Source organism: Streptomyces spirodelae (assembly GCF_017676385.1).
GTDB lineage: Bacteria > Actinomycetota > Actinomycetes > Streptomycetales > Streptomycetaceae > Streptomyces > Streptomyces spirodelae.
The window spans coordinates 1-56,879 of record NZ_JAFFZN010000037.1 but is presented as its reverse complement, the minus strand read 5'-3'; the positions used below and the strand labels follow the sequence as shown (position 1 = coordinate 56,879).

Genomic DNA, 56,879 nt, shown 5'->3' with positions numbered 1-56,879 from the left:
TGTCGGCGTTCTCCAACGAGCTGGGCGTGGTCCTGGGTGTCGAGCGGATGCTGGGCATGGAGGTCCCGGAGCGTGCGGTGTGGACCCGCACCCTGCTGGCCGAGCTGAACCGGGTGCTCAACCATCTGATGTTCCTGGGCTCCTACCCGCTGGAGCTGGGCGGGATCACACCCGTCTTCCACTCCTTCCGGGAGCGCGAGGAGCTCCAGAACGTGATGGAGGAGATCTCCGGCGGCCGGATGCACTACATGTTCAACCGCGTGGGCGGCCTCAAGGACGATCTTCCGGCCGGCTGGCGGGAGCGGGCACGGCAGGCGGTGGCCGCCGTCCGCAGCCGGATGGACACCTTCGACAAGCTGGTGCTCGGCAACGAGATCTTCCGGGGCCGCACCCGGGACGTCGGCGTCCTCAGTCCGGAGCTGGTGCACGCCTACGGGGTCAGCGGGCCGATCGCCCGCGCCTCCGGGGTCGACTTCGACCTGCGCCGCGACGAGCCGTACCTCGCCTACGGACAGCTGGCCGACGTGCTGAAGGTGGTCACCCGGCAGGAGGGCGACTGCCTGGCCCGCTTCGAGGTGCTGCTCGACCAGACGCACAACTCCCTGGACCTGGCCGACGCCTGCCTCGACGCCCTCGCCGAGCTGCCGGCCGGGCCGGTCAACCAGCGGCTGCCCAAGGTGCTCAAGGCCCCGGAGGGCGCCACCTACACCTGGACGGAGAACCCGCTGGGTCTCAACGGCTACTACCTGGTCTCCAAGGGCGAGAAGACTCCGCACCGGCTCAAGCTGCGCTCCGCGTCGTTCAACAACATTCAGGCGCTGACAGAGCTGCTTCCGGGCACGCTGGTGGCCGACATGGTGGCGATCCTGGGCTCGTTCTTCTTCGTGGTGGGCGACATCGACAAGTAGCCGGGCCCCGTCCGGCCGGCCGGCTTCGCCGTCCGGACGATGCCGTCAGGACGGCGCCGTCAGGTCGACGTGGGTGCTTTGCGCTTCTTCCGCCCGAAGAAGTCGAAGCCGCCCGCGCTGTCGTCGGCCTCGTCCGAGCCGCTGCTCGCGCCACCGCTCGTGCTGCCGCCTGCGTCCTTGCCGTCGCCGCCGGCCGGCCCGGCGGGCTTGCCGGTCTCCGGCTCGGCGCTGTCGGACGCTTTCCCCGCGTTGCCCTGCCACGCCCCCGGAAGCCCCTGCGGCGGCACGACGGTGGCCGCCCTGCTCTCCCGCAGCCGCTCCTCGGCGCGCTGGCGCACCGCGCTGCGGGCGAGCGCGTCCAGGGCCTCGTTGGCCTGCCGGTAGGTCAGCGGCGTGGGCGCCCCCGAGCTGTGCCGGTGGTCGGTGGCCGTGCTGGAGAGGGCCTTGGCGGGGGTGCCCGCCTCCAGCTCCAGCTGCCTGCGGCCCTCCAGGGCGCTGGCCCGTTCGGTCTCGGCGTTGGCGTAGCGGCGCAGCAGGTCGGCGTGCTCGGAGCGGAGCCTGGCCAGCTCGGCGCGCTTCTCGCGGAGCTTGCCGTCCAGCTTGGTGCGGATCTCGCGCAGCTCCTCGGCCTCGCCCTCCAGCTCCGCCTGTTTCTCCTCGGCCCGCCACGCCGCGCTGGCCAGCTGGGCCTTGAGATCGCCGACCTGTCTGCCGGCCGCGCGGTCCCAGCTGCGCAGCAGTACGGCGCCGGTGACGGCGGCGGCCGCGGCTGCCGCGGTGAGCGCGCGCAGCGTGACGGTCTCCCAGTCGGCGACACCCGGCTCACCGATCAGCCAGGCACCACCGGCGCAGGCCAGTGCGGCCACCGCCACCGACACCGGGGGGAGGCGTCGGTGCAGCGGCGGGGAATGGCGATGACGTCCACGTGGCATGGCTGGGAATTTACCGTGTGCCGCTGTGGGGACGACACCGGACGAACCGTGTCACACGAGTCCCTTGCTCTTGAGGTACTCCTCGGCCACGTCCGCGGGCTTCTGGCGCTCCTGGTCCACCTTGCGGTTGAGCTCGGTCAGGTCCTTCGTGGTGAGGGTGCGGGTGAGCTTGCCGAGTGCCTCGGCGACCTTTTTGCCGCCTGCGTCCTTCGCGTTGACGACCGGCACGATGTTGTCCGCGTTCTGCAGCTTCTTGTCGTCCTCGAGCAGCACCAGGCCGAACTGGTCGAGGGTGGCGTCGGTGGTGGTCGTCAGCACCAGCTGGTCCTTGCCGTCCTTGACGGCCTGCTTGGACTGGCTGGTGCCCACGCCCTTGGGGTCGATGCCCTTGACGTCGATCCCGTAGGTCTTCTCCAGGCCCGGCCGGCAGAACGGGCGCGTCTCGCACTCGTCGCCGGCGGCGATGGTGACGCTCTGCTTGGACTTGCCCAGGTCGCTCAGGGTCTTGAGGTGGTGCTTCTTCGCGTACTCCTTCGAGACGGCGAACGCGTTCTGGTCCACCGCTTCGCCCGCCTCGAGCACCTTGAGCCCGCGCGGGCCGGCCAGCTTGCGCAGCGCCTCGACGGTCTTGTCCGCGTCGCTGGAGGCGACCGGCTTCGCCTTGGGGCCGTTCTTCTTCGCGTTGAGGAACTCGGCCATCGTCGCCGCGTACTCCGGTACGACGTCGATGCGGCCCTTCTCCAGCTCGGGCTCGTACAGCTCGCGGTTCTTGACCTTTTTGACCGTGGTCTTGTAGCCGGCCTTGGAGAGCACCCCGGAGTACAGCTCGGAGAGGATCTGCGACTCGGTGAAGCCCGCCGAGCCCACGACGAGGCTGCCCTTGCCGCCGCCCGAGCCGGAGGAGTCCTTCGCCTCCAGGTCCTTACCGCCGCAGGCGGCAAGCGAGAGCGCCAGCGCCGTGACGGCCCCGCCGACGGCGAGGGCCCGCCGTCCAGGCGTTCTGCGCCCGGCGGGTGCGGTGTGATGCGGGTGGCGGACGGTCCGGGAGGCGTGCGAGTGGGTCATCATGCGTCCATTCGTTCGGATGTCTTCTGGCGTGCCGTCAGGCGGACGCCGGGCGGCGCGCGGGCCGGCGCCGCCGCATGGGGTCCAGGAGCCGTTCGACGAGGGTGAGGACGCGCTCGACCAGCAGCGCCAGCACGGCGACGAGCAGCGCGCCCGCGACCACCTGCGGTGTGTCGTAGTTGCCGAACCCGGCGGTGATCAGCCGGCCGAGGCCGCCGCCGCCCGGCAGCGCGGCGAGCGTCGCCGTGGCGACGAGCTGCACGGCGGCGGTCTGGACCCCGGTCATGATCAGTGGGAGGGCGAGCGGGAGTTCGACCTGGCGCAGCAGTTGTCCGCCCGTCATCCCCATGCCCCGGGCCGCCTCGACGGTCTCCCGGTCGGCCTCGCGTACGCCGGTGTACGCGTTGGTCAGCAGCGGCGGCAGCGCGAACAACACCAGCGCCACGATCGTCGCCCAGTCGCCGTACCGGCCCAGCGGGCCCATCGACAGCAGCACCAGAACGGCGAAGGTGGGCACCGCGCGGCCCGCGTTGGACAGGTTCACCGCCAGTGCGCCGCCGCGCCCCACATGGCCGAGCCACAGCGCGAGCGGCAGCGCCAGCGCGCAGGACAGCAGCAGGCACACGCCCGTCAGATAGATGTGCTCGCCCAGCCGTTGGAGCACGCCCCCGTTGCCCGTCCAGTGGGAACCGGTCGTCAGCCAGGTCCATACGTCGGTGAGGATGCCCATGCCGCTCAGCCCGCCTTCTCCACCAGATCGTGCGTCGAGGCGGCGGACGGCACGGACGGGGCGCCCGCCGGCCGCTTGCGGGTGCGTGCGCGGGTCCACGGCGTGAGCGCCCGCTGGAGCCACAGCAGCAGCAGATCGGCGACGATCGCCAGGACGACGCAGATGGCCGAGGCGGTCAGCACCTGGGCCTTGAAGAAGCTCTCCATGCCGTCGTAGATGAGATTGCCCAGTCCGCCGTAACCGACGATCGCGCCGACCGTCGTCAGCGAGACCGCCGTGACCGTGGCGATCCGCACCCCGGCGAGCAGTGCGGGCAGCGCCAGGGGCAGTTCCACCTCCAGCAGCAGTCTGCCGGGCCCGTAGCCCATGCCCCGCGCGGCCTCCCGGGCCTCGCTCGGCACCGAGTCCAGGCCCGCCAGAATGTTGCGCACCAGCACCGTGAGGGAGTAGAGCACCAGGCCCGTCACCACCACGGCGGCCGACAGCCCGAAGACGGGCAGCAGCAGTGCGAACATCGCCAGCGAGGGGATCGTGTACAGGATCGTCGTCACGGCCAGGGCCGGGGCGCGGGCAGCGCGCCAGCGCCGGGCCGCCACCGCCAGCGGCAGGGCGAGCAGCAGCGCGATCGCCACGGACAGCCCGGTGATCCAGACGTGCTCCACGGTCGCGTCGAGCAATTCGCTCTGCCGGGTGCGCAGATACTCACCGCACAGCCACGCGTTCTGCGCGAGGCAGCCCTGCGGGTCGCCTGCGGCTGTGCTGCTCATACCGGTCACCTCCCTGCCCCGTGTGGTCCTCGCGCGTCGTCGCGAGGTGTCATGCCACGATGACGGCCGACCCTATCCCGGCGGACTGACAATCGGTCCGCAGTGCCGTACCCCGGAAACACACTGTTCATCCTTTGCGCCGAGGATTGCCGACGGCCGCCGCGCCGGGAATTGTCGGTGGCTCGTGTTTCGCTGTGGGGTGCGGCCGGAGAAACCGCCGGACGGCAGGGACGGGCGGCCAAGGACGAGGATGGGCAGATGATTCGCTTCGAGAACGTGGCCAAGCGCTACCCGGACGGGACCGTCGCGGTCGAGGGCCTCTCCTTCGAGGTGGCCGAGGGGGAGCTGGTCACCCTCGTCGGCCCTTCGGGGTGCGGGAAGACCACCACCATGAAGATGGTCAACCGGCTCATCGAGCCCACCGAGGGGCGCATCCTGGTCGAGGGCGAGGACATCGCGCGCGCCGAACCGGTCGAGCTGCGCCGCCGGATGGGCTACGTCATCCAGCAGACCGGTCTCTTCCCGCACCGCACGGTGCTGGACAACACCTCGACCGTGCCGCACCTGCTGGGCTGGTCCAAGGCGCGCAGACGCGAACGCGCCCGGGAGCTGCTGGACCTGGTGGGCCTTGACCCCGACGTCTTCGGGGACCGCTACCCCGAGCAGCTCAGCGGCGGCCAGCGGCAGCGCGTCGGCGTCGCCCGGGCACTGGCCGCCGACCCGCCGGTGCTGCTGATGGACGAACCCTTCGGCGCCGTCGACCCGGTGGTGCGCGAGCACCTGCAGAACGAGTTCCTGCGGCTCCAGTCGCGGCTACGCAAGACGGTGCTGTTCGTCACGCACGACATCGAGGAGGCCGTGCGCCTCGGCGACCGCATCGCCGTCTACGGAGAGGGCCGCATCGAGCAGTTCGACTCGCCCGCCACGGTGCTGGGCGCCCCGGCGTCCACCTATGTGGCCGACTTCGTCGGCGCCGACCGCGGCCTGAAGCGGCTGTCCGTCACCCCCATAGAGCCCGGTGACCTGGAGCAGCCGCCGACCCTCCACCTGAGCGACCGGCTGGACGACGCGGCCACCCGGATGGCGGCCGACGGCGCCCGCTGGGCCGTCGTCCTGGACGGCGCGGACGAACTGCACGGCTGGGTCTCGGCCGCCACCCTCGCCGAGGCGGCGGTGCGCAACGCGGACGGCGCCGGGACGGTCGGCGACCACGCGCGGCGCATGGAGGCGTGGCTGCCGCTGGGCTCCTCCCTCAAGCAGGCGTTCAGCACGATGCTCCAGCACGACGCCGGGTGGATCGCCGTGCTGGAAGGGGCGCGGTTCGTGGGGGTGCTCACCCCGGCCAAGCTGCACGAGGCACTGCGGCGCTCGGTGGACGCGGACGCCCGCGCGGTGGCCCGCCAGGACGTCGAACTGGAGACGATCGAGAGTTCCTGAGGCAGCCGGGGGCCCGCCCCACCCCAGCGGCCCGTCCGCCCGTCCGTCAGCCCGCCCGCCCGTCCGTTCGCCCGTCCGTCAGCCCGATTCCAGCCCGCAGACGCAGTCCACCTCGCACACCAGCCAGCCGAAGCCGCCCAGACCGCCCGGGTCCAGCAGTTCGGCCGCCTCGCCGGCCGCGCTCAACTCGCGTACGTACGCCGCCGGGTCGCCGGTGGCCAGGGAGAGCGCCGGCCGCCGCCCCCGCACCCCGAGCGCGTGCAGCGCGGCGCGCTGGGTCAGCCGGGTGGTGGCGCCGGGTGCGGCGGCGGCCACCGCGTCCAGGGCGACGTGCGCGGTCAGATCGCAGGAGCCGTCCGGCACGGGGCGGCACTCGTGGCCCTCGCGGAAGCCGGTGAGGGTGCCGAAGGGGGGCCGGCCGGCACGCTCGTGCGCGTAGTCGACGGCGACGGCCACCCCGCGCCGCAGCGCGCCCGCGGCGCGTGCCCACGCGGCGTCGCGGGGGTGCCCGATCTCCGCCCGGGTGCCCTCGCCCGCGCCCGCCAGCGGCCACCAGCGCGCCAGCCACGCGGCGTCCTCCCCCGTCGTCCGGGGGCCGAGCTGTTCGGTGCCGTCCGGCTCCACCAGCACCAGCCGCGCGGTGCCTGCCGCGTCGTTCTCGGCGACGTCCACGGGGACGTTGTCCAGCCACTCGTTGGCCAGCAGCAGGCCCGTCAGCGTTCCGGGCGCCGGCAGCTCGCGCCGCCAGCCGATCGCCGCGTCCAGCCCCGCGGGCCGCTCCCGGAGTTCGATGGCGACCGGGCGCAGCCGGGCCACCACCTCGGCTCCGGCCGCCTCCCGCTCCCACAGCGCGGCCAGCACCCCCTTCAGCAGCTCGCCGTCGCCGGCGCCGACGTCCACCAGGTCGAGCGGGTCGGGGTGCCCGAGCGCCTCGTCCACCCGCAGCAGGAGGCGGGTGACCGCCTCGGCGAACAGCGGCGAGGCGTGCACCGAGGTACGGAAGTGCGCCGCTGGGGCGTGGCGGGTGTAGAAGCCGCTCGGCCCGTACAGCGCGCGTTCGGTGGCCGTGCGCCACCCGGTCGGCTCGCAGATCATGGGCTCACCGTAGAGGCCCGGCCGCGGGGCGGTTCTCACCGTTGGTGCGGACCCCGGCCCTCCACCCTCCGGAGTATGTGCCCGGGCCAGTAATCGGCCGTCCGGTTGACCCCCGCACGTGTGCGCCCTGCATACGCTTGGTTACGTGAACCGGCTCTACGACTTCATCCGCAGGCACCCCACCTGGGTGGACAGCCTCTGGGCTGTTTTCCTGCTGATGTTGTCGTCGCTGTGGATCGTCGCGGCCGTGACCGCGCCCCCGGCTCCGCAGGACCCCGCGCCGCTGCCGCAGCACGCCGGGCAGCAGATCGCCATGGTCCCGATAGCGCTCGCGCTCAGTCTCGTGGTGGCGCTGCGGCGGCGGGCACCGGAGAAGATGCTGCTGCTGGCCACGGGCGCCGGGCTCGCCCAGCTGATCACCGACGTCGGACCCTTCCCCGGCAACTTCGCCTTCCTGGTCATCATCTTCACCGTCGCCTCCCGGCACACCCGCTGGGCGTCCCGCTTCGCGCTGGCCGGGGCGCTGCTGGCGCCCACCATCGACACGCTGCGCTGGCCCGGCAGACCGAACGAAAGCCTGTCGGCCGAGATCTTCGGCACCCTGTTCATGACGCTCGCGTTCGTGATGGCCTGGGTGCTCGGTGACTCGCTGCGCACCCGGCGCGCCTACTACCTGCAGTTGGAGGAGCGCGCGAAGCGGCTGGAGAAGGAGCGCGAGGCGCAGGCCAAGGTGGCCGTCGCCGCCGAGCGCGCCCGGATCGCGCGCGAGCTGCACGACGTGGTGGCGCACAACGTCTCCGTGATGGTCGTACAGGCCGACGGTGCCGCCTACGTACTGGACAGCTCCCCGGAGCAGACGCGGATGGCGCTGGAGACCATCTCCGGGACCGGCCGCCAGGCGCTCGCCGAGATGCGCCGTCTGCTGGGCGTGCTGCGCAGCGGGGACCCCGGCAAGCCGGACGGGGACGAGTACGTGCCGCAGCCGGGTGTCGAGCAGATCGCCGAGCTCGTCGAGCAGGTGCGCGGCGCCGGGCTGACCGTGGATTTCAAGGTGGAGGGCGACCCGCATCCGCTGCCCAGCAGCGTCGAGCTGACCGCGTACCGCATCGTGCAGGAGGCGCTGACCAACACCCGCAAGCACGGCGGCCCGCACGTGGGCGCCACGGTGCAGCTGTGCTACCGCGACGACGAGCTGTGCGTACTGGCCGAGGACGACGGCCGCGGCGCCCAGCGCGAGCTGTACGAGGAGGGGGGCGCCGACGGCCTCGGGCACGGTCTGATCGGGATGCGCGAGCGGGTCGGCATGGTCGGCGGCGCGCTGGAGGCCGGGCCCCGCTCCGGCGGCGGTTTCCGCGTCCGCGCGGACCTCCCCCTCAAGGGCGCAGACTGAGGCCCCGATTCTCTCTCCCCCCGCTATTCCGCTCTACCGAGAAGGACCCGAGGACCCAAATGACCATCCGTGTGATGCTCGTCGACGATCAGGCGCTGCTGCGCACCGGTTTCCGTATGGTGCTGACAGCCCAGCAGGACATGGAGGTCGCGGCGGAGGCGAGCGACGGTGCGGAGGCACTGGCGGTACTGCGCGAGACCCCGGTGGACGTGGTGCTGATGGACGTACGGATGCCCAACGTCGACGGTGTGGAGGCCACCCGCCGGATCTGCGAGGGCGGCGAGGGCGGCCCCGGCAGCCCCAAGGTGCTGATACTGACCACCTTCGACCTGGACGAGTACGCCTTCTCCGCGCTCAAGGCCGGGGCGAGCGGCTTCATGCTCAAGGATGTGCCGCCCGGCGATCTGCTGGCCGCCATTCGCGCCGTGCACAGCGGTGACGCGGTGGTGGCGCCGAGCACCACGCGCCGGCTGATCGACCGCTTCTCCTCCGTGCTGCCCGCCACCTCCTCGGAGCCCGTCGCCAAGGAGCTGCAGCGCCTCACCGAGCGCGAGCGCGAGGTCCTCGTACTGATCGCGCAGGGCCTCTCCAACGGCGAGATCGCCGCCCAGCTGGTGCTCTCGGAGGCGACGGTGAAGACCCATGTGGGCCGCATTCTCGCCAAGCTGGAACTGCGCGACCGGGTGCAGGCGGTGGTGCTGGCTTACGAGACGGGACTGGTGCGGGCGGGCAGCTAACGAAGGACCGTCTCCAGGAAGTCGCTCCCCAGCCGAGCCACCACCTGTACGTCCAGCTGGTACTGCACATACCGTCCGCGCCGCCGCGAGGTGATCAGCCCGGCCTTCTTCAGCACGGCCAGATGGCGGGAGATCTCCGGCGAGCTGACCGCGTTGAGGTCGGCCAGTTCCGAGGTGGTGTAGGGACCGCGCGCCAGGCTCCGGCACATGCGCATCCGCATGGGGTGCGACAGCGCCTCCATCCGCAGGGTGAACTGCTCCACCGACAGCGGCCCGGAGAGCACCTCGCGTCCCGCCACCGGATAGTGCACAACAGGGCGCCACCCGTACCGGTGCAGCACCGACAGATGCGGCCACTGGTGGACGGACGGGATGAACGTCACTCCCGCGCCGACCGCCGGGGACACCGCGGTGGTCCAGGCGCTGGTCAGCTTGTCGACCTCGATGACCGAACCGTGCTCGTCGGTGCTGAGCGCGGGTGAGACCGCCTCCAGCGTCGCGGCCAGCCCTCTGCGGCGCAGCAGGTCCGTCTTCGCCCTGGCGTCGGCCGCCAGTTGGCCCCGCACCCGGTGCCAGGTGTCGGCGAAGAACGCCTGCTCGCAGTCCTCGAACAAGCGGCGCACCCATGCCCGCACGGTGGGCGGGTCCTCCAGCAGCCGCTCGGTGAACCGCCGCTGTTGCGGCCCTCGCGCGGCGGCCAGTTCGAGCGTGCGCTTTCGCACCACCGGGTCGGACAGTGGCGAGAGCGTCGCCTGCTCCGCGTAGCCGGTGGCGCAGGTGAACTCCAGCGCGGCGGTGACGAACTGTTCGTCGTCCAGCTTGTCCAGCAGATCCAGGTCCTCGGCCAGCGTCGCTGCGGGCTGTACGGAGGCGTCCCGCAGCCCGGCGAAGCCCATCAGGATGTCGGAGAACGCGGTGCGCCAGAGGAAGTCCGCCTCGCACAGCCGGTCGGCCAGGTCCGGCTTCAGCGCGGCGTTGGTGGCCGTCGCCCAGCCGTGTGCTCCGGGATGGTGCCCGGGCTCGGCCAGCACGTGCAGTGTGGCGCCCAGCTCCGCCAGGGGCGAGGGGGCGAACACGATGCGCTCCGGCGGCAGCCCCGCTATGTCGATGGTGACGCTCATGGCTCCATCCTCCCTCCTGACCTCGCTTTTTCTTCCCCGATTGACGAGCGGCGTCAATCGTCGGGGCGCCGATTGACGACCCTCGTCAACTCGCGTGCTGTGGCGGGAGACGCGCAGCAGTCTCGGGGCCATGAGCATCAGTGAGCAGTACGCATTGGACGTCTGGCGGCTCCGCTCCCAGGAGCAGCCGCCGCCACCGGAACCGGGTGCCCACGAGGCGAAGCTGCTGCGGGCGTGGTGGGTGGCTCGTAGGGAGGCCCGGAAGGCGCTCGGCACAACCGCGGAGGAAACGGCGGACCGAACCGTCGCCCGGTCCACGGACCGGCCCGTGAACGGGACCTCCGGCCGGACGGCGGACCGGACCCCCGGCCGGACCGTGCGGGGTACCGCACCCCGGTCCCTCCGGCGCCGCGCGCGGAGGGCTTAGCATGGCCTGGTCTCGTCCGGTACCGACGGCTGAGCGGACCGGAACGCATACGGAAGGCCACTTTCGTGAACGCACACCATCCCCACCTCCCGGACGGCACGGGAGGGCCCGATCCGTCGGGCCCGGCGCGGGCCGAGGACCGCCCGGCGCGGCTGTCCGTCGGCGTCGTCGGCGCCGGACGGGTCGGCCCGGCACTGGCGGCGGCGCTGCGGCTGGCCGGGCACCGTCCCGTCGCGGCCTCCGGCGTCTCGGACGCCTCGCGCCGCCGCGCCGCCGAGCTGCTCCCCGGAGTGCCGCTGGTGGACCCGGCCGAGGTGCTGGCCCGCTCCGAGCTGGTCCTGCTGACGGTGCCCGACGACGCGCTGCCGGACCTGGTGTCAGGGCTGGCGCGGACCGGTGCCGTCCGTCCAGGGCAACTGCTGGTGCACACCTCCGGCCGGTTCGGCGTCTCGGTGCTGGAGCCCGCGCTGCGCGCCGGAGCGCTGCCGCTGGCGCTGCACCCGGTGATGACGTTCACCGGCACCTCGGTGGACGTGCAGCGGCTGGCCGGCTGCGCGTTCGGGGTGACGGCGCCCGAGGAACTGCGGCTGGCGGCCGAGGCCCTGGTCATCGAGATGGGCGGCGAGCCGGAGTGGGTCGCCGAACAGGCGCGCCCGCTGTATCACGCGGCCCTCGCCATCGGGGCCAACCATCTGGTCACCCTCGTCAACCAGTCGATGGATCTGCTGCGCGCCACCGGTGTGCAGGCCCCCGACCGGATGCTGGGCCCGCTGCTGGGCGCTGCCCTGGACAACGGCCTGCGCTCCGGCGACGCCGCGCTGACCGGCCCGGTGGCGCGCGGCGACGCGGGCACTGTCGCCGCGCACATCGCCGAGCTGCGCCGCAGCGCGCCCGAGACGGTGGCCGGCTACCTCGCGATGGCCCGCGCGACCGCCGACCGGGCGCTCGCACACGGACTGCTCAAGGCGGAGCCCGCCGAGGCGCTGCTGGACGTCCTGGCGGCTTCCGGCAGCGAGGGCGGAGGTCCGGGCGGCAAGGGCGAGCGCAAGGGCCCAGGCGGCGAGAGCGAAGGGCCGGGCAGCGACGGTGACGTCGGCGGGGAGGCGGACACATGAGCCCGCACCTCGTCGCCACGGCGGCGGAACTGCGCTCCCTCGCCCGCGAAGCTGAACGCGCCGTCGTCATGACCATGGGCGCGCTGCACGAGGGCCACGCGGCGCTGGTGCGCGCGGCGCGCGAGCTGGTCGGCCCCGAGGGCCAGGTGGTGGTCACCGTCTTCGTCAACCCGCTCCAGTTCGGCGCCGGGGAGGACCTGGACCGCTACCCGCGCACTCTGGACGCCGACGTCCAGCTCGCCGGGAAGGAGGGCGCTGACGTGGTGTTCGCGCCGTCCGTGGCCGAGGTCTACCCGGGCGGCGAGCCCCAGGTGCGGATCTCCGCAGGGCCGATGGGTGCCGTGCTGGAGGGAGCTTTCCGCCCGGGCCACTTCGACGGGGTGCTCACCGTCGTCGCCAAGCTGCTCCACCTCACGGCGCCCGATGTGGCCTTCTTCGGGCAGAAGGACGCCCAGCAGCTCTCCCTGGTGCGCCGGATGGTGCGGGATCTGAACTTCCCCGTGGAGGTCGTCGCCGTCCCCACCGTCCGCGAACCCGACGGCCTCGCGCTCTCCAGCCGCAACCGCTATCTGAGCGACTCCGAGCGCGCCGGTGCCCTCGCCCTCTCGCGCGCCCTGCGCGCCGGCGAGCAGGCCGTGCCACAGGGCCCGGCAGCCGTCCTGCGGGCCGCGCGGCAGGTGCTGGAACCGGCCGCGGTGCGGCCCGGCGGCCAGGGCCTGGACGTGGACTACGTCGCGCTGGTCGATCCCGGGAGCTTCGCGGAGATCACCGACGACGTGTGGCGGGGTGACGCCGTCCTCGCCGTCGCGGCCCGCGCCGGCACCACCCGGCTGATCGACAACGTCCCCCTGCACTTCGGCACACCGCACCCCGCACAGCACCCCGGAGAAGCACGATGACCGCCCACAGCCGGCCACCCGCCACCCTCGGACCCGGCATAGCCGGCACCGCGCTGCCCGCGCCGCCGCCGGGCTGGAACCTGGACGCCGACGTGGTCGTCGTCGGCTCGGGGGTCGCCGGGCTGACCGCTGCGCTGCGCTGCGCGGCCGGCGGCGCCCGTACCGTCGTGGTCACCAAGGCCCGGCTGAACGCCGGATCGACCCGCTGGGCCCAGGGCGGCATCGCCGCCGCGCTGGGCGAGGGGGACAGCCCCGAGCAGCACCTGGACGACACCCTGGAGGCGGGGGTCGGGCTGTGCGACGAGAACGCGGTGCGCACCCTGGTCACCGAGGGCCCCGCGGCCGTACGGCGGCTCATCGAGGCGGGTGCCGACTTCGACCGCTCCGCCGAGACCGGGCAGATCGCGCTGACCCGTGAGGGCGGCCACCACCGCAACCGCATCGTCCACGCGGGCGGTGACGCCACAGGCGCCGAGGTCTCCCGCGCCCTGGTGGACGCCGTACGCGCACAGAACATCCGCACCATCGAAAACGCCCTCGTCCTGGACCTGCTCAAGGACGCGGACGGCCACACCGCGGGTGTCACCCTGCACGTCATGGGCGAGGGGCAGCACGACGGGGTCGGCGCGGTCCGCGCACCCGCCGTCGTCCTGGCCACCGGCGGCATGGGACAGGTCTACGCCGCGACGACCAACCCGGCGGTCTCCACCGGGGACGGGGTCGCTCTCGCACTGCGCGCCGGCGCGGAGGTCTCCGACCTGGAGTTCGTCCAGTTCCACCCGACGGTGCTCTATCTGGGCCCGGAGGCGGAGGGGCAGCAGCCGCTCATCTCCGAGGCCGTACGCGGGGAGGGCGCGCACCTGGTGGACGCCGACGGGGTGCGCTTCATGCAGGGTGCCCATCCGCTGGCCGAGCTGGCGCCGCGCGACATCGTGGCCAAGGGCATCATGCGGCACGCGGCCGAGCAGGGCACCGACCACATGTACCTGGACGCCCGGCACTTCGGCGCCGCCATGTGGGAGACCCGCTTCCCGACCATTTTCGCCGCCTGCCGGGCCCACGGCATCGACCCCGTAACCGAGCCCGTTCCAGTGGCACCGGCCGCGCACTACGCCAGCGGCGGCATCCGTACCGACCTGAGCGGCCGCACCACGGTGCCCGGCCTCTACGCCTGCGGGGAGGCCGCCTGCACCGGTGTCCACGGCGCCAACCGCCTGGCCTCCAACAGCCTGCTGGAGGGCCTCGTCTTCGCCGAGCGGATCGCCGAGTCGGTGCTGGCCGCAGGGCACCGGGCACCAGGACCCGCGGTCGTCGCCGAGGGCGGGCCCGCCGCGCCGCTGCTGCCCGCCGCCGCCCGCACCCGTATCCAGCACCTGATGACGGCGGGCGCCGGAGTCCTCCGCAGCGCCCGGTCCCTCTCCTCGGCGGCCGAGAAGCTGGCGGCCCTCACCGCCACAGTGGACGGGAAGAGCCCCGAGCCGGGCGTGGACACCTGGGAGACGGCCAATCTCCACCTGGTGGCGCGGGTGCTGGTGGCCGCGGCCCTCCGCCGCGAGGAGACCCGCGGCTGCCACTGGCGCGAGGACTTCCCGGACCGCGACGACGAGCAGTGGCGCCGCCACATCGTCGTCACCCTCGACAGCGCTGAGCGTCCCGGCGCCCGTTTCACCCTCCGTACGACCCGGACGACCGCCTTCCCCGCGGTCGCCGCCCCGCCCAAGGAGCAACAGTGACCGACGACCTCCCACTCCTCCAGATCGGCCAGGGCCCCTCGGGACCGTCCGAGCCGGGCGGTTGCGGCGACGGCTGCGGCTGCTCGTCGGAACCGGACGAGCTGGACCCGCTGGAGTGCGGCCTGGACCCCGACCTGGCGCAACTGCTGGCCGACGCGGGTCTCGACCCGGTGCAGGTCGAGGACATCGCCCACCTGGCCGTCGAGGAGGACCTCGACCGGGGCGTGGACGTCACCAGCGTCGCCACCATCCCGGAGGACGCCGTGGCGACGGGGGACTTCACCGCGCGCGAGTCGGGCACCGTCGCGGGGCTGCGGGTGGCCGAGGCGGTGCTGTCGGTGGTGTGCACCGACGAGTTCGAGGTGGAACGGCACGCGCTGGACGGCGACCGGGTGGAGGCAGGGCAGCGGCTGCTGACCGTCCGCACCCGTACCCGTGACCTGCTCACCGCCGAGCGCAGCGCGCTCAATCTGCTGTGCCACCTCTCCGGTATCGCGACCGCGACCCGGGCCTGGGCGGACGCGCTGGAGGGCACCGAGGCGCGGGTGCGCGACACCCGCAAGACCACGCCGGGGCTGCGCGCCCTGGAGAAGTTCGCGGTGCGCTGCGGCGGCGGCGTCAACCACCGGATGTCGCTCTCGGACGCCGCCCTGATCAAGGACAACCACGTGATCGCGGCGGGCGGTGTCGCGGAGGCGTTCGCGCGGGTGCGTGCCGAGTTCCCCGACATCCCCATCGAGGTGGAGGTCGACCGCCTCGACCAGATCCCGCCGGTGCTCGACCAGGGTGCCGATCTGCTGCTGCTGGACAACTTCACGCCGGGTATGACGGCGGAGGCCGTCACCCTGGTGGCGGGCCGGGCGCGGCTGGAGTCCTCCGGGCGGCTCACCCTGGCCAACGCGGCCGAGTACGCGGCCACCGGTGTGGACTTCCTCGCCGTCGGCTCGCTCACCCACTCGGCCCCGATCCTCGACATCGGCCTGGACCTGCGGGACGGCGGGGACCTGCGGGACGGCTCGGACGTGCGAGAGGGGCAGCGCTGATGTTGCTCACCATCGACGTCGGCAACACCCACACCGTGCTCGGCCTGTTCGACGGCGAGGAGATCGTCGAGCACTGGCGGATCGCGACCGAGGCACGTCGTACGGCGGACGAACTGGCCGTACTGCTGCACGGTTTGATGGGGATGCATCCGCTGCTCGGCGAGGAACTCGGCGACAACATCGAGGGCATCGCCATCTGTTCGACCGTTCCGTCCGTGCTGCACGAGCTGCGCGAGGTGACCCGTCGCTACTACGGCGACATTCCGGCGGTGCTGGTGGAGCCCGGGGTCAAGACGGGCGTGCCGATCCTGATGGACAACCCGAAAGAGGTCGGCGCCGACCGGATCATCAACGCGCTGGCCGCGGTCGAGCTGTACGGCGGCCCCTGCGTGGTGGTCGACTTCGGTACGGCCACCACGTTCGACGCGGTCTCGGCGCGCGGCGAGTACGTCGGCGGGGTCATCGCCCCCGGTATCGAGATCTCCGTGGACGCGCTGGGCATGCGCGGCGCACAGCTGCGCAAGATCGAGATCGCCCGGCCGCGCAGCGTCATCGGGAAGAACACCGTCGAGGCGATGCAGGCGGGCATCGTCTACGGCTTCGCGGGCCAGGTGGACGGTGTCGTCAACCGGATGGCTGCCGAACTGGCGGACGACCCCGAGGATGTCACCGTGATCGCGACCGGCGGACTCGCCCCCATGGTGCTGGGTGAGTCGACGGTGATCGACGAGCACGAGCCGTGGCTGACGCTGATCGGGCTGCGCCTGGTGTACGAACGCAACGTCGACCGGAACTAGGCGGTGTCCCGTGGGCCTTCGGCCCAGTCCAGGGAGACGGCACGACAGGCTTCGACGAGGGAGTCGATCTGGTCGAGCACGCACGCGGAACTGATTTTTATCGTCGGTGCCTGCCGCGGAGCGCTCGCCGCCGGGACGGGTAGTACGTCCTGGAAGACCCACCGGCGCAGATGCACAACTCCGCCGGGGATGCTGAAGGATTCGAGGAATCCGAGCCCGCGTGTCCGGAAAGCCTCACGCAACATGAGGGTCCGGTCAGGCCGTCCGCCGTCCGTGCTTCTCGCGCTGCCTCGGACGGAGGGACACGCGGCGGCGCGCCCCTCCAATGACGCGGGTCAGGCGCTCAGGCGCGGCCCTCGTAGTACCTGCACGTGGCGGTCTTGATCTCCCCGTTGTCCTTCAGACAGACGTGCAGCCAGATCCGCTTGTTCTCCGGCAGGTTGAAGTTCCACGTCCTCGAGCCACCGGCGCCGCCGCTGTAGGTGCGCGCACGGAGCGTCTTGCCGTTCCCGTCGGCCAGGGCGGCGCGGACGCCGGCGCCGTCCGCAGCGCGGTCCGAGATGGTCAGGTAGTCGCCCTTCTCCTGGTAGCGGGCGACACCGGCGCCCGGCTCCCACCAGCTTGTTCCGCGGGTGGCCACCTCGATGTTGGCGGCGTACGCCTCGGTGCTCAGGGTGCCGACGAGCGCACCCGCCGCAGCCATCGTCCCGCCGGTGGTGAGCACGCGCCGCAGCCTGCTCGTTCCGTTTCTCTGCATCTCATGTCCCTTCTGCGTGCCCGCTCCGCCGAGTCGGCCGGGAGCGTGGCACGCGACGCTGTGGCTGCACATTCGGCTGTTCGTGCGAACAAGTGAGTGCTTGAGCCTGGGACCGTAGTGCATCGTTCCGCGTCCGCTCCGGCTGTCCGACGGCCGCTGATACCGTCCCCGTCCCCCTGCGCACCCGCTTTGTCCCGCGCCGTACGTGATGACGGTCGACGAGGACATCAGCCGGAGACACTGCCGATGCAGAATCCGTATACGACGACAACTGCCCTGGTGCCGTCCTTCGCCCATCGCCGGGGCACCGCCTTTTGGCGCGGCTTCCCGGCGCGCAGGGCCGCCACGCCGTGAATCGGGCGATAAGCACATTTAGCTCTTACACCCTCTATCGTCGCCTCATGCCCACGCCATACGGTTCCCGAGGCGGCGTGGCGTTCGGCCCGCACGAGCTGCGTGTGCTCGGCGGCGCTCTCGCCATCGCCCTCCAGTCCGACCCCGCGCCCGACCAGGCCCGGGAGTACCTGCGGCTCGCCCAGGCCGTGGACGAGACGATCCGTGAGGGCGCCCGGCTGCGCTCCTTCGTACGGGCTGAGCTCGCTCGCTACCGCGCCGCCCTGCCGGGTGCCGCAGCGGGCTACCTGGACCAGCTGGAGGCGGCCCTCGACGCCGGGTACCTTCCCGTCCCCGCCGACCTCTCCGCGCTCCGCACCCTGGCCGCCCGGCCGGTGGGCGGGCGCGAGAGGGCCCGCCGCAAGGCTCTGCTCCGGCGCGTCGAGGCGGCTCGCATCCCCCGGGTCCGCCGGCCCCACGACGAGCGGCCGGGCAGCCGCGTCCCCGCCGTCCGCCCCTCCGCGGCGCGCGTCCCCGGCGTCCGCCCCTCCGCCGCTCGCTCCGCCCGCGACGCCGCCCTCGGCGGCTCCAGCGTCCCCGGCGTGCCCCGCGTCCGCGACTGCGGCGATCTCGGCCACCGTCGCGATCTTGCCGTCCGCATCCCCGCCGTCCGCGCTTCCGAGGAGGGCGAGCAGGGCGACGACGGGCCCGAGCCGTCACCGCAGCGGCAGGGGAAGCCCTCGCCCGGCCCGGCGAAGCCCGGCCCTGCCAAGCGCCCCGGCTCCCCGCAGCCCGCCGCGCCCTCCCGGCCGGTGCCCACCCCCGCCGAGGTCTTCCCGCCCCGCCGCCGGCAGTCACCCTCCACGCCTCCGCCCACGCCGCCTTCCGAGCCGCCCCCGGCGGAGCCGCCCGCTGAGACGGAGCCGGAGCAGTCGGGGCCCGGCGGGCGGCCGGGGCCCGCGGCGCGGGGTCTCGCCGTTCCGGCCTGACCCGGCGCTCGGCCCGCCCCCGGCCCGGCATATGCCCGGCGGTCCGTTCAGGGGGGCCCGTCCGGGCCTGAGGTCTGGCGTTACCCTGGGGGTCGGTTCACCGAGGAGGCCCAGTCATGGACTACGTCGCCGCACTGACCCCGCCGCTCGTGATGGCGGTGGCATTCACGGCGCTCATCGTGACGATCGTCAGGACCCAGGGCGGTGCCAACAAGGCCAAGGAGGACGGCCTCGTGGACGCCGCCGTCTCGCGGGCCGAGGCGGCCCGACAGAAGCGCCGGAGCTGAACTTCGCAAGCCCGCACGCGGCCGCCCGTGTGACCCGGGGTGCTTCTGCTCCACCCCGCCCTGATCCACCTCGCCCGCCTTCCGGTTAATTCCCTCGATTCGGACATTTTCCACTATTATTCTTCTGTGCCGAGGCCATTGGGAGAGCTGGAAGATGCCGTGATGACCCGGGTATGGCGCTGGAACCGCCCGGTCACCGTGCGGGAAGTCCTCGAGGATCTCCAGAAGGAACGCACCGTCGCCTACACGACGGTGATGACCGTAATGGACAACCTGCGCCAGAAGGGCTGGCTGAGGCGGGACCAAGAAGGCCGCGCCTATCGATATGCGGCCGTCTCCACCCGGGCCGCATACTCCGCGGCTCTCATGCACGAGGCATGGTCGGCCAGCGACAACCCCGCCGCGGCTCTTGTCGACTTCTTCGGGATGATGTCGCCGGAACAGACCGAAGTCCTCCGCACCGCCTTGCGTGTCGCACATCTGAACGGAGTCCATCTCGATCCCCCCGCTGCGGGCGGCGATGGCGAGGGCCGATAGCGTCCGTTCATGGCAGAACGCGCACCGCTATCCCAGGTCACCATCCGCAGGGCACGTACGGCCGATGTCCCGGCGGTGCGTCGGCTGATCGACGCCTACTCGCGCGACCGCATCCTCCTCGACAAAGCAACCGTGACCCTTTACGAGGACATCCAGGAGTTCTGGGTCGCGGAACGGGACGCGGACGCGGAAGTCGTCGGATGCGGCGCGCTGCACGTCATGTGGGAAGATCTCGCGGAGGTCAGGACCCTGGCCGTCGACCCCTCCCAGCGCGGAACGGGCGTCGGTCATCTGCTGCTGGAGAAGCTCCTGCGCACGGCCCGGTGGATCGGGGTGCGGCGGATTTTCTGTCTCACCTTCGAAGTGGACTTCTTCGCCAAGCACGGCTTCACGGAGATCGGCGAGACCCCGGTGGACGGCGATGTCTACAGCGAGCTGTTGCGTTCCCCCGACGAGGGCGTGGCCGAGTTCCTCGGACTCGAACGGGTGAAGCCCAACACCTTGGGCAACAGCCGCATGCTGCTGTATCTGTGAAGCGACGGGCGGGACGCCGCCACTATGTCCGAAAGATCCCGCCAATCCCAGCGCAGCAGCGGGGCAAACTCAGCACAGGGTTTGTGTTTCTCCCAAAAAAGCGGTTTGCTTTCCACGTCGGTATCTGTAATCCGTTATCCAGGACGAATGGGAGTAGCAGGTGGCACAGAAGGTTCAGGTTCTTCTTGTCGACGACCTCGACGGTGGCGAGGCGGACGAGACGGTGACGTTCGCGCTGGACGGTAAGTCCTACGAGATCGACCTCACCACCGCTAATGCGGACAAGCTCCGTTCCGCTCTGGAGCCCTATCTGAAGAACGGCCGGCGTACCGGTGGCCGTTCCTCGCGCGGAAAGGGGAGCCGCACCGGCTCCGCTTCCGGCAGCAGCCAGGACACCGCGAAGATCCGCGCGTGGGCCAAGGAGCAGGGTTACGAGGTCAATGACCGCGGTCGCGTTCCGGCCAGCATTCGCGAGGCGTACGAGAAGGCCAACGGCTGACGCATTCCGGCTCACAGGCCGACCCTGACCCCGATGGTCGTCCCGGTCCGGGAGGCCCCCGTGCGGCGGCCTCCCCAGGGGCCCCGGGTCCGCCGGGGCCGCCTGACGCCACCCTTGTCACACGCTGTTGATTCCCGTCACCCACCGTGCCCGCACTACGGTGCCCCCGGGAGGGCCGCCCGCGTGTTCGCCCTCAGCGGATGTGGGGTGCGGCTTCCGGCCGATGCCGCATGGATTGTCACCGCGAGCGGGTAAGAAGGCTCTATCAGCCAGGAAGCCCCAGGTGGCAGGGGCGGAGCGGGGGTGCTCTGTGACAGGTGCCGCCGCAAGGCGAGTGCGTCGGTGCGGGGGTGTTCGCCTTCGGCGTAGTGGATCCAGGTGAATACGCCTGGCCTGCGGGAACATCGTCTCGCACCATCGGGTTGGAACTGTTGTCGGCTGTCCGGGGCAGGAGGCGCATGATCGACTGGGCTGGCGTCGGCAGTTGGAATGAGCGGTCCCCCGTTGCGGGACTAAGCTGCGGAAGGACAGCGAGGGGAGCGTCCCCTCACTGCCTGACCGCTCTGAGGAGCGATTAACGATGTTCGAGAGGTTCACCGACCGCGCGCGGCGGGTTGTCGTCCTGGCTCAGGAAGAAGCCCGGATGCTCAACCACAACTACATCGGCACCGAGCACATCCTTCTGGGCCTGATCCACGAGGGTGAGGGTGTCGCCGCTAAGGCACTGGAGAGCCTCGGGATCTCGCTTGAGGCTGTCCGCCAGCAGGTGGAGGAGATCATCGGACAGGGCCAGCAGGCGCCGTCCGGCCACATCCCCTTCACTCCTCGTGCCAAGAAGGTGCTGGAGCTGTCGCTCCGCGAGGCCCTTCAGCTCGGCCACAACTACATCGGTACCGAGCACATCCTGCTGGGGCTGATCCGCGAGGGCGAGGGCGTGGCCGCCCAGGTCCTCGTCAAGCTCGGCGCTGACCTGAACCGGGTGCGCCAGCAGGTGATCCAGCTCCTGTCCGGTTACTCCGGTGGCAAGGAAGCCGCCACGGCCGGCGGACCCGCCGAGGGCACGCCGTCCACCTCGCTCGTGCTGGACCAGTTCGGCCGCAACCTCACGCAGGCTGCCCGCGAGTCCAAGCTCGACCCGGTCATCGGGCGCGAGAAGGAGATCGAGCGGGTCATGCAGGTCCTGTCCCGCCGTACGAAGAACAACCCCGTGCTCATCGGTGAGCCCGGCGTCGGCAAGACCGCCGTCGTCGAGGGGCTGGCGCAGGCCATCGTCAAGGGTGAGGTGCCCGAGACCCTCAAGGACAAGCACCTCTACACCCTCGACCTGGGCGCGCTGGTCGCCGGCTCCCGCTACCGCGGTGACTTCGAGGAGCGCCTGAAGAAGGTGCTCAAGGAGATCCGTACGCGCGGCGACATCATCCTGTTCATCGACGAGCTGCACACCCTGGTCGGCGCGGGCGCCGCCGAGGGCGCCATCGACGCGGCGAGCATCCTCAAGCCGATGCTGGCCCGCGGCGAGCTGCAGACCATCGGTGCCACGACGCTGGACGAGTACCGCAAGTACCTGGAGAAGGACGCGGCCCTGGAGCGCCGCTTCCAGCCCATCCAGGTCGCGGAGCCGTCCCTGCCGCACACGATCGAGATCCTCAAGGGTCTGCGCGACCGGTACGAGGCGCACCACCGCGTCTCCATCACCGACGCGGCCCTGGTCGGCGCGGCCACGCTGGCCGACCGCTACATCTCGGACCGCTACCTGCCCGACAAGGCCATCGACCTGATCGACGAGGCGGGCTCGCGGATGCGCATCCGCCGGATGACCGCTCCGCCGGACCTGCGCGAGTTCGACGAGAAGATCGCGAACGTGCGCCGGGACAAGGAGTCCGCGATCGACTCGCAGGACTTCGAGAAGGCCGCCTCCCTCCGTGACACGGAGAAGCAGCTGCTGGCCGAGAAGGCCAAGCGGGAGAAGGAGTGGAAGGCCGGCGACATGGACGTCGTCGCCGAGGTGGACGAGGAGCTGATCGCCGAGGTCCTGGCGACAGCCACCGGCATCCCGGTCTTCAAGCTCACCGAGGAGGAGTCCAGCAGGCTCCTGCGCATGGAGGACGAGCTGCACAAGCGCGTCATCGGCCAGGAGGACGCCATCAAGGCGCTCTCCCAGGCGATCCGGCGCACCCGTGCGGGTCTGAAGGACCCCAAGCGCCCCGGTGGCTCGTTCATCTTCGCCGGCCCGTCCGGCGTGGGTAAGACGGAGCTGTCCAAGACGCTGGCGGAGTTCCTGTTCGGGGACGAGGAGGCGCTGATCTCCCTCGACATGTCGGAGTTCGGCGAGAAGCACACCGTCTCGCGGCTCTTCGGCTCCCCGCCCGGCTACGTCGGCTACGAGGAGGGCGGCCAGCTCACCGAGAAGGTGCGCCGCAAGCCGTTCTCCGTCGTCCTCTTCGACGAGGTCGAGAAGGCACACCCGGACATCTTCAACTCGCTGCTGCAGATCCTGGAGGACGGTCGGCTGACCGACTCCCAGGGCCGGGTCGTGGACTTCAAGAACACGGTCATCATCATGACGACCAACCTCGGCACCCGGGACATCTCCAAGGGCTTCAACCTCGGCTTCACCGCCCAGGGCGACGTCCGCGCGGGATACGAGCGGATGAAGGCGAAGGTCAACGACGAGCTCAAGCAGCACTTCCGGCCCGAGTTCCTCAACCGTGTCGACGACACGGTCGTCTTCCACCAGCTCACCCAGGACGACATCATCCGCATCGTCGACCTGATGATCACGCAGGTGGACGAGCGGCTGAAGGACCGTGACATGGGCATCGAGCTGAGCCAGGACGCCAAGGAGCTGCTCGCCAAGAAGGGCTACGACCCGGTGATGGGCGCCCGGCCGCTGCGCCGGACGATCCAGCGCCAGATCGAGGACGTGCTGTCGGAGAAGATCCTCTTCGGCGATCTGCGGCCTGGTCACATCGTGGTCGTGGACACCGAAGGCGAGGGCGAGGCCAAGAGCTTCACCTTCCGCGGTGAGGAGAAGTCCGCCCTTCCGGACGCGCCCCCGGTGGAGTCCGCCGCGGGCGGCGGCCCCAACCTGAGCAAGGAAGCGTGACCGGCCTGACGGCCTGAGCGCTGCACCGCGTGAGAGGGACCGGCCCGGACGGGCCGGTCCCTCTCACGCTTTCCTACGACAGAATCCGTATCCCGTCCGGCACCCCGCTCACCCTCGGTAGCCGGGGATTCACCCGCAGCGTCGCCAGATTGGGAAACGCGGCCAGCCACCCCATCGGCACGCCGAGGTCGTAGGCGAGCCACAGGTGGGTGAGCTGTTCGTGGACCAGCCCCTCCAGCAGTTCGTCGGGGGTGAAGGGCCCGACGATCTGCACGCGTGCCCGCCCGCCCAGCTTCCGCAGCGCGGCCAGCTCGAACCGGTCCGAGACGGGAAAGTACAGCCCCTCCGGATCGAGGTGGGCGATGATCTCCTCGGCGTACCGGTCGGTGTCGAAACTGCGCCATCCCCGCGCCAGCTCGGCGCGCAGCTCCAGCGAGGCCCGGTTCCGCAGCTGGGCGAGGTAGTGGATGGCCGCGTCGTCGTTGATCCGGGTGACGGTCACCGCCAGCCGGTGGGCCTCCTTGTCCGAGACGGCGCTGGGCTCGGGCAGCATCTCCAGCACGATGGGACCCACCCACCCCAGGCTGCGGGCACCCTCCAGACTGGTGGGCCGCACCATATGGCGGGTCTCGCGCCGGATACGGGCGTGGGTTTCCGGGTCCAGCTCGGTGACGTGCTCCAGGCAGGCGGCCGCCAGCAGCCGCCGCCGGTTGCGCTGCAGACCCTTGCGGCCGGGCGCCAGCAGACCGCCCAGCAGCCGGGCGCATTCGGCGGGGCGCGCGTGGGCGACGGCCATCCGGATGACCTCTTCCCACTCGGTCTCGTGGGCGTGGTCGAGCAGCATGTCGATGGCACCCTGCTCGACGGCCTCCTTGGCGGCGAGGTAGTCCTGCACGGTGCGGTGGACGAACTCCACGGACCGGTCGGACTGTTCCCGCAGCAGCCCGGTGCGCAGCAGCAGGTGGTTGAAGATGTCCTCTGGTCCGCCCTGCCCCGCGGTGGACGGGATGGCGGGCAGATGGCGGGATATCTCCTCCAGCGCCTCCTCCATCGTCAGCTCGGTCCGCCGGTCGACCAGCATCCGGTAGGCGAGCTTCCGCAGCAGCCGCTCCCGCGCGCCGCGCCGCAGCTTGACCGCGTCCGCGTACAGCACACGGCGCTCCGGGTCCCGGCGCTGCAGGAGCATCTCCATGGCGGCCTCGTACAGCTCCTTGCGGCCCTGCGGCAGTGAGCCGGACCGGTCGCGGTTGAGCGCGCAGATCAGCCCGCACATCAGCGGATTGGTCGCCAGGCCGCGCAGCTCGCGGTAGAGGGGGATGGAGGACAGCAGTTGGTCGCGGTAGTCGGCCAGCCGCTGGTGGTCCTTGCCCTCGTCGTCGGCGGCCGCCGCGTGCCAGGCGGTGATGAAGGCAGCCACCTGGTCCCGGCTCATGGGGGCCAGCGAGAGCTCGTCGAAGCCCTCGTCGGCCAGCCAGTTCGGCTCGACGGCGGAGGGGCGTGCGGTGACCAGGCAGAAGTTGCCCGAGTAGATCCGCATCAGCCGGCGCAACTGGTCGCGCAGCGCCGCCCGCTCGGACTCGGGCACCTCGTCGATGCCGTCCACCAGCAGCAGCCCGCGCTCCTCGGTGAGCACCCGCGCCACCCAGCCGTCGGGCGCCTCGTCGGCCAGCGGATGGCGTACGGCCCGCAGGAAGTCGTCAGGCGAGGGGAAGCCCTCGCGCGCGAAGCGGCGTACGGGCAGGACGAGGGGGATGCGGCCGCGCAGCGAGTCCAGCTCGGGCGGCAGTACATCGCGGGCCGTGGAGACGGCGAGCCACTGCACCAGCGTCGTCTTGCCGGCCCCCGCGACCCCGCGCAGCAGCACCCGTTCGTGGCCGCCCAGCGCCCGGTCGGCTGCCAGTACGGGCTCGCCGCTGTCGTCGCCGTTCCCCTCGCGCCGGTCCGGGCTGTCGAACTCGGCGCTGAGGCTGAGATAGGTGGCGTCCAGTGACCAGTTGTCCGGGGTGTTGGGGTTCGGCAGATCGATCCCGTAGATGGTCACACGGTTGTACTGCTCGGCAATGGAACGGGCGTACCTGGCCTCGAACTCGGCGTCCACGGCGGACGGCTCAGGACGGCCCCGCACCGCCTCCACATCGTTGAGGTCGATCAATTGCCGTATCCGATGGGCGCGTTCCGGCATGTGGTCGGCGAGGACCGGGGAGCGGCGGATCAGGTGGTGCAGCAGATGCAGACAGACGGTGACCAGCAGCCGGTCGTGGAACCAGGCGGCGTCCGCGCTCAGCTCCCGGTCCGCGCCGGGAACGGCGGAGCGCAGCTTGCGCGCGAAGTCCTGCGGCCCCAGCCGGACGGCTTGTACGTCCGTGGTGTCCAGCTCGCCGGTGATCCACAGCGTCCGGGAGAGCACGGCGGCCACGGGCTGCTCGTCCTCGGGCGGCAGCCGGTAGGCGGGCGCGGTCAGCCCCACCAGTTCCTGGGCCAGCGACAGCAGTGACTCGTACGACAGCGGCGGGTTCTCCCCGCGGAATGTGACGAGCCGCGCCAGCAGTTCTTCCTCGTCGGCCCGCGCCCTGTCGGGCGTGGCCTCGACGGGCAGCAGCAGCTGGCAGACGAGCGGGTCGGCGACGGACGAGGCGAGCCGGACGGCGGGGTCCATACGTGGGGACTCCCTGGCGGGGGCGACGGTGGTCTGTTGACTGGTCGATGACCAGCGTAGGCCGTACGTGTGGCTTTGGTCACCCTGTGTTCGCGTCAGCCTCGGCGGGGTGAGGGCGTGACGGTGACCTCGATGTGCGGGGGGAGGGAGGAGAGGTCGAGGGGGCCCTGGGGGCGGTGGAGGATGAGGTGCCGGAAATTCGGGAGCTCAGCCAGAGGCGCGAGATCGAGCGAGTCGGCGGGTTGGGTGAGCTGAAGCGTATTCAATGAAGGGAAGATTTCGAGGAACGACCGCATCTGGATCGGTCTTCCTTGGAGAAGCAGCCGCAGACGGGTCAATCCCGCCAACAGCACTCCGGACCTCCGCAGCATGACGAGGTGGTGCTGCTCGCAGGTGAGCTCCTGGAGACAGGGAAGTTCGGCCAACTCCCTCCAGTCCTCTTCCGGGAGCCTGGGCCGCACATTGACGAGATTCAGCGCTGTCAGCTTCCGGAGCGCCGAGATGCCTGTGATGCTGGTGTTCTCAGGAAGTAGAAGAACCTCGAGTTCGGTGAGGGGGGCGAGCCGTGCCAGCTGGGGACATGGGGTTCCTTCCCGCATCCCCAGCCAGCGGAGGCCGGGCAGTGCCTCGATCCCCTCCAGGTGCGCGAGCGTCGTCATGTCCCACAGATACAGCGTGGTCAGGGGCAGGCCGGCCAGGGGCGCGAGGTCCGTCACCGGGCACTCACGAAGGTCCAGCTCGTCCAGGTTCTGGAAGGACCGGACGAAGTCGAGCCGTTGAACGGCAGGGTTGCGTGAGAGTGCCAGCTCCACCAACTCGTCGGGTGAGGGCTGGGCCTGAAGAATCTTGTGCTCGGCGAACGCGCCTCTGATACGCGAGGTCGAGCGCTGCCCCAGCCTGCGCAGCCAAGCAAGGTGTTCATCGGTGCTCGCGGTGACGCGCACCCCGCGCCAGTCCGGCAGGTGCGCGAGGATCTCCTTCGCGTACGCGTCCGCGTCGAACCGGTCCCAGTGGCCGGCCAATTGCTGGAGCACAGCCGATGACGGATGGTCCACGAACCGCTTCAGCAGGACGAGGGCCGCGTCGGTGCCCATCTGCGCTGCAGCATGGGCCACGGCCACCGCCTCATCCTCGTCCAACTCCTCCAGCCCCGAAAACAGATCCAGCACCACCCCACCCAGCGGCACCAGTTCCTTGGCCTCATCGATGCTCCGCGGCGGAATCAGCTCCCTCGCCCGCTTCTCCACCTCCTCCCGCACCGCCGGGTCCAGCTTCGTCGCGTGCTCCAGGCAGGCCATCGCCAGCAGATGCAGCCGAGCCCGGCACTCGGGCTCGGCGTCGCCGCGCTGCACCAGCCCGCGCAGCAGCCGCGCCCGCTCATCAGGCCGGGCGTGGGCGACGGCCATCCGTACGACGTCCTCCCACTGGTCCAGATGCGCGCTGTGCACCAGTACACCGAAGTCGCGCTCTTCCACCGCCGCCTTGGCACCCAGATGGTCCTGGAAGGTGCGGTGCACGAAATCGACGGCCCCATGTCCCGGCTCGCGCAGCAGTCCCGACCGCACCAGCAGGAAGCGGAAGATCTCCGTTGCGGAGCCCTGCTCCGCGACGTACGGCATCGCGGGCAGCATCCGTTCCACCAGCTCCACGGCGTCGGACTGCGCCATCTCGGAGCGGCCGTTGCGGATCAGCCAGTAGGCGAGTTTCTGCAACAGCTCGACCTGGGAGTCCTCGTCCAGTTCGACGCTCGCCGGATGCGCCGCGTACACGGCCCGCTCCCGGTCGCGTCGTTCCAGCAGCATCGACAGGGCCGCGTCGTACAGCGCCTTGCGGCCGCGCGGCAGGAAGCCGTGCCGTTCCCTGTGCAGGGCGCACAGCAGCCCGCACATCAGCGGATTGGTGGCCAGCAGGGACAGGTCGGGGCGGGCCCGTACGGCGGTACGCAGCGCGTCGGCCAGATCCTCCTCGGCTTCCGCCGCCGCGTGCCAGCGGTCGATGAACAGGTCGACGTCGGCGGGGCGCATGGGGGAGAGGGACAGCTCGGTGAAGTCGTCGCCGCCCAGCCAGTTCTCGCGTACGGCGGAGGGGCGTGAGGTCACCAGGAGGAGGTTGTCCGGGTAGGCCAGCGTCAGGTCGCGCAGCCAGGCGCGGATACGCGTGCGCTCTTCCTCGGGCACCTCGTCGATGCCGTCGACCAGCAGCACCCCGCGCCCGGCCGCCAGTACCCGGTCGGCCCAGCCACCGGGCTGCGCACCGGCCAGCGGACAGCCGACGGCGGCCAGGAAGTCGGCGGGCGGCGGCAGCGCAGCGCCGCCCCGGGTGAGGGTGCGCAGCGGCAGGACGAACGGCACCCGGCCGATCAGATGGGCGAGCTGTCCGGTCAGCTCGGACTGGCGCGCCGTGGTGACGGCGAGCCACTGGACGAGCGTCGTCTTCCCGGACCCCGCGATGCCGCGCAGCAGTACCCGCCGATGGCCGGAGAGCGCCTGCTCGACGGGCTGGGGGTCCGCCGTGCCGTCGCTGCCCGTGCCCTTCCAGCCGGCTTCCTGGTGCGGCCCGCTCTGACCGGCTGTCGACGTGGCGTGAAGGCTCAGATACGCGGTGTCCAGCGGCCACTCGTTGGCCTGCTGCACGTCGATGCCGTAGATGGTCAGGGTGCGGTGCTTGTTGGCGATGTAGCGCGCGTACTGCTGCTCGAACCCGGCGTCCTGCGCGGACTGGGAGGGCACGCGCTCGATCAGTACGTCGATGAGGGTGACCAGGTCGCCGAGCTTGCGGCTCTGCTCGACCAGGGTGCGGGCGACGAAGGTGGAGCGCCTGGTGAGGAAGTGCAGGATGTGCAGGCAGGCGGTCTCCAGCAGCCGGTGGTAGAGCGCGTCCTCGGCGGGCCCGGCGCCCGGCTGCGCGTCGTGCATGGTGGCCTGCGCGTGCAGGGCGCGGGCGAAGTCGGTGTGGCCCAGGCTGACGGCCTCCACATCGCTGAGGCCGATGTCCCCCAGCGCGTGCAGGGTGTCGGCCAGCCGGGCGGCCACCTGCTCCGCCTCACTGGGGGACGGCGCCTCCTGCGGGCCGAGGTCCCGCACGGCGCGGCGGACCAGTTCCCCGGCGAGCTTCTCCAGGTCGGGCCGGCCCAGCTCGGTTTTCTCGCCGCTGAAGGAGACGAGCGCACGGAGGCGCACCGGCCGGTCCACCAACCCGGCGCCCGCCGCCTCCGTCACGAACAGGCGTTTGACCAGTGGCGCCAGCACGCTGGAGGCGATGCGCAGTCCGGCGACGCCCGCGTCCATCCGTAACCCCCGTTCGGCATCGACTCCCCGCAGTACGGGGTCGCGTACGGCGAGCAAGCGTAGAGGTGCCCGCGCGCCGCGTCGATGAGGGCCCCCTCCCGCCCTCCGGGACCCTCGGGGTGAGCGGGGCCATATGACCCGGACCACTTCCGGCGCGCGCGGGCCGTGAGGTGCGGCACAGGGATTTCGGGGGGTACGAAGCGCGATCGGAGACACGGGGGCGCACCGGGCTCGGACTGCCGGGGGCGGGGCTTGCGCCGGGAGCACCGAGTGACCTGGGTCTCTCATGCTACTACGTGGCTCTTTAGTAATAACGGTCCTTGATGTCCGATTTCTGGGCGGCTACCAAGGGGGTCGCGTCCACATCGAGGCGCACTCCACGAACCCCCCTCCCGGAGGTAGCACCCCTATGACGATGTCTAGGACCACCAAGCGCGCCAGGACCTACACCACGGCGCTGGCCGCCGGTCTCGGCGCGTCGATGGCCCTGGGGGCCGGCACCGCGATCGCAGCAGCGAAGGCCGAGGCCCAGCACGACATCTTCCGGACCAGCACGGCAGCCAGCCTCGCCGAGTCCACGAAGGCCCAGGCAGAGGCGGACCGCAAGGCCGCCGAGGCCGCCAAGAAGGCGAAGCAGCGCGCCGCCGAGGCGAAGAAGCGCGCGGCTCAGAAGGCGGCACGCGACGCCAAGCGGCTGCAGGTCTCCTGGACCAAGCCGGTCACGGGCAAGTACGAGCTGAGCGCCTCCTACGGCAAGGCGGGCGGCCGCTGGGCCCACAACCACTCCGGGCAGGACTTCGCCGTCAAGGTCGGCACCCCGGTGATGTCCGTGCACAAGGGCACGGTCGTCAAGGCCGGCCCGAACGGCGCGGGCGACGGCCCGGCCTACGGCAACGCGATCGTGATCCGGCACGACAACGGTGCGTACTCGCAGTACGCGCACCTGTCGGAGGTCAACGTCAAGCCCGGCCAGCAGGTCAAGACCGGCCAGACCATAGCCAAGTCCGGCAACACCGGTAACTCCTCGGGGCCGCACCTGCACTTCGAGATCCGTAAGGGTCCGAACTACGGCACGGCCGTCGACCCGCAGGCCGCCATGCGCGCCGTCGGCGTCACCTTCTGACCCAGGCCCGCAAGAGGGCCGCGGCCCCCGGGGTCGCTCGGCCCGCCCACAGATCGCTCCGGTTCAGGGGACGTACCGGAGTCGGCAGCAGCGCCCGTCACTCACGTGACGGGCGCTGCCCGTTTCTCAGGGGCGTGAGGGTGCGGTCGGCCGGGACGGTCATGTGCCGCTGGGACGGTCAGGTGCCCGCTGGGACGGTCAGGTGCCCGACGGGGAGCCCGCGCCGTGGTGGGCAGCCGTGACCAGGTCCTGGGCGACCTCCAGGGCCGCCTTGCGCTTCTCCTCCTGGTCGGCGTCGGTGCCCTGCAGGGTGAAGAAGGTCGAGTGCATGGTGAACAGCGCGGAGGCGCAGCGGACCTGGTCGGAGAGGGCGGCGTCCTGGTCCTTGATCAGCTCCAGGAGCGTGAGGATGCGCTGCTTCATCAGCTCGCCGATGGACAGCTCGCGCAGCGCGGCCTGGTTCTCGTGCATGAAGCGGACCAGCGGGAAGGCGTTGCTGATGCACTCGCTGTAGCGGTTGAGGATCTCCAGCTTCGTCTCCAGCGAGGTCGGCTGGTGCGCCTCGGCCCAGGTGATCACCTCGTCGGCCGGGCCCAGCACCAGATCCTCGAAGAGGCTGGTGACCAGGTCTTCCTTCGTCTTGAAGTGGTAGTAGAGCGCCGCTTTGGTGACGCCGAGATGCTCGGCGATCTCCCTGAGCGAGGTCTTCTCGTAACCGCGCTCAGCGAACAGCTCCAGTGCCACGTCCTGGATGCGCTGACGGGTGTTTCCCCTGCTCATGCCGACCCCTTCAAAACTTACTTGACGCCCGGCTAGGAGCGCCCTACCTTATCCATCGTACTGAACTAGCCGTGCGGCAAGTAAGTGGCAAGCAAAAGGGGAGTGGCCGCGCATGGGTGCGAGTGGCGCGACAAACGGGGCGGAGCGGGGCATGGAGGGCACCAACGGCAAGGAAAGGTCGAGCCCGGGTCAAGGGAAACCCAAGGCGGAGACCGCCGAGGCGGTCGAGACCGCCGCGCCCGATGGGGCAGCCGAGGGCGGCAAGGCCGCCGAAGGCACCACCGACGGCGGGCCGAAGCCGCGGAGCATGTACCTGGTCATGTTCTCGCTGATGATCGCCGTCCTGCTCGCGATGCTGGACAACATGATCGTGGGCACCGCCATGCCCACCATCGTCGGTGAGCTCGGCGGCCTGGAGCACCTCTCCTGGGTCGTCACCGCCTACACCCTCACCACGGCCGCCTCCACGCCCATCTGGGGCAAGCTCGGCGACATGTTCGGGCGCAAGGGGGTCTTCCTCGCCTCCATCGTCCTCTTCCTCGCCGGCTCGATGACCTCGGGCGCGGCCCAGACCATGGGCCAGCTCATCGGCTTCCGCGCCCTCCAGGGCCTGGGCGCGGGCGGGCTGATGGTCGGCGCCATGGCGATCATGGGCGATCTGGTGCCGCCCCGTGAGCGCGGCAAGTACATGGGCATGATGGCCGGAGTGATGTCGCTGGCCATGATCGGCGGTCCGCTCGTCGGCGGCACTCTCACCGACCACCTCGGCTGGCGCTGGGCCTTCTACATCAACCTGCCGCTGGGGGCCGTCGCGCTCGCGATGGTCGGCACCGTCCTGCACCTGCCGAAGAAGCGCACCCAGGGCCGTATCGACTACACCGGCGCCGTGCTGCTGACCCTCGGCATCACCGCCGCCGTGCTCGTCACCAGCTGGGGCGGCACCGAGTACGACTGGGGCTCGGCCACCATCGTCGGCCTCGGAGCACTGGCCGTGGTCGCGCTGATCGCCTTCCCCTTCGTCGAGCGGCGGGTGGCCGAGCCGATACTGCCGCTGCGGGTCTTCCGCAGCAGCAACTTCTCGCTGGTCGCCTTCATCGGCTTCCTGCTCGGTTTCGTGATGTTCGGCTCGATGACCTTCCTGCCGCTCTACCAGCAGAGCGTCCAGGGCGCCTCGGCCACCAACTCCGGGCTGCTCCTGCTGCCCGTGCTGCTGCCGATGATGGTCGTCTCCGTGGTCACCGGCCGTGCCACCACCAAGACGGGGAAGTACCGCATCTACCCCATCGTGGGCGGCGCGCTGATACCCGTCGGCCTCTTCCTGCTGGCGCAGATGGACGTCGGCACCAGCAGGGTGACGTCCGGCCTCTATATGGCCGTGCTCGGAGCGGGCATGGGCTTCCTGATGCAGCTGACCATGCTCATCGCGCAGAACAGCGTGGAGCTCAAGGACATGGGCGTCGCCTCATCGACGACCACCCTCTTCCGCACCATCGGCGGCTCCTTCGGCGTCGCTCTGATGGGCACCATCTTCGCCCGCCGAGTGGAGGACGCCATGCGGGAAAGCGCGGCGGCAGCCGGCAACGGGGTCGGCGGATCGGCCGCCAAGCTCACCGAGGGCGGTGCCCAGCTCGACGCCGCCTCCCTGGAGAAGCTGCCCGAGCAGATCCGGGCGGCGTACGAGCACGCAGTGGTCAACGGCACCCACGCGGTCTTCCTGCTCGCGGCGGGGGTCACGGTGCTCGCCTTCGTCGCCGCGTGGTTCATCAAGGAGGTCCCCCTCAAGGATGCCGCAGCGCAGCGGCCGGAACCGCAGGACGGTGTCCCCACCGGGGGGACCGGCGAACCGGGCTCCGCCGCGTCGGCCCCCGAGGCACGGGACCTCGACACCACGGAGGACGAGTCCGCCCGGGCCGACGGGCGAGCCGGCGTAGGAGCCTGAGCCGAGGCGGCTCCCTCTTGCCCTGGGGCCGCCCGCCACTGCCCAGCAGGGGTGCCCCTTCCCCTGCCGGGGCGGGCGGGCCGGTGGGGGCACGCCGGGTGGTTGTGCCGCGACGGGCGCGCGCCGCTGTGCCGGGACGGGCCCGCTCACTGCGAGGGAGCCCGGCGTCGCCGAGTGGTCGGCAAGCGCCGGGCTCCCCTGCGTCCCTGGGCTCGTCGGCAAGGCCGGCGAATGGTTCAGGTCAGCGGCAGGCGGTACCGCTTGCCGTCCAGGGGCTCGACCAGACCGTCGGCCACCAGCCCGTCCAGCGCCCGTGCGCGCTGGACGGGCTCGTGCCAGACGCGGTCGAGGTCGGACTGGGGGACCGGCTCCTTGGCGGCGCGCAGCACGGCCAGCAGCCGTCCGCGCACCTGCCGGTCGGTGCCCGCATACGCCTGGGTACGCCGCGCCGGCCCCTGGTGCTCGGGGGCGCCCGCCCGCTGCCAGGCGCACTGCGCAGCGATCGGGCACCGTCCGCACTGGGGATTGCGCGCGGTGCACACCAGTGCGCCCAGCTCCATGGTGGCAGCCGCCCACCGAGAGGCGGTCTGGTCGTCCTCGGGCAACAGCGCCCGGGCGAGCTTGCGTTCGGCCGCCGTGGTGGCGTTGGGCGGGTACTGCCGGCCGCTGACGGCGCGCGCGAAGACCCGGCGCACATTGGTGTCGAGCACCGCGTGCCGCCTGCCGTAGGCGAACGACACCACGGCGGCGGCCGTGTACTCGCCGACGCCCGGCAGCGCCAGCAACTGGGCGTGCTCGACGGGCACCTCGCCGCCGTGCCGTTCCGCTATGGCCTTGGCGGCTCCGTGCAGCCGCAGGGCGCGGCGCGGGTAGCCGAGCCGGCCCCAGGCACGTACGGCTTCGCCGGGCGCCTCGGCAGCCAGGTCGGCGGGGCGCGGCCAGCGCTTCATCCACTCCTCGTACACCGGAAGTACCCGGTTGACGGGGGTCTGTTGGAGCATGAACTCGCTGACCATGACGCCCCACGCGCCCGCTTCCGGGCGGCGCCAGGGAAGGTCGCGGGCGTGTGTGGCGAACCAGTCGACGACGGGGGCATGGAGGGCGCGCGCCGTCTCGCGCAGGGCGGGGTCGACGGCTTCGGTTTCCGCGGCGCGCGCATGCGGGGCGCCGGCCGAAGCGGCTTGGGGAGTCTCGGTGGTCGCAGTCATGGCACGACCGATCCTGGCACGGCGCTCCTCATCCGAAAAACGCACACGCGGTACGAAAGCCTGTCCGCTGCTTCCGCCCCGCATCCGTGAGATAGGTCCCGTGCCGGTACATACCGTGTGGACAGCGTGTTTGTCGCGTAAGGCGGTCAACCTCAGGAATCGCTGAAGTGCCACCAAAGCGGTATGGACCGGGACCGATCACTCCACCACGCTCCGCACTTTGCCGCTCATCACAACAATTGGTGCTCCGAGCGGTGGGTGCGGTCCTGTGGTGTGGCTGATGTCTCGTAAGGTTTCCGCGTGGGATCTCTGCGCAATCCGATCGGGCCGCTTCCCTCCTCCATCTACTGGCGCCGGAGGGCAGTTGCCCTTGCTGTCCTCGCGCTGCTGGTCCTGATCGTCGTCTGGGCAGTGACCTCGCTCGGCGGTGGCGACGGAGCCGGCAACGAGGGCAAGGGCGGCGAAGGGGGCAACGGGCCCGCCAGCACGATCACTCCGGGCCCCACCGGTTCAGGACCGGCCATCAGCGAACGTCCGGGCGGCCGTGACGAGGAGAACGGCGGCTCCGACGGCTCCGACGGCTCGGGCGGCTCCGGGGGCTCCGACGAGAAGGACCAGTCCTCGGCGGGCGGCACGGGCTGGGGCCCCGGGGACAGCTCAGGGGCAGGCAACGGCGGCGCGGGCTCCCAGGGTTCGGGCTCGGGCGGCACCGGCGGCGGGGGAGCGGCGGGCGTCCCGGCCTCGGCGGACCTGGCCGACTGCCGCCCCGGCGAGGTGAAGGTGGCGCTGCGCAGCGTCGAGAAGGAGTACGGGCCGGGCGAACGGCCGCAGTTCGAGCTGAGGGTCACCAACGAGACGGGCGGCGCCTGCAAGATCGACCTCGGCCGCACCGCGACGATCGTGACGATCAAGAACCCGGAGGACGCCAAGTTCTGGCGCTCCGACGACTGCCCGCCCACCGAGAAGCCGATGCTGCGTCTGGTGCCGGGCCACGGCAGCTCGACCCACACCCTCACCTGGCTCCGCAAGGCCAGCGCGGCCAACTGCGGAACGCCCACCTTCGAGGCGCCCAAGCCGGGCACCTACGAGGTGGAGGTGAAGGTGAAGGGCCTCAAGACGGTCCGCACGTCATTCAAACTGGTGAAGTAGCCGCCGGGCCCGGCAGCCGTCACACGTAGCGTTCGAGGATCGAGGACTCGGCGAGCCGGGAGAGGCCCTCGCGGACCGAGCGGGCCCGGGCCTCGCCGACGCCGTCCACCGCCTGGAGGTCGTCCACGCTCGCCGCGAGGAGCTTCTGCAGGCCGCCGAAGTGGTCGACCAGCCGGTCGATGACGGTGCCCGGCAACCGCGGCACCTTGGCCAGCAGCCGGAAGCCGCGCGGCGAGACGGCCGAGTCGAGGGTCTCCGGGGCGCCGCTGTAGCCCAGCGCCCGTGCCACGGTGGCCAGTTCGAGCAGCTCGGTGTGGGTGAGCCGGTCGAGGTCGTTGAGCGCGTCGGGTACGGCACGCACCCGACGCCCTGCGCCGACCGTCTGCGGTGCGTAGTCGCGGACGACCAGCTCGCGCTCCGGCTCCACGCCCGCGATCAGCTCGTCGAGCTGGAGGGAGAGCAGCCGCCCGTCGGTGCCCAGTTCCACCACGTACTGCTCGATCTCCGTGGCGATCCGGCGCACCATCTCCAGGCGCTGGGCCACGGCCGTCACATCCCGGACGGTGACCAGGTCCTCGATCTCCAGCGCGGAGAGCGTGCCGGCGACCTCGTCCAGGCGCAGCTTGTAGCGCTCCAGGGTCGCCAGTGCCTGGTTGGCGCGGGAGAGGATCGCCGCGGAGTCCTCCAGTACGCGCCGCTGCCCGTCGACGTAGAGGGCGATCAGCCGCATGGACTGGCTGACGGAGACGACCGGATAGCCCGTCTGGATCGAGACCCGCTGTGCTGTCCGGTGCCGGGTGCCGGTCTCCTCCGTCTCGATCGAGGCGTCGGGGACCAGCTGCACACCCGCCCGGACGATCTTGGAGATGTCCTTGTCGAGGATGAGGGCGCCGTCCAGCTTGCACAGCTCGCGCAGCCGGGTGGCGCTGAAGTCCACATCGAGCACGAAGCCACCGGTGCACAGCTGCTCGACACTCTTGTCCATGCCGAGGACGATGAGCCCGCCGGTGTTGCCGCGCAGGACGCGCTCCAGCCCGTCGCGCAGCGCCGTTCCGGGCGCGACCGCGCTCAGTGAGGCGCGCATCAGGCCGGACGCCCCCTCGGCCCTGCCGGGGACCGCTGCCCGGTCGTTGGCTGCCACTGCACTCCTTCGGTCGTGCGGGTGCCTGTCGGCATTTCCTCGGCCGCCGGATTCCACCGCACCCTCGAAGAAGCCGTGCCGGTCCCCCCTCGCGGTGCCGCGCACAGCCCCCCGTGATGCTCGTGGTCGGTCGAGACCGGGGCAAAGTCTACCGGCGCACCGAACCGACCCCTCGCCGCGTCGGCCGGGCCCGCCCCCGCGGACGCCCCGGTCCGTGGGCGCGGCGGCGGCAGGCCGGGTCGCGCGCTGCGTTATGCGGTGGCTGCCGTAGTTATGCGGTGGCTGCCGTACGGGCCGGACGTGCGGGCAGGACACGCAGGGCCTCGCCGATGTCGGCGACCTCCAGCACCCGCATTCCGTCGGGGACGCGGCCCGGGTCGCCGGGCACCAGCGCGTGGGTGAAGCCCAGCCGCGCGGCCTCCGCCAGCCGGCGCTGGACGCCCGTCACCCGGCGCACCTCGCCGGCCAGGCCGACCTCGCCGATCGCCACCAGGTTCTTCGGCAGCGGGGTGTCGCTCGCGGCGCTGGCCAGCGCGAGCGCCACCGCCAGGTCGGCGGCGGGCTCGGAGAGCCGTACGCCGCCGACCGTCGCGCTGTAGATGTCCCGCTTGCCCAGGGCGCTGATCCGGCCGCGCTGCTCCAGCACCGCCAGCATCATCGAGACCCGCGAGTTCTCCAGCCCTGAGGTGGTTCTGCGGGGGGAGGGGATCTGGCTGTCGACGGTGAGCGCCTGCACCTCGGCGACCAGCGGCCGCCGCCCCTCCAACGTCACCGTCAGACAGGTGCCGGGAACCGGCTCGGCGCGGCGGGTCAGAAACAGCCCCGAGGGGTCGGCCAGCCCCGTGATGCCCTCGTCGTGCAGCTCGAAGCAGCCGACCTCGTCCGTGGTCCCGTACCGGTTCTTCACGCCGCGCACCAGGCGCAGCCGCGCGTGCCGGTCCCCCTCGAAGTGCAGCACCACGTCGACCAGGTGCTCCAGCAGCCGCGGCCCTGCGATGGCGCCGTCCTTGGTGACGTGGCCCACCAGCAGCGTGGACATGCCGCGCTCCTTGGAGGCCCGGATCAGCGCGCCGGCCACCTCCCGCACCTGGGCGACGCCGCCGGGCGCCCCGTCGATCTCGGGGGAGGCCACCGTCTGCACCGAGTCCAGCACCAGCAGCGAGGGTTTGACCTCGTCCAGGTGTCCCAGGACGGCCGAAAGGTCGGTCTCGGCGGTCAGATACAGGTGGTCGTCGATCGCGCCGATGCGGTCGGCCCGCAGCCGCACCTGTCCTGCGGACTCCTCGCCGGTGACGTACAGCGTGCGGTGGTCGTCGGAGGCCGCCTTGGCCGCGACGTCCAGCAGCAGCGTCGACTTGCCGACGCCGGGCTCACCGGCCAGCAGCACCACGGCGCCGGGCACCAGGCCGCCGCCCAGCACCCGGTCCAGCTCGGGCACGCCGGTGGCGCGGGCCGTGGCCTGCTTGCCGTCGACCTGCCCGATGGGCAGCGCGGAGACCGAGACCCGGCCGGGCGCCGTGGTACGGACAGCGGGGGCGCCGCCCGCCTCCTCGACGGTGCCCCATGCGTGGCACTCGGGGCACCGCCCGAGCCACTTGGCGGTCTGCCAGCCGCATTCGGTGCAGCGGTAGGTGGGGCGGTCCTTGGCGGACGACTTACGGGCAGCCATGGCGTCACCGTATAGGCGGCCACTGACAAGCGGCCCGTCCCGTCCAGGGCCGTTCGGCCCTGATGGCCGCTGCCAGCCGGTTCCAGCCGGTCCGCGCGCGGTCGGCCGGGTGTCATATGCGCGCCCTTGGCGCGCCCCTTTGTGCCCTTGGTGTCGCCAAACCCATCGGACGTGTCCTGTTTTGACGGCCCCCGTCACCCGAAGGAAGTAATCCCGCGTCGGCGGCCCCGGCAAAGCGCCATCATCCGCCTACCGTCGCCGGGGTGATGACGAGCAGGCGCGAGCACCCGACGAACGCCCCCGGCGCACCCCCAGCGCACCGGGCGGGCAGGACGACGCACCACCACCCCGCGAGCACGGGCGCGCGGTGCGACGACGCGTACCTGGACGGCCTGTTCACCTACTGCCTTTCCGTGATGTGCGAGCACGAATCCGCTCTCGCCGCACTGGGTGAGGCTCTTGCCCTCGCGGACCGCCAACGCGCGCGCGGCCGCGCCCCCGAGGACGAACAGGCCCACCGGCCCTGGCTGTACGCGCTGGCCCGGTGGGCCTGTTCGCGTCGCCTCGCCGACCAGAAGGCCGCACAGTCGGCGCTGGTCGCGCAAGGCGCGTGGGGTACGCCGACCGGCCGGGGTGCGCGGTCCGGGCAGGTGGAGCAGGCCGGTCGGCCCCTGGCCGGTACATGGTCCGCGGCGTCCTCGACCGGCACCTGGCCCCCGGTCGCCCCCGCAGCCCCGGCTGTCCCCGCGTCCCCGACCGCCTCCCCATCCCCGGCTGTCCCCGCACCCCCTGCCGCCTCCCCACCCGTCCCCGCCTCCCCGGCCGCCCAGGGGATCGAGCCGCTGGGCCCTGGCGCCCGTGCCCAGCGGCGCCGGGAGTTGGCCGCGCTCGCCTGGCCGGAGGCCGCCGGGATCTCACCGGAGCAGCGCGAGGCCCTGGAGCTGTCCGTCCGGCACGGGCTGTCCCCCGAGCAGATCGCGGCCGTGCTCTCCCTGACGACCGCAGCGGCGGAGGACCTCCTGCTGAACGCCTCCTGCGAGGTCGAGCGCACCAGGGCGGCGCTGCGGGTGGTCGAGTCGGGCGGCTGCGCCGCCGTCGCCAGGCTCGCCGGTGACGAGCGGCTGCTGCTCGGCACCGCGCTGCGCCGGGAACTGGTGCGGCATGTGGACGAGTGCGCGCAGTGCCGCCGGGCCGCCGAGCACGCCATGGCCGAGGTCTCCTGGCCCGGCACAGCGCCCGCCTCGGCGGCGCTCGCGGTCCTGTCGGCCCCGCGCTCGGCTGTCGAGGCCGCCGTCGCACTGGCGCGCCGGGCGAGAGCCCAGCGCACGCCCCGCTTCGACCGTGCGGGCTTCCCGGTGTGCGAGAACGAGCGGGGGGCCCGCCGGGACCGGCTGCGCGCGCGTGCGCTGACCTCGACGGTCGTCGCGGCCGTGCTGGCGGCGCCGGTGGTCGCGCTGTGGGCTGCCTATCGCGGGGCGCCCGTCACGGGCGAGCCTCAGGCGGACCGTTCCGCCACTGCGCCGGACACGCAGGACGGCGAGGGGTACGGCGGCGCGGGCGGCCCCGGCGGTATGGGCTCGCCGCCGGGGTCCGGGGCGCGCGGCGCCGATCCGGACGACGACGCCGAGGGCCGGGCGGGGGAGGCGGACGGCGAGGCACGGGAGAAACCCTCCCGGGAGCACGGACAGAAACCCCGCGCGCCCCGGCGCGACCCCGCGGCCCCGCCGTCGGTGGACCGCCCGTCGGTGCCGGCGTCCACGCCCGACCCCGCGGCGCCGCCGTCCTCCCCGTTGTCACCGGTCTCCGGCGGGACGCCGACCGGCAGTCCGGACCCCAGCGGCTCCCCGTCGCCGTCCCCCACGCCGACCCAGGACTCGGACCCGCCCCAGGACCCGGGCGATTCCCCGTCCTGAGGGGGCGCCGCCGCCTCCGCTACTGCAGCGTGTCCGACTCGGCACCGCCACAGCCACAACCACTGCCACAGCCGCCGTCACCGCCGCCGTCGCCGACCCCGGCCTCTGCCCGGGCGGCGGCGGCGCGGGCCGTCGCCGGATGTTCGGCCACCAGGGGCAGTTGGCTCGCCATGCGCTGGGCGCACAGCTCGGCGAGCTGGTCGTAGCCGGGCTTGCCCATCAGTTCGATCAGCTCGGCGCGGTACGACTCGTAGACCGGCCGTCCGGCGCCGTGCGCTGACGGCGCCGCGGTGCACCACCAGTGCAGGTCGTGCCCTCCTGAGCCCCAGCCCCGGCGGTCGTACTCGCCGATGGTGACGTAGAGCACCTCCTCGCCGTCCGGCAGCTCCACCCACTCGTAGCTGCGCCGGATCGGTACCTGCCAGCACACGTCCGGCTTGGTCTCCAGCGGCTCGCGGTCCTCGCGCAGCGCGAGGGTGTGCAGTGCGCACCCGGCGCCGCCCGCGAAACCGGCCCGGTTGTTGAAGATGCAGGCGCCCTGCCAGCGCCGCGTCTGGCGCTCGCCCTCCTCGTTGACCTCGGTCCAGCCCAGTGCACCGGTGCCGATGTCGTGGAACTGCCAGGTCTCGGGTGTCAGCCGGGCCACGTGTGAGGCCACGCGCTGCTCGTCGTCCTCGTCGGCGAAGTGGGCACCCAGCGTGCAGCAGCCGTCGGAGGCGCGGCCGGGTGTGATGCCCTGGCAGCCGTTGCCGAACAGGCAGTTCCAGCGGGACGTCAGCCAGGTCAGGTCGCAGCGGAAGACCTGCTCGTCGTCGGCCGGGTCGGGGAACTCCACCCAGGCGCGGGTGTAGTCGAGGCCGACCTCCTCGTCGCGCGCCCGGGGCGCCGGAAGCGCGCCGTGCGCGCCTTCCTGCTTCTTGTGCTTCGCCGCTTCGCTCTCACCCACGCCACCAGCGTACGGGCCGGGCGGTGCGCTGCCCGGACGGCGCTCCATGGGCCGTCTTCCCGTATCGTCGCGGGAAGGTACCCCGCTCGTCGCCGGGAGGTACCCGCAGCGTCGGGCCCGGGAGGAGGCTAGCGTGCTGGGTATGAGACTCGGTGTCCTCGATGTGGGCTCGAACACGGTCCACCTGCTCGTGGTGGACGCGCACCCCGGTGCCCGGCCCCTGCCCGCGTACTCCCACAAGACGACGCTGCGGCTCGCCGAACTTCTGGAGGCGGACGGGTCGATCAGCGCCGAGGGCGTCGAGCGGATCTGCACCACCCTCACCGAGGCGCTTGAGGTCTCCGAGGACAAGGGGGTCGAGGCGCTGCTGCCCTTCGCGACCTCCGCCGTCCGCGAGGCCACCAACGCGGAGCACGTACTGGACCGCATCGCCACCCGGACCGGCGTCAAGCTGGAGGTGCTCTCCGGCGCCGACGAGGCGCGGCTGACGTTCCTGGCCGTACGGCGCTGGTTCGGCTGGTCGGCGGGGAGGCTACTGGTGCTGGACATCGGCGGCGGCTCGCTGGAGATCGCCTACGGACTGGACGAGGATCCGGACGCCGCGGTTTCGCTGCCGCTGGGCGCCGGACGGCTCACCTCCGGGTGGCTGCCGGGCGACCCGCCCGACCAGGCCGATGTCCGCGCCCTGCGGCGGCATGTGCGGGCCGAGATCGCCCGCACGGTGGGCGAGTTCAACCGCTTCAGCCCGCCGGACCATGTGGTGGCGACCTCCAAGACGTTCAAGCAGCTCGCGCGGATGGCGGGCGCCCCCCGGAGCGCGGACGGCCTCTACACCCGCCGGGTGCTGAGCCGGACCTCCCTGGAGGGGTGGGTGCCCAAGCTCGCGGCGATGCCCGTCGAGGAGCGCGCGGCCCTGCCCGGCGTCTCGGAGGGGCGGGCACACCAGCTCCTCGCCGGAGCGCTGGTGGCGGAGGCCGCCATGGACCTGCTCTCCGTCACCGAAGTGGAGATCTGCCCCTGGGCGCTTCGCGAGGGCATAATCCTGCGCCGCCTGGACCGGATGCGCACGGCGTAGCCCCCCGAAGTGCTCAGGAGAGGGCCCGCTCACAGGGGGGCAACCGCTCGCGTCGAGCGAACCGCGCTTAGGGTGGCTGGGTGGGCATCGAAAGCGTGCGGGTCCCCCAGGCGAAGGTCGCGCTGTCGACGGCCTCGGTGTACCCGGAGTCGACGGCCGCGGCCTTCGAGATCGCCGCGCGCCTCGGTTACGACGGCGTCGAGGTCATGGTGTGGACGGACCCGGTCAGCCAGGACGTGGACGCGCTGCGCCGGCTCTCGGACTTCCACGGGGTACCGATCCTCGCCGTACACGCACCGTGTCTGCTCATCACGCAGCGCGTATGGTCCACCGATCCGTGGGCGAAACTGGTGCGTGCCCGCGCTGCCGCCGAGGCGCTGGGCGCCTCCACCGTCGTCGTCCACCCGCCGTTCCGCTGGCAGCGTTCCTACGCGCGCGAGTTCGAACGCGGCGTGTGGCGGATGGCGGACGAGACCGACGTCCGGTTCGCCGTCGAGAACATGTACCCCTGGCGCTACCGCGACCGCGAGATGCTGGCCTACGCCCCGGACTGGGACCCCACCCAGAACGACTACCGGCACTTCACGATCGACCTCTCGCACACGGCGACGGCCCGCAACGACACGCTCGCCATGGTGGAGCGGATGGGCGACCGCCTCGGCCATGTGCACATCGCGGACGGCAACGGCTCGGCCAAGGACGAGCACCTGGTGCCGGGGCGCGGCTCGCAGCCGTGCGCCCAGGTGCTGGAGCGGCTGGCCGCGCTCGGGTTCGACGGGCACGTGGTCGTCGAGGTGAACACGCGGCGTGCCATGTCGGCCGCCGAGCGCGAGGAGGACCTGGCCGAGGCCCTCGCCTACACCCGGCTCCACCTCGCCGCTCCGGGCGGTACCGGAGAGGAGCAGGGCGGCGCCGGAGACGGGAAGGCGACCGGCCATCCCGCCGGCCGGGGGAAAGCATGACCGACACCCCTTCGCACGATCCGGAGCCGGAGCCGAAGCCGAAGCCGAACGCGATGCCGGAGCCGAAGCCGGAACCGGCTCCCGCGCCGCGCAGGCGTGGGCGTCCCGCGCGCGGTGCCGCCGGAGCAGGGCCCGGGGCGCGCGAGCGGATTCTGGCCTCGGCCCGCGGGGAGTTCGCCGAGCATGGCTACGACAAGGTGTCCGTGCGCGCCATCGCCCGCGGCGCCGGGGTGGACGCGGCGCTCGTCCACCACTACTTCGGCACCAAGGAGCAGGTGTTCGTCGCGGCGATCGAGGGCGCGATGGCGCCCGTGCTCGACGTCCCCACCATGGTCGGGACCGTTCCCGAGGGCGCCGTGGGCGAGGCACTCACCCGCCGCTTCCTGGGGTTCTGGGAGGACCCGGCCACGCGCGATCCGGTGCTGGCGATCCTCCGTTCGGCGGTCAGCAACGAGCGGGCGGCGGCCGTCTTCCGCGGACTGCTGACCCGCAATCTGCTGACCCGGGTGGCCGCGCGGATCGAGGGGCCCGACGCCGAGCTGCGGGTGAGCCTGGCCGCGGCCCAGCTGGTGGGCGCGGCCATGCTGCGGCATGTGATCCGGCTGGAGCCGCTGGCCTCGGAGCCGCTGGAGGGCGCCATCGCCCGGCTGGCGCCGGTGGTCCAGCACCACCTCACGGGGCCGGCGGGCGCACAGAACGGTTCCGTCCATCATCCGGACCCCCTGTCCGGATCCTGAGCCCGAGGCGTACCCTCGGTTCTTCTACGTACCGCACGATTCCCCCGTACGGCACGATTCTTCTACGGATACGTACCGCAGCGGCCGCAGGGCCCCACGCCATGGCGGCCGCCCGCACCAAGGGAGGGGCAGCCATGCCCGAGCTGAGGTCCCGCACCGTCACACACGGCCGCAACATGGCAGGGGCACGTGCCCTTATGCAGGCTTCCGGTGTAGCGCGTGAGGACTTCGGCAAGCCGGTGATCGCGGTGGCCAACAGCTTCACCGAGTTCGTGCCGGGCCACACCCACCTCCAGCCGGTGGGCCGGATCGTGTCCGAGGCGGTCAAGGCGGCGGGCGGCATCCCGCGCGAGTTCAACTCGATCGCGGTGGACGACGGCATCGCCATGGGCCACGGCGGCATGCTCTACTCGCTGCCCTCCCGGGACCTGATCGCCGACTCGGTCGAGTACATGGTCGAGGCGCACTGCGCGGACGCGCTGATCTGCATCTCCAACTGCGACAAGATCACGCCCGGGATGCTGATGGCCGCGATGCGGCTCGACATCCCCACCGTGTTCGTCTCCGGCGGCCCCATGGAGGCCGGCCGCGCGACGCTGGTGAACGGCACCGTCCGCAAGCTGGACCTGGTCGACGCGATGTCCGAGGCCGTCAACGACAAGGTCTCCGACGAGGACATCCTCCGTATCGAGGAGAACGCCTGTCCGACCTGCGGCTCCTGCTCGGGCATGTTCACAGCGAACTCCATGAACTGCCTCACCGAGGCCATCGGCCTGGCGCTGCCCGGCAACGGCTCCGTGCTGGCCACCCACACGGCGCGCAAGGCGCTGTACGAGACGGCGGGCCGTACGGTCGTCGAGATCGCCCAGCGCTACTACGACCAGGACGACGCCACCGTCCTGCCGCGCAGCGTCGGCTCCCGTGCCGCCTTCGAGAACGCCATGGCCCTCGACATCGCCATGGGCGGCTCCACCAACACGATCCTGCACCTGCTGGCGGCGGCCCAGGAGGCCGAGCTGGACTTCACGATGGCCGACATCGACCGGCTCTCCCGCAAGCTGCCCTGCCTGGCCAAGGTCGCCCCGAACGTGGCGCCTGGGGGCACGTACTACATGGAGGACGTGCACCGCGCCGGCGGCATCCCAGCCATCCTGGGCGAGCTCTACCGCGGCGGGCTGCTCAACGAGGACGTGCACACCGTGCACGCCGACTCGCTGGACGAGTGGCTCAAGACCTGGGACATCCGCGGCGGCTCCCCGTCCCCCGAGGCCGTCGAGCTCTTCCACGCCGCACCGGGCTGCAAGCGCTCAGCCGAGGCGTTCTCGCAGTCCGAGCGCTGGGAGACGCTGGATGCCGACGCTGCGGGCGGCTGCATCCGCGACGTCGAGCACGCCTACTCGGCCGAGGGTGGGCTGGCGGTGCTGTACGGCAACCTCGCCGAGAACGGCTGCGTGGTGAAGACCGCGGGCGTGGACGAGTCGATCCTGACCTTCACCGGGCCCGCGGTCGTCTGCGAGTCCCAGGAGGACGCCGTCCAGAAGATCCTCGACAAGACGGTCAAGGAGGGCGACGTCGTCGTCATCCGCTACGAGGGCCCCAAGGGCGGTCCGGGGATGCAGGAGATGCTCTACCCCACCTCCTTCCTCAAGGGCCGGGGCCTGGGCAAGACCTGCGCACTGATCACCGATGGCAGGTTCTCCGGCGGTACGTCGGGGCTGTCCATCGGCCACATCTCGCCGGAGGCGGCGGGCGGCGGCACGATCGCGCTGGTGGAGGACGGCGACCCGGTCGTCATCGACATCCCCAACCGGCAGCTGCGCCTCGACGTCCCCGACGAGACGCTGGCCGCCCGCCGTGAGGCACTGGGCGGCCGGTACGCGCCCGCAGCGCGCGAGCGCAAGGTCTCCACCGCGCTGCGCGCCTACGCGGCGATGGCCACCAGCGCCGACCGCGGCGCGGTGCGCGACGTGACGCTGCTGGAACGCTGACAACCGCGCCCCGCCAGGGGCGCGGGGAACTGCGCGACCAGCCCCACTGAACCGCAAGCCCGCAACCGGCAGCCAGGGGCAGACGCTGCCCGGAACCCCGCACGGCCATAATCGAAACGTGCCCCAGCAACCGAAGATCCCCGACGCACCGTCCCCCGAACCGCTCCGTTTCTACGGCACGACCTGGGTCGACCACTCCCAGGGCTACGCACTGCGCCGTGCAGCCCTGGGCACCGGCGCGGTACTGGCGGCGATCGCCGGGGCCTTCGTGCTGCGGTTCGCCTATCAGGGCGTCGTACTGGCCGACATCGGGAGCTGGGCAAGCATCCTGCTGGTCGCCGCGTTCGCCGTGTGCAGCGCGCTGGCGTTCTCCCGCACCCTCACCCACTACGGCCGCCGCCCCACCGAGCGTGAGGAGGCGGCCGAGTCCTCCATGCGCAGCGTCCGGGTCGTCGGCTTCATCGGCGTGCTGCTCGCCTACGCGGTGCGCTCCTGTGTCGAGGCCCCCGGTGAGAAGCTGCACCGCGCCGAGTACGAGGAGGCGCTGGCCCGGCACGAGCGTCAGCGCTCGGCCCGTACCGGCAACCCGGCGGCGCGCAAACGGAAGCGCAAGCGCTGATCCCGCAACCCCCGACACATCCTCCGGGAGGGCCCCTCGGGGCCCTCCCGCAGCCGTCTCAGGGGGAACCCTGAACTGTCCCCGACTAGGGGCTTCTTGGCTCGACACCCCGCCCCGCCACATGTCAGATTCTTCTTACACCCAAGAGAGAGGGGTCGCGGTGAGCGCGATCGAGACCCCGACAGGAGACGAGCTGCTGAAGATCCTGACGGCGCTCGGCAATCCGCACCGGATGCGGATCGTCGCGGCGCTGGCCCAGGGCCGCAACTACGTCAGCAGACTCGCCCGTGAGATCGGCGTGAGCCGCCCCCTGCTGCACATGCACCTCCAGCGGCTGGAGGCGGCCGGCCTCGTCGTCGGGTCGCTGGAGCTGTCGGACAGCGGCAAGGCGATGAAGTTCTTCGAGCTGGCCCCGTTCGCCTACGCGCTGACCCCGCAGGTCGTCGCGGAGGCGGCGGGAACCCTCACCGATCAGGACGAGAACGAGAAGCAGAACGAGAAGCAGGACGAGACCCGGCACAGGAAAGCGAGAACGCAGTGAACGAGCAGCTGACGAACACGGCAGCCGCCGACCCGGCCGGTGTGTGGGCGGCGGCACTCGGAACCGGCGGGCTCTTCGTCCTGCTGATCGTCATCGTCTGGCAGATCGCCGCCACCTGGCGGTCCCGCATGCTGGCCGCCCGAGAACAGCAGTACAAGGCCCTGACCGAGAAGTACGCGCAGCTCTTGGAAGACAACGTCGAACTGCACCGCCGCACCCTGGACGAACTCACCCAGGCCCGGCAGTCCATCGCCTCGATGGAAAAGATGATGCGCGAAATCGAGTAACCGGCCCGCCATCCCGCATCACCGCTCGTACGGCCGGGAGCGGCAACTCCCGGCCGTACACATGAGCGTGAGCAATTCGCGAACCCCTCGCGTCCCACACCCACACCATGGAGGTTACCCATGCCTGCTGGCAGCACGCTGCGCAGCCTGGCCACGGCCCCCGGCGGAAAACGCACCAAATGGCTGGTGCTCGCCGCCTGGCTGATCATCGTCGTGGCGCTCGGACCGCTGGCCGGGAAGCTCGGCGAGGTCGAGGACAGCAGCGCCAACGCCTTCCTGCCCGGCAACGCCGAGTCCGCGAAGGTCAATACGGAGCTGGAGAAGTTCCGCGGCAAGGACGAGATCATTCCGGCCGTCGCCGTCTACTCCCGCGGCGACTCCGCCACCACCAAGGCCGACGCCGCCAAGGCACGCGCCGACCGCGCCGACTTCGCACCGCTGGTGGCCAAGGGGGAGAAGATCAGCGGCCCGATCCCCTCCCGGGACGGCAAGGCACTGATGCTGGTGGTGCCCCTGACCACCGGTGACGACGACATGACCGACGACGTGGAGAAGATCCGCTCGGTCGCGGCGGCCAACGCGCCTCCCGGGCTCGACGTGGAGGTCGGCGGCCCGGCCGGCTCGCTGATCGACAACATCAAGGTCTTCGACAACCTCGACTCCAGGCTGATGCTGGCCACCGGAGCCGTCGTCACGCTGCTGCTCCTGATCACCTACCGCAGCCCGCTGCTGTGGCTCTTCCCCGTGCTGTCGGTCGGCTTCGCCGCCGTCCTCACCCAGGTCACCACCTACGTACTGGCCAAGTACGCCTCGCTGCCCGTCGATCCGCAGAGCGCGGGCATCCTGATGGTGCTCGTCTTCGGCGTCGGCACCGACTACGCGCTGCTGCTCATCGCCCGCTACCGCGAGGAGCTCCACCGCCACCGGGACCGGCACGAGGCCATGCGGCTCGCGCTACGCCGCTCCGGCCCCGCGATCGTCGCCTCGGCCGGCACCATCGCCATCGGACTCGCCTGCCTGGCCTTCGCCGACATCAACTCCTCGCGCTCGCTGGGCCTGGTCGGTGCCGTCGGTGTCGTCTGCGCCCTGCTGGCGATGATCACCGTGCTGCCCGCGCTGCTGGTGGCGGCCGGACGCTGGGTCTTCTGGCCGTTCGTGCCCCGCTACACGGAGACAGCGGCCGCCGCCGAGGGGCAGCCGCGTGCGGCCCGCACCGTCTGGTCCCGTATCGGCGCCCTGATCGCCCGCCGCCCGCGCTGGTCCTGGCTGATGTCCATCGCCGTCACGGCCGTACTGGCGCTGAGCGCGACCGGCATCACGATGGGGCTGACGAACGCGGAGATGTTCCAGGACAAGCCGGAGTCGGTCGTCGCCCAGGAGAAGCTCTCGGCGCACTACCCGTCCGGCTCCTCCGACCCGGCCACCGTCGTCGTACGGACCGAGGCGAGCGCCGCGGCGCAGCGCGCTGCGGCGGGCGTCGACGGAGTGGAGTCCGTACGGGCCGACGACCGAACCTCCGACGGGTCCCTGACCTCCTTGTCCGTCGTCCTGGAGGACGCGCCGGACAGCGAAGCGGCCAAGCACACCATCGACCGGCTGCGCACCGCCGTGCACAAGGTCGACGGCGCCGAGGCGCTGGTGGGCGGTACGACAGCGGAGTCACTGGACACCCGGCGCGCGGCGGAGAGCGACCTGAAGGTCGTCATCCCGATCGTGCTCGCCGTCGTCCTGCTGGTCCTGGTGGCGCTGCTGCGCTCGCTGATCGCCCCGCTGCTGCTGCTCGCGACGGTGGTGCTGTCCTACTTCGGCGCGCTGGGAGCCTCGCACCTGATCTTCGCGCACGTGCTGGACTTCGCCGCGATGGACAACTCCCTCCCGCTGATGGGATTCGTCTTCCTGGTGGCGCTGGGCATCGACTACAACATCTTCCTGATGACCCGGGTCCGCGAGGAGGTCGCCCTGCAGGGCCACAACAAGGGAGTGCTGGCCGGCCTCAGCTCCACCGGCGGTGTGATCACCTCGGCGGGCATCGTGCTGGCCGCCACCTTCGCGGTGATCGCCTCGATGCCGCTGGTCTCGATGGCGCAGCTCGGCGTGCTGGTCGGCATCGGGGTCCTGCTGGACACCTTCCTGGTCCGCACCGTCCTGGTCCCCTCACTGGCCCTGGACCTCGGCACCCGCATCTGGTGGCCGAGCCGCCTGGGCCGCGACGGCACGCAGCCGCAGCCCCAGGCGAAAACGAACGAGTCGGCCCCGGAGACCAAGGAGATGGAACGCGTCTGAACGTGGCAACGCCACCGCCGACTGCCGCAGTTCCCCGTGCCCCGAAGGGGCGCGGGGAACCGCGCGAGCAACCACAAAGGACCGGCAGCCTGCAGCGCCCGGTCAGGGGCTACCCGTGAGCAGCCGACTCACCGCCGGAGGGCTGCCCCAGCGCAGCCAGCGTCAGCACGTTGCCCCCGATGCCCCAGCCGCCGTCGGTGACCTCCTCGACCAGGACCATGGTGTTGGCACGGGCTCGTTCGCCGTAGATCTCGACATACAGCTCGGTGGTCCGGGTGACGAGCTCCTCCTTCTGCTGCTCGTCGAGCGTTCCGGCAGGGACCTTGAAGTTCGCGAAAGGCATGAGTGTCTCTTTCAGATCGGTTGTGGTTGTGACGGGAGCGGGAAAAGTGCTGCCGACGGCTGTCAGACGATGCCGCCGTTGGCGCGGATGACCTGGCCGTTGACCCAGTGCCCGCCCGGTGAGGCGAGGAAGGCCACGAGCTCGGCGATGTCGGCGGGTGTGCCGAGGCGTTCCAGCGGGGGCTGCGCGGCCAGCCGGGCGACGGTCTCCTCGTCCTTGCCGTCGAGGAACAGATCGGTGGCGGTGGGACCGGGCGCGACGGCGTTGACGGTGACATCCCGCCCGCGCAGCTCCCGCGCGAGGATCAACGTGAGGGCTTCGACCGCGCCCTTGCCGCCCGCGTAGGCGCCGTATCCGGGGAAGGCCAGGCCCACCACGGACGAGGAGAAGGTGACCAGCGTCCCGCCCGGACGCGTCCTGCGGGCCGCCTGCTGGGCGACGACGAAGGTGCCCCGCACGTTGGTGCGGAGCACCGCGTCCAGCTCGGACAGGTCCATTTCGGCGACCGGGGCCAGATGCCCCCGGCCGGCCGCGTGTACCACCGCGTCGACGCCGCCGAACGCCGACTCGGCGGCGTCGAACAGCGCTGCGACCTGCTGCTCGTCGCCGACGTCGGCCTGTACGGCCAACGCCCGGCCGCCGCCCGCGGTGATCTCCTTCGCCGCGGTCTCGGCGAGTTCCCGGTTCCCGGCGTAGCCGACCACGACGGCAAAGCCGTCGGCGGCCAGTCGGCCCACCGTCGCGCGGCCGATACCGCGCGAGCCGCCGGTCACGACGGCGACGCGGCCGGCCGTGCCGGGCCGGGAGTCGGGCTGGGACTGCTGCTGGGTGGACATGGCGTCTCCTGCGAACGGTGCTGGGTCGGAAAGTCGGAAAGTGAGAGGGGCGGTGCTGGACGGCGAACAGGAAGCGGAGAGCGGGCAGCCGGAAGTGGGAAGGGATCGCGCGGCCCGGCGCCGCGTCCTGCTCGCCTCTTCAGCCTGGGCCCCGTCACGCGGGCCTGCCAGGGCGCCGATTACCCGGGGGTCGGCGACCCCTGGCTCGGTAAGTCGGCCCGCGTGACGATGGCAGCGTGAATGAATCGGAACTCGCCGCATTTCTCAGATCCCGGCGCGACCGGGTCCGCCCGGCTGATGTGGGCCTGCCCAGCGGCCCCCGGCGCAGGGTGCCAGGGCTGCGGCGTGAGGAGGTCGCGCAGCTGGCCGGGCTGTCCGCCGACTACTACACCGAGCTGGAGCGCGGCCGGGGTGTCCGGCCCTCGGCCCAGGTGCTGGCGGCGCTCGCCCGGGCGCTGCGGTTGCGGGGTGACGAGCGCGACCATCTGTTCCACTTGGCGGAGCGGCCGCTGCCGACGGCCGCTCACGGCACGGCGGCGCATGTCGAGCCGGCTCTGCTCGGCCTGCTGGACCAGCTCACCACCACTCCCGCCCAGATCATCACCGATCTGCACGAGACCCTGGTCCAGAACGACCTGGCCCGCGCGCTCGTCGGACGGGCTCCGGCGGCTCGCGGCCCCGCGGCGAGCCTTGTCCATCGATGGTTCACCGACCCTGACGCGCGGGCGCTCTACCCCGCGGAGGACCACCCGCACCACTCGCGGGTGTTCGTCGCCGATCTGCGCGCCGTGGCGGCCCGGCGCGGTCGCGACGCCGAGGTGGCACGGCTGGTGGGCGGGCTGCGCAGGCGCAGCCCGGAGTTCGCCGCGCTGTGGGACGCACACGACGTGGGTCTGCGGCGGGCCGACCACAAGCGCATCGTGCATCCCACGCTCGGGGTGATCGAGCTGGACTGTCACAGCCTGTTCAGCGAGGACGGGCGGCAGCGCCTGCTGTGGTTCTCCGCGCCGCCCGGCAGCGAAGGCGCTGCCCAACTGGAACTTCTCTCGGTCATCGGCACCCAGGAGCTGACGGCAGGTGCGGATGCGCTTGACGCGCCGGGAGACGGCAGACAATAATTCATCACATGATGAATAAGTCGCCGCGCGCCCCCTCGCGCACCCACGCTGCCGCGGACGCCGCCCCGGCCGCCGCCGTCCACGCCCGCGACCTCACCGTCGTACGCGGCAGCCGCCGGGTGCTCGACAACCTCTCCTTCGACGTCCGACCCGGCACCGTCACCGGTCTCCTCGGCCCCTCGGGCAGCGGCAAATCCACCCTCATCCGCGCCATCGTCGGCACCCAGGCCAAGGTCACCGGCACCCTCGACGTGCTGGGCAGGCCCGCCGGCACCGCGCCGCTGCGCTCCCGGGTCGGCTACGTCACCCAGTCCCCGTCCGTCTACGCCGACCTGACGGCACGGCAGAACCTCGACTACTACGCGGCAGTCCTCGGCATCCCCCACGCCGACCGCGCCGCCGCCGTCGAGCAGGCCCTTACCGACGTCGACCTCACCTCGCACGCCGACGACCTGGCCGGCAACCTCTCCGGCGGCCAGTCGTCCCGTGTCTCCCTCGCCGTCGCGCTGCTGGGCACCCCCGAACTCCTCGTCCTCGACGAGCCCACCGTCGGCCTCGACCCGGTGCTCCGCCGCGACCTGTGGAACCTCTTCCACCGCCTCGCCGCACGCGGCACCACCCTGCTGATCTCCTCGCACGTCATGGACGAGGCCGACCGCTGTGAACACCTGCTCCTGATCAGGGAAGGCACCCTGCTGGCCGCCGACACCCCGCAGGCCCTCCGCGAGAACACCGGCAGCGACACCGTCGAGGACGCCTTCCTCAAGCTCGTCGAGTCCGCACGCGGCGAGGTGTCCCGCGGTGAGTCGTCCAGTGACGGGTCCGCGCGCAGCGACCTGGACCGCGCCGAGTCCGCCGACAAGTCCTCCGGAGCCACCTCATGAACGCCGCCCGCACGCTCGCCACCGCACGCCGCGTCCTGCGTCAGCTCGCCCACGACCCCCGGACGATCGCACTGCTGCTGCTCGTGCCCGTACTGCTGCTGGTGCTGCTCTACTACGTCTTCGACGCGGACCGCCGCTCCTTCGACAGCATCGGCGCCTCGCTGCTGGGCATCTTCCCGCTGGTGACGATGTTCCTGGTCACCTCCATCGCCACGCTGCGCGAACGCACCTCGGGCACGCTGGAGCGGCTGCTGTCCATGCCGCTGGGCAAGGCCGACCTGATCGTCGGCTACGCACTGGCTTTCGGTGTGCTCGCCGTCGTCCAGGCATCCGTCGCCACCGGCGTCGCGGTCTGGTTCCTCGACCTCGACATCGCGGGCTCGCCCTGGCTGCTGCTGTTCATCGCGCTGCTCGACGCCCTGCTGGGCACGGCACTGGGGCTCTTCGTCTCCGCGTTCGCCGCCTCCGAGTTCCAGGTGGTCCAGTTCATGCCCGCCATCGTCTTCCCGCAGATCCTGCTGTGCGGCCTGTTCGCCCCGCGCGGCAGCATGCAGCCGGCCCTCGAGGCGGTCTCCAATGTGCTGCCCATGTCCTACGCGGTCGACGGCATGACGGAGGTCCTCAAGCACCCGGACGCCACCGGGGACTTCGTCCGGGACGCGGTGATCGTCGCGGGCAGCGCCCTCCTCGTCCTCTTCCTCGGGGCCGCCACCCTCCGCCGCCGTACGGCCTGAGCACGTCCGCGCTTGGGGCTCGCGTCAGCGGTGGGGACCCCCGTCCGCGCTGTGGAACGAGGCGCGGTCCGGCGGCGGGCCGGTGGGAGGATGGATGCGGTGTCCGCGATCGCGGGCAGGCGGCCACACGGCGTCCGACGCGCAACAACGCACGAGGTGAAGCACCCCATGACCACCCAGAAAGTCGCGGTCCTCGGCACCGGCAAGATCGGGGAGGCGCTGCTCTCCGGCATGCTGCGAGGCGGCTGGTCGCCCTCCCGCCTCCTGGCCACCAGCCGCCGCCCCGAGCGCGCCGCCGAACTGCGCGAGCGCTACGGTGTGGAGACCGTCGGCAACGCGGAGGCCGCCAAGACCGCCGACACCCTCATCCTCACCCCCAAGCCGCAGGACATGGGCGCGCTGCTGGACGAGCTAGCCCCGCATGTGCCCGCCGACCGCCTGGTGATCAGCGGCGCCGCCGGCATCACCACCCGCTACCTCGAACAGCGCCTCGCCCAGGGCACCCCCGTCATCCGCGTCATGACCAACACTCCTGCGCTGGTCGACGAGGCGATGTCCGTCATCTCGCCGGGCACCCACACCACCGAGGACCACCTGAAACTCGCCGACGAGATCTTCGGCGGCGTCGGTAAGACCCTCCGCCTCCCCGAGGGCCAGCAGGACGCGGCCACCGCGCTCTCCGGCTCCGGCCCCGCCTACTTCTTCTTCCTGGTCGAGGCCATGACCGACGCGGGCATCCAGCTCGGCCTCCCGCGCGACAAGGCCCACGAACTGATCGTCCAGGCCGCCGTCGGCGCCGCCACCATGCTCCGCGACAGCGGCGAACACCCCGTCACCCTCCGCGAGAACGTCACCTCGCCGGGCGGTACGACGATCAACGCCATCCGCGAACTGGAGAACCACCGCGTCCGTGCCGCCTTCATCGACGCCATCGAGGCGGCACGCGACCGCAGCCGCGAACTGGGGAGCTGACGGCCAGCCGAGGAGGAGCGCCCGGGCGCGCCTGGCCGCCCCCGGGTACCTCCCGGTGCCCCCAGGCGCCCCTGGCACACCCCTCATTGCCGGGCCCGCGATCCCCGCACCCCCTCGTGCACCAGCGTGATCGTGAACGCCAGGGCCAGCCCGAGCGCCACCCCGTACAGCGGCGTCTCCTCGAAGGCCGCACCGCCGACATACCCCAGACAGGCCGAATAGACCGCCCAGCTCACCACGGCCACGGCGTCGAACCGGGTGAACGACCGGCGCGGAAACCCGGTCGCCCCGGTGGTGAGCGTGGCCGCCGTCCGGCCGCCGGGGATGTAGCGCGCCGCCACCAGCACCAGCCCGCCCCGCTCGGCCAGCATCCGCCCCACCCGCTCATGGACCCGCCGCCCCCGGCCCCCCTCTCGCAGCCGCGCCTGGATACGCGCCCCGAAGCGCCGTCCGATCGCGTACGAGACGTGGTCCCCGACGAAAGCACCGAGCGCCGCCACCACGATCACCAGCGGCAACGCGGGTTCGCCCTGCGCGGCGGCGAACACCCCCAGGGTGATCACCAGCGTCTCGCTCGGCACCACGGGGAAGAATCCATCCAGCATCGCGATCGCGAACAGCGCCACATACACCCATGGCGTACTGACGAACCCCTCGACCGCGTGCACCATCGCCTCGTTCATTCTCCGGAACGTACGGAGCGCACCAGCCGCCCAGCAGCCCACGATCGTCGTCGGCCACCCTCCACTTTCGACAGATGTCCGGCTCGGCCCTGCCGCGTACGGTGACCAGCGTGAACTCCCTCGCACCCGCTCGCCGACTCCCGGCCCGGCTCCGCGAGTACCTGCGCCGTCGGCGGGTCCGCGAGGTGCTGGCCGACCTGGCCCTCTGGCTGTTCATGGCGTATCCCCTCCCCACCCTCGGCGAAGACCCGCTCTGGCTCCGGGTGCTGGCCGCGCCCCTGCTCGCCGTCGCCGCGCCGCTGAGCCGCCGGGCCCCGCTGGCAGCCGCAGCCGTCCCGGCCGTCCTCGGCCTCATCGCCACCCCCGAGCTGTTCACCAGCACCTTCAGCCCCGCCCTGGTCGCCCTCAGCTTCCTGCTGGGCCGCCGCACCCAGGACGCACGCGCCTCGCTCCTCGCGGCGGCCGCACTCTGCGCTGCGGGGCTCGTACTCGCCCTGACCCTGCCGGGCGCCGGCCTGTGGGACTGGTTCACCCTCGTGACCACCGTCCTGTTCGCGGCCGTCCTCCCCTGGCTGTTGGGCCGCTTCCGCCGCCAGCAGTACGCGCTCCAGAGCACCGGCTGGGAGCTGGCCGCCCGCATGGAGCGCGAACAGCAGCTGGTGGCCGAACGCACCCGGCTGCGTGAGCGCTCCCGTATCGCGAGCGACATGCACGACTCCCTCGGCCACGACCTCAGCCTCATAGCCGTACGCGCCGCCGCTCTCCAGGTGTCACCGGGCGTGGACGAGGCGGCCCGCGCCTCCGCTGCGGAGCTCCGCCAGGCCGCAGCCGACGCCACCGAGAGCCTCCGCCAGATCATCGGCCTGCTCCAGCAGGACACCAGCGACACCGCGCGGCTCCGCGGCACCGAGACCGTCCCCGACCTGGTGGCCCGCACTGCCGCCTCCGGTGTACGCATCACCCTCCGGCAGCACGGAACGGAGGAGGCGGACTGGGCCGGTCTCCCGCCACTCGTCGCCCGGGCCGCCTATCGCGTCGTCCAGGAAGCCGTCACCAACGCGACCAAGCACGCTCCCGGCTCCGCCATCACCGTCGGACTACGGCGGGGCTCGGCCGCGCTGGAAGTGACGGTCCACAACGGCGTCGGAACAAGTGGGGCTCCGCCCACCCCGGGGGTCGGCTCCGGCACAGGACTGATCAGCCTGGACGAACGCGTACGCCAGGCCGGCGGTACCTTCCGGGCCCACGCCTCCGACGACGCCTTCGAAATCCGGGCCCGCCTCCCCCTCACCCACGTCACCGCGGACCCCCACCCGCCGGACCCGCCGGCCACCGGACGGTCACGCTCCACCGAAGAGCTGGCCCAGGCCCGGCAACGCGTACGCCGAGGACTGGCGAACGCCCTGTGGATACCGGCCGCCGCCACTGCCGTCCTGGCCGTGCTGATGTACGGCTTCCAGCTCTACACCTCCCACGAGTCCGTCCTGCCCCAGCACACGTACGAGGACCTGCGCGTCGGGGAGGCGAAGACCTCGGTGACCCCGCGACTCCCGTCCTACGAGTTCGACGAGGAAAGCCGCCCGAGCGGTGCCCCCCCGGACCCCGACCACACGAACGAGTGCCGCTTCTACCGCACGGGCACCTTCTCCAACTCGCCCCTGTACCGCCTTTGCTTCGCGGACGGCCGCCTCGCCCACAAGGACCGGATCACCCTGGACAGGGACGAGCGTTGACGGAGCCGAGGCCCACAGTTGACACGCCCGCCGTC

General features: G+C 71.8%; 50 protein-coding genes (1 of these 50 running past the window's edge). 32 read left to right on the top strand and 18 right to left on the bottom strand.

The annotated features are described in order from the left end of the window. Positions 1-908: the 3' portion of an NADH-quinone oxidoreductase subunit D gene (locus JW592_RS29680; protein WP_209268342.1), read on the top strand. It extends 241 nt beyond the left edge of the window; the window shows 908 of its 1,149 coding nt (coding positions 242-1,149); the start codon falls outside the window, past its left edge; its stop codon occupies positions 906-908. 59 nt (positions 909-967) lie between these two features. Here JW592_RS29680 and JW592_RS29675 read toward each other — a convergent pair whose 3' ends face one another. Genes JW592_RS29675 through JW592_RS29660 form a run of 4 tightly spaced genes read right to left on the bottom strand, consistent with a single transcriptional unit; the run spans position 968 to position 4,402 of the window. Then, a complete protein-coding gene (locus JW592_RS29675; protein ID WP_209268341.1) occupies positions 968-1,840 on the bottom strand; it encodes a coiled-coil domain-containing protein in 873 nt (290 codons plus the stop codon). 51 nt (positions 1,841-1,891) lie between these two features. Continuing rightward, positions 1,892-2,908 carry an ABC transporter substrate-binding protein gene (locus tag JW592_RS29670; RefSeq protein ID WP_229377068.1) on the bottom strand — a complete coding sequence of 339 codons (1,017 nt, stop codon included), beginning with the start codon at positions 2,906-2,908 and terminating at the stop codon, positions 1,892-1,894. 34 nt (positions 2,909-2,942) lie between these two features. Further along, positions 2,943-3,635 (bottom strand): ABC transporter permease, encoded by a 693-nt coding sequence (locus tag JW592_RS29665; protein ID WP_209268340.1) that lies wholly within the window; start codon positions 3,633-3,635, stop codon positions 2,943-2,945. Positions 3,636-3,640: 5 nt separating this feature from the next. Next, positions 3,641-4,402 carry an ABC transporter permease gene (locus JW592_RS29660; RefSeq protein ID WP_209268339.1) on the bottom strand — a complete coding sequence of 254 codons (762 nt, stop codon included), beginning with the start codon at positions 4,400-4,402 and terminating at the stop codon, positions 3,641-3,643. Positions 4,403-4,660: 258 nt separating this feature from the next. Here JW592_RS29660 and JW592_RS29655 point away from each other — a divergent pair, with 258 nt between their 5' ends. Further along, complete coding sequence (locus tag JW592_RS29655) at positions 4,661-5,839, top strand: ABC transporter ATP-binding protein (protein ID WP_209268338.1); 1,179 nt, start codon at positions 4,661-4,663, stop codon at positions 5,837-5,839. Positions 5,840-5,917: 78 nt separating this feature from the next. Here JW592_RS29655 and JW592_RS29650 read toward each other — a convergent pair whose 3' ends face one another. Then, positions 5,918-6,934: an SAM-dependent methyltransferase gene (locus tag JW592_RS29650; RefSeq protein WP_209268337.1), complete on the bottom strand. Its 1,017-nt coding sequence runs from the start codon at positions 6,932-6,934 to the stop codon at positions 5,918-5,920. A gap of 145 nt (positions 6,935-7,079) precedes the next feature. Here JW592_RS29650 and JW592_RS29645 point away from each other — a divergent pair, with 145 nt between their 5' ends. Further along, entirely contained in the window at positions 7,080-8,324 is a 1,245-nt protein-coding gene (locus JW592_RS29645; RefSeq protein WP_209268336.1) for a sensor histidine kinase, read from the top strand. Positions 8,325-8,383: 59 nt separating this feature from the next. After that, positions 8,384-9,061 carry a response regulator gene (locus JW592_RS29640; protein ID WP_209268335.1) on the top strand — a complete coding sequence of 226 codons (678 nt, stop codon included), beginning with the start codon at positions 8,384-8,386 and terminating at the stop codon, positions 9,059-9,061. On the opposite strand, the gene JW592_RS29635 is transcribed toward JW592_RS29640, so the two are convergent. Beyond that, a complete protein-coding gene (locus tag JW592_RS29635) occupies positions 9,058-10,182 on the bottom strand; it encodes a DUF5937 family protein (RefSeq protein ID WP_209268334.1) in 1,125 nt (374 codons plus the stop codon). The two genes, JW592_RS29640 and JW592_RS29635, sit on opposite strands and share 4 nt — an antisense overlap. A gap of 492 nt (positions 10,183-10,674) precedes the next feature. Between JW592_RS29635 and JW592_RS29630 the strand changes: the two genes are divergently transcribed. Genes JW592_RS29630 through JW592_RS29610 form a run of 5 tightly spaced genes read left to right on the top strand, consistent with a single transcriptional unit; the run spans position 10,675 to position 16,196 of the window. Further along, positions 10,675-11,724 (top strand): Rossmann-like and DUF2520 domain-containing protein, encoded by a 1,050-nt coding sequence (locus JW592_RS29630; protein WP_209268333.1) that lies wholly within the window; start codon positions 10,675-10,677, stop codon positions 11,722-11,724. Next, entirely contained in the window at positions 11,721-12,623 is a 903-nt protein-coding gene (gene panC / locus JW592_RS29625; RefSeq protein ID WP_209268332.1) for a pantoate--beta-alanine ligase, read from the top strand. The genes JW592_RS29630 and panC overlap by 4 nt, the downstream gene beginning before the upstream one ends. After that, complete coding sequence (locus JW592_RS29620; RefSeq protein ID WP_209268331.1) at positions 12,620-14,356, top strand: L-aspartate oxidase; 1,737 nt, start codon at positions 12,620-12,622, stop codon at positions 14,354-14,356. The genes panC and JW592_RS29620 overlap by 4 nt, the downstream gene beginning before the upstream one ends. Beyond that, positions 14,353-15,399 (top strand): carboxylating nicotinate-nucleotide diphosphorylase, encoded by a 1,047-nt coding sequence (gene nadC, locus JW592_RS29615; RefSeq protein ID WP_209268330.1) that lies wholly within the window; start codon positions 14,353-14,355, stop codon positions 15,397-15,399. The genes JW592_RS29620 and nadC overlap by 4 nt, the downstream gene beginning before the upstream one ends. Continuing rightward, positions 15,399-16,196 (top strand): type III pantothenate kinase, encoded by a 798-nt coding sequence (locus tag JW592_RS29610; RefSeq protein ID WP_209268329.1) that lies wholly within the window; start codon positions 15,399-15,401, stop codon positions 16,194-16,196. Before nadC ends, JW592_RS29610 begins: the two co-directional genes overlap by 1 nt. Here the strand turns inward: JW592_RS29610 and JW592_RS29605 are convergent. Next, on the bottom strand, positions 16,193-16,441 hold the full coding sequence (locus JW592_RS29605; RefSeq protein WP_209268328.1) for a hypothetical protein: 249 nt from the start codon (positions 16,439-16,441) through the stop codon (positions 16,193-16,195). The genes JW592_RS29610 and JW592_RS29605 overlap by 4 nt on opposite strands. Before the next feature lie 98 nt (positions 16,442-16,539). Then, complete coding sequence (locus tag JW592_RS29600; protein WP_209268327.1) at positions 16,540-16,953, bottom strand: hypothetical protein; 414 nt, start codon at positions 16,951-16,953, stop codon at positions 16,540-16,542. A gap of 401 nt (positions 16,954-17,354) precedes the next feature. Here JW592_RS29600 and JW592_RS29595 point away from each other — a divergent pair, with 401 nt between their 5' ends. From JW592_RS29595 to JW592_RS29570, 6 genes are all read left to right on the top strand, one after another. Then, positions 17,355-18,275: a hypothetical protein gene (locus tag JW592_RS29595; RefSeq protein WP_229377067.1), complete on the top strand. Its 921-nt coding sequence runs from the start codon at positions 17,355-17,357 to the stop codon at positions 18,273-18,275. Positions 18,276-18,391: 116 nt separating this feature from the next. Then, positions 18,392-18,562 (top strand): hypothetical protein, encoded by a 171-nt coding sequence (locus JW592_RS29590; protein WP_209268326.1) that lies wholly within the window; start codon positions 18,392-18,394, stop codon positions 18,560-18,562. A gap of 126 nt (positions 18,563-18,688) precedes the next feature. Next, positions 18,689-19,099 carry a BlaI/MecI/CopY family transcriptional regulator gene (locus JW592_RS29585; protein WP_209268355.1) on the top strand — a complete coding sequence of 137 codons (411 nt, stop codon included), beginning with the start codon at positions 18,689-18,691 and terminating at the stop codon, positions 19,097-19,099. Between the two features lie 9 nt (positions 19,100-19,108). Further along, the gene (locus tag JW592_RS29580) at positions 19,109-19,633 is read left to right on the top strand and encodes an amino-acid N-acetyltransferase (RefSeq protein ID WP_209268325.1); all 525 of its coding nucleotides are present in this window, start codon (positions 19,109-19,111) and stop codon (positions 19,631-19,633) included. Positions 19,634-19,793: 160 nt separating this feature from the next. Beyond that, positions 19,794-20,132 carry a histone-like nucleoid-structuring protein Lsr2 gene (locus tag JW592_RS29575; protein WP_209268324.1) on the top strand — a complete coding sequence of 113 codons (339 nt, stop codon included), beginning with the start codon at positions 19,794-19,796 and terminating at the stop codon, positions 20,130-20,132. Positions 20,133-20,712: 580 nt separating this feature from the next. Next, positions 20,713-23,238 carry an ATP-dependent Clp protease ATP-binding subunit gene (locus JW592_RS29570; protein WP_209268323.1) on the top strand — a complete coding sequence of 842 codons (2,526 nt, stop codon included), beginning with the start codon at positions 20,713-20,715 and terminating at the stop codon, positions 23,236-23,238. A 73-nt stretch (positions 23,239-23,311) separates the two neighbouring features. On the opposite strand, the gene JW592_RS29565 is transcribed toward JW592_RS29570, so the two are convergent. Next, positions 23,312-25,894, bottom strand: a complete 2,583-nt coding sequence (locus JW592_RS29565) for an NACHT domain-containing protein (protein ID WP_209268322.1) — start codon at positions 25,892-25,894, stop codon at positions 23,312-23,314. Positions 25,895-25,989: 95 nt separating this feature from the next. Then, positions 25,990-29,181: an NACHT domain-containing protein gene (locus JW592_RS29560; RefSeq protein WP_209268321.1), complete on the bottom strand. Its 3,192-nt coding sequence runs from the start codon at positions 29,179-29,181 to the stop codon at positions 25,990-25,992. 409 nt (positions 29,182-29,590) lie between these two features. Here JW592_RS29560 and JW592_RS29555 point away from each other — a divergent pair, with 409 nt between their 5' ends. Next, a complete protein-coding gene (locus tag JW592_RS29555; protein ID WP_209268320.1) occupies positions 29,591-30,304 on the top strand; it encodes a M23 family metallopeptidase in 714 nt (237 codons plus the stop codon). Between the two features lie 198 nt (positions 30,305-30,502). Here JW592_RS29555 and JW592_RS29550 read toward each other — a convergent pair whose 3' ends face one another. Beyond that, positions 30,503-31,084, bottom strand: coding sequence for a TetR/AcrR family transcriptional regulator (locus JW592_RS29550; RefSeq protein WP_209268319.1), 582 nt, complete (start codon positions 31,082-31,084; stop codon positions 30,503-30,505). 307 nt (positions 31,085-31,391) lie between these two features. On the opposite strand from JW592_RS29550, the gene JW592_RS29545 reads away from it, so the two are divergent. Further along, complete coding sequence (locus JW592_RS29545; RefSeq protein ID WP_229377076.1) at positions 31,392-33,023, top strand: MDR family MFS transporter; 1,632 nt, start codon at positions 31,392-31,394, stop codon at positions 33,021-33,023. 236 nt (positions 33,024-33,259) lie between these two features. Here the strand turns inward: JW592_RS29545 and JW592_RS29540 are convergent, their stop codons facing one another. Then, the gene (locus tag JW592_RS29540; RefSeq protein WP_209268318.1) at positions 33,260-34,231 is read right to left on the bottom strand and encodes an iron-sulfur binding domain-containing protein; all 972 of its coding nucleotides are present in this window, start codon (positions 34,229-34,231) and stop codon (positions 33,260-33,262) included. A gap of 300 nt (positions 34,232-34,531) precedes the next feature. Between JW592_RS29540 and JW592_RS29535 the strand changes: the two genes are divergently transcribed. Next, positions 34,532-35,380 carry a hypothetical protein gene (locus JW592_RS29535; RefSeq protein WP_209268317.1) on the top strand — a complete coding sequence of 283 codons (849 nt, stop codon included), beginning with the start codon at positions 34,532-34,534 and terminating at the stop codon, positions 35,378-35,380. 19 nt (positions 35,381-35,399) lie between these two features. On the opposite strand, the gene disA is transcribed toward JW592_RS29535, so the two are convergent. Further along, the gene (gene disA, locus JW592_RS29530) at positions 35,400-36,521 is read right to left on the bottom strand and encodes a DNA integrity scanning diadenylate cyclase DisA (RefSeq protein WP_209243191.1); all 1,122 of its coding nucleotides are present in this window, start codon (positions 36,519-36,521) and stop codon (positions 35,400-35,402) included. 271 nt (positions 36,522-36,792) lie between these two features. Then, complete coding sequence (gene radA / locus JW592_RS29525; protein WP_209268316.1) at positions 36,793-38,190, bottom strand: DNA repair protein RadA; 1,398 nt, start codon at positions 38,188-38,190, stop codon at positions 36,793-36,795. Between the two features lie 266 nt (positions 38,191-38,456). On the opposite strand from radA, the gene JW592_RS29520 reads away from it, so the two are divergent. After that, positions 38,457-40,103, top strand: a complete 1,647-nt coding sequence (locus JW592_RS29520; protein WP_209268353.1) for an RNA polymerase sigma factor — start codon at positions 38,457-38,459, stop codon at positions 40,101-40,103. A gap of 19 nt (positions 40,104-40,122) precedes the next feature. On the opposite strand, the gene JW592_RS29515 is transcribed toward JW592_RS29520, so the two are convergent. Beyond that, positions 40,123-41,097, bottom strand: a complete 975-nt coding sequence (locus JW592_RS29515) for a DUF3109 family protein (protein WP_372446596.1) — start codon at positions 41,095-41,097, stop codon at positions 40,123-40,125. A gap of 94 nt (positions 41,098-41,191) precedes the next feature. Between JW592_RS29515 and JW592_RS29510 the strand changes: the two genes are divergently transcribed. The 8 genes from JW592_RS29510 (at position 41,192) to JW592_RS29475 (ending at position 49,541) form a co-directional block, all read left to right on the top strand. Continuing rightward, on the top strand, positions 41,192-42,124 hold the full coding sequence (locus tag JW592_RS29510; RefSeq protein ID WP_209268315.1) for a Ppx/GppA family phosphatase: 933 nt from the start codon (positions 41,192-41,194) through the stop codon (positions 42,122-42,124). 80 nt (positions 42,125-42,204) lie between these two features. Beyond that, positions 42,205-43,086, top strand: coding sequence for a sugar phosphate isomerase/epimerase family protein (locus JW592_RS29505; RefSeq protein ID WP_209268314.1), 882 nt, complete (start codon positions 42,205-42,207; stop codon positions 43,084-43,086). A 53-nt stretch (positions 43,087-43,139) separates the two neighbouring features. Continuing rightward, a complete protein-coding gene (locus JW592_RS29500) occupies positions 43,140-43,823 on the top strand; it encodes a TetR/AcrR family transcriptional regulator (RefSeq protein WP_229377072.1) in 684 nt (227 codons plus the stop codon). A 134-nt stretch (positions 43,824-43,957) separates the two neighbouring features. Continuing rightward, entirely contained in the window at positions 43,958-45,811 is a 1,854-nt protein-coding gene (gene ilvD / locus JW592_RS29495) for a dihydroxy-acid dehydratase (RefSeq protein WP_209268312.1), read from the top strand. A gap of 118 nt (positions 45,812-45,929) precedes the next feature. Continuing rightward, complete coding sequence (locus JW592_RS29490; protein ID WP_209268311.1) at positions 45,930-46,430, top strand: hypothetical protein; 501 nt, start codon at positions 45,930-45,932, stop codon at positions 46,428-46,430. Positions 46,431-46,590: 160 nt separating this feature from the next. Then, positions 46,591-46,971: an ArsR/SmtB family transcription factor gene (locus tag JW592_RS29485; protein ID WP_307805594.1), complete on the top strand. Its 381-nt coding sequence runs from the start codon at positions 46,591-46,593 to the stop codon at positions 46,969-46,971. Continuing rightward, a complete protein-coding gene (locus JW592_RS29480) occupies positions 46,968-47,258 on the top strand; it encodes a hypothetical protein (protein ID WP_209268309.1) in 291 nt (96 codons plus the stop codon). The genes JW592_RS29485 and JW592_RS29480 overlap by 4 nt, the downstream gene beginning before the upstream one ends. A gap of 120 nt (positions 47,259-47,378) precedes the next feature. After that, positions 47,379-49,541: an MMPL family transporter gene (locus JW592_RS29475; RefSeq protein ID WP_209268308.1), complete on the top strand. Its 2,163-nt coding sequence runs from the start codon at positions 47,379-47,381 to the stop codon at positions 49,539-49,541. 109 nt (positions 49,542-49,650) lie between these two features. On the opposite strand, the gene JW592_RS29470 is transcribed toward JW592_RS29475, so the two are convergent. Further along, positions 49,651-49,884: a 4-oxalocrotonate tautomerase family protein gene (locus tag JW592_RS29470; RefSeq protein WP_209268307.1), complete on the bottom strand. Its 234-nt coding sequence runs from the start codon at positions 49,882-49,884 to the stop codon at positions 49,651-49,653. Positions 49,885-49,946: 62 nt separating this feature from the next. Further along, positions 49,947-50,720, bottom strand: a complete 774-nt coding sequence (locus tag JW592_RS29465; RefSeq protein ID WP_209268306.1) for an SDR family oxidoreductase — start codon at positions 50,718-50,720, stop codon at positions 49,947-49,949. A 236-nt stretch (positions 50,721-50,956) separates the two neighbouring features. Here JW592_RS29465 and JW592_RS29460 point away from each other — a divergent pair, with 236 nt between their 5' ends. The 4 genes from JW592_RS29460 to proC all read left to right on the top strand — a co-directional run bounded on the left by JW592_RS29460 (position 50,957) and on the right by proC (position 54,428). Next, entirely contained in the window at positions 50,957-51,838 is an 882-nt protein-coding gene (locus JW592_RS29460; protein WP_209268305.1) for a helix-turn-helix transcriptional regulator, read from the top strand. Between the two features lie 8 nt (positions 51,839-51,846). After that, on the top strand, positions 51,847-52,722 hold the full coding sequence (locus JW592_RS29455; RefSeq protein ID WP_229377066.1) for an ABC transporter ATP-binding protein: 876 nt from the start codon (positions 51,847-51,849) through the stop codon (positions 52,720-52,722). Further along, complete coding sequence (locus JW592_RS29450; protein ID WP_209268304.1) at positions 52,719-53,456, top strand: ABC transporter permease; 738 nt, start codon at positions 52,719-52,721, stop codon at positions 53,454-53,456. The genes JW592_RS29455 and JW592_RS29450 overlap by 4 nt, the downstream gene beginning before the upstream one ends. 168 nt (positions 53,457-53,624) lie before the next feature. Next, entirely contained in the window at positions 53,625-54,428 is an 804-nt protein-coding gene (gene proC / locus JW592_RS29445; protein ID WP_209268303.1) for a pyrroline-5-carboxylate reductase, read from the top strand. Positions 54,429-54,511: 83 nt separating this feature from the next. Here proC and JW592_RS29440 read toward each other — a convergent pair whose 3' ends face one another. Then, positions 54,512-55,111, bottom strand: coding sequence for a DedA family protein (locus JW592_RS29440; RefSeq protein WP_209268302.1), 600 nt, complete (start codon positions 55,109-55,111; stop codon positions 54,512-54,514). A gap of 74 nt (positions 55,112-55,185) precedes the next feature. Between JW592_RS29440 and JW592_RS29435 the strand changes: the two genes are divergently transcribed. Further along, positions 55,186-56,844 (top strand): sensor histidine kinase, encoded by a 1,659-nt coding sequence (locus JW592_RS29435; RefSeq protein WP_209268301.1) that lies wholly within the window; start codon positions 55,186-55,188, stop codon positions 56,842-56,844. Positions 56,845-56,879 lie beyond the last annotated feature (35 nt).

Excerpts from the sequence above, each read along its gene's own strand:
- JW592_RS29675 (WP_209268341.1), bottom strand. The coding sequence starts at position 1,840 with ATGCCACGTGGACGTCATCGCCATTCCCCGCCGCTGCACCGACGCCTC.
- JW592_RS29670 (WP_229377068.1), bottom strand. The coding sequence starts at position 2,908 with ATGATGACCCACTCGCACGCCTCCCGGACCGTCCGCCACCCGCATCAC.
- JW592_RS29665 (WP_209268340.1), bottom strand. The coding sequence starts at position 3,635 with ATGGGCATCCTCACCGACGTATGGACCTGGCTGACGACCGGTTCCCAC.
- JW592_RS29660 (WP_209268339.1), bottom strand. The coding sequence starts at position 4,402 with ATGAGCAGCACAGCCGCAGGCGACCCGCAGGGCTGCCTCGCGCAGAAC.
- JW592_RS29655 (WP_209268338.1), top strand. The coding sequence starts at position 4,661 with ATGATTCGCTTCGAGAACGTGGCCAAGCGCTACCCGGACGGGACCGTC.
- JW592_RS29650 (WP_209268337.1), bottom strand. The coding sequence starts at position 6,934 with ATGATCTGCGAGCCGACCGGGTGGCGCACGGCCACCGAACGCGCGCTG.
- JW592_RS29640 (WP_209268335.1), top strand. The coding sequence starts at position 8,384 with ATGACCATCCGTGTGATGCTCGTCGACGATCAGGCGCTGCTGCGCACC.
- JW592_RS29635 (WP_209268334.1), bottom strand. The coding sequence starts at position 10,182 with ATGAGCGTCACCATCGACATAGCGGGGCTGCCGCCGGAGCGCATCGTG.
- panC (WP_209268332.1), top strand. The coding sequence starts at position 11,721 with ATGAGCCCGCACCTCGTCGCCACGGCGGCGGAACTGCGCTCCCTCGCC.
- JW592_RS29620 (WP_209268331.1), top strand. The coding sequence starts at position 12,620 with ATGACCGCCCACAGCCGGCCACCCGCCACCCTCGGACCCGGCATAGCC.
- JW592_RS29610 (WP_209268329.1), top strand. The coding sequence starts at position 15,399 with ATGTTGCTCACCATCGACGTCGGCAACACCCACACCGTGCTCGGCCTG.
- JW592_RS29605 (WP_209268328.1), bottom strand. The coding sequence starts at position 16,441 with ATGTTGCGTGAGGCTTTCCGGACACGCGGGCTCGGATTCCTCGAATCC.
- JW592_RS29600 (WP_209268327.1), bottom strand. The coding sequence starts at position 16,953 with ATGCAGAGAAACGGAACGAGCAGGCTGCGGCGCGTGCTCACCACCGGC.
- JW592_RS29595 (WP_229377067.1), top strand. The coding sequence starts at position 17,355 with ATGCCCACGCCATACGGTTCCCGAGGCGGCGTGGCGTTCGGCCCGCAC.
- JW592_RS29590 (WP_209268326.1), top strand. The coding sequence starts at position 18,392 with ATGGACTACGTCGCCGCACTGACCCCGCCGCTCGTGATGGCGGTGGCA.
- JW592_RS29580 (WP_209268325.1), top strand. The coding sequence starts at position 19,109 with ATGGCAGAACGCGCACCGCTATCCCAGGTCACCATCCGCAGGGCACGT.
- JW592_RS29570 (WP_209268323.1), top strand. The coding sequence starts at position 20,713 with ATGTTCGAGAGGTTCACCGACCGCGCGCGGCGGGTTGTCGTCCTGGCT.
- JW592_RS29565 (WP_209268322.1), bottom strand. The coding sequence starts at position 25,894 with ATGGACCCCGCCGTCCGGCTCGCCTCGTCCGTCGCCGACCCGCTCGTC.
- JW592_RS29560 (WP_209268321.1), bottom strand. The coding sequence starts at position 29,181 with ATGGACGCGGGCGTCGCCGGACTGCGCATCGCCTCCAGCGTGCTGGCG.
- JW592_RS29555 (WP_209268320.1), top strand. The coding sequence starts at position 29,591 with ATGACGATGTCTAGGACCACCAAGCGCGCCAGGACCTACACCACGGCG.
- JW592_RS29550 (WP_209268319.1), bottom strand. The coding sequence starts at position 31,084 with ATGAGCAGGGGAAACACCCGTCAGCGCATCCAGGACGTGGCACTGGAG.
- JW592_RS29545 (WP_229377076.1), top strand. The coding sequence starts at position 31,392 with ATGTACCTGGTCATGTTCTCGCTGATGATCGCCGTCCTGCTCGCGATG.
- JW592_RS29540 (WP_209268318.1), bottom strand. The coding sequence starts at position 34,231 with ATGACTGCGACCACCGAGACTCCCCAAGCCGCTTCGGCCGGCGCCCCG.
- radA (WP_209268316.1), bottom strand. The coding sequence starts at position 38,190 with ATGGCTGCCCGTAAGTCGTCCGCCAAGGACCGCCCCACCTACCGCTGC.
- JW592_RS29520 (WP_209268353.1), top strand. The coding sequence starts at position 38,457 with ATGACGAGCAGGCGCGAGCACCCGACGAACGCCCCCGGCGCACCCCCA.
- JW592_RS29515 (WP_372446596.1), bottom strand. The coding sequence starts at position 41,097 with ATGGAGCGCCGTCCGGGCAGCGCACCGCCCGGCCCGTACGCTGGTGGC.
- JW592_RS29510 (WP_209268315.1), top strand. The coding sequence starts at position 41,192 with ATGAGACTCGGTGTCCTCGATGTGGGCTCGAACACGGTCCACCTGCTC.
- JW592_RS29500 (WP_229377072.1), top strand. The coding sequence starts at position 43,140 with ATGCCGGAGCCGAAGCCGGAACCGGCTCCCGCGCCGCGCAGGCGTGGG.
- ilvD (WP_209268312.1), top strand. The coding sequence starts at position 43,958 with ATGCCCGAGCTGAGGTCCCGCACCGTCACACACGGCCGCAACATGGCA.
- JW592_RS29475 (WP_209268308.1), top strand. The coding sequence starts at position 47,379 with ATGCCTGCTGGCAGCACGCTGCGCAGCCTGGCCACGGCCCCCGGCGGA.
- JW592_RS29470 (WP_209268307.1), bottom strand. The coding sequence starts at position 49,884 with ATGCCTTTCGCGAACTTCAAGGTCCCTGCCGGAACGCTCGACGAGCAG.
- JW592_RS29465 (WP_209268306.1), bottom strand. The coding sequence starts at position 50,720 with ATGTCCACCCAGCAGCAGTCCCAGCCCGACTCCCGGCCCGGCACGGCC.
- JW592_RS29455 (WP_229377066.1), top strand. The coding sequence starts at position 51,847 with ATGATGAATAAGTCGCCGCGCGCCCCCTCGCGCACCCACGCTGCCGCG.
- JW592_RS29450 (WP_209268304.1), top strand. The coding sequence starts at position 52,719 with ATGAACGCCGCCCGCACGCTCGCCACCGCACGCCGCGTCCTGCGTCAG.
- proC (WP_209268303.1), top strand. The coding sequence starts at position 53,625 with ATGACCACCCAGAAAGTCGCGGTCCTCGGCACCGGCAAGATCGGGGAG.
- JW592_RS29440 (WP_209268302.1), bottom strand. The coding sequence starts at position 55,111 with ATGAACGAGGCGATGGTGCACGCGGTCGAGGGGTTCGTCAGTACGCCA.
- JW592_RS29435 (WP_209268301.1), top strand. The coding sequence starts at position 55,186 with ATGTCCGGCTCGGCCCTGCCGCGTACGGTGACCAGCGTGAACTCCCTC.